General features: G+C 64.4%; 40 protein-coding genes. 20 read left to right on the forward strand and 20 right to left on the reverse strand.

The genetic code is table 11. The features are described from left to right. A partial coding sequence (locus tag RB623_RS28135) for a hypothetical protein (protein WP_308060441.1) occupies positions 1-517 on the forward strand: 517 nt, incomplete at its 5' end. A 91-nt stretch (positions 518-608) separates the two neighbouring features. On the opposite strand, the gene RB623_RS28140 is transcribed toward RB623_RS28135, so the two are convergent. The 5 genes from RB623_RS28140 to RB623_RS28160 form a co-directional block, all read right to left on the reverse strand. Further along, positions 609-830 carry a hypothetical protein gene (locus RB623_RS28140; protein WP_308060442.1) on the reverse strand — a complete coding sequence of 74 codons (222 nt, stop codon included), beginning with the start codon at positions 828-830 and terminating at the stop codon, positions 609-611. 266 nt (positions 831-1,096) lie between these two features. Further along, positions 1,097-1,693 (reverse strand): ABC-type transport auxiliary lipoprotein family protein, encoded by a 597-nt coding sequence (locus RB623_RS28145; RefSeq protein WP_308060443.1) that lies wholly within the window; start codon positions 1,691-1,693, stop codon positions 1,097-1,099. Between the two features lie 91 nt (positions 1,694-1,784). After that, entirely contained in the window at positions 1,785-3,158 is a 1,374-nt protein-coding gene (locus RB623_RS28150) for an MlaD family protein (RefSeq protein WP_308060444.1), read from the reverse strand. 14 nt (positions 3,159-3,172) lie between these two features. Continuing rightward, positions 3,173-3,997, reverse strand: coding sequence for an ABC transporter ATP-binding protein (locus RB623_RS28155; protein ID WP_308060445.1), 825 nt, complete (start codon positions 3,995-3,997; stop codon positions 3,173-3,175). Positions 3,998-4,068: 71 nt separating this feature from the next. Then, entirely contained in the window at positions 4,069-5,238 is a 1,170-nt protein-coding gene (locus tag RB623_RS28160) for an ABC transporter permease (protein ID WP_308060446.1), read from the reverse strand. A 330-nt stretch (positions 5,239-5,568) separates the two neighbouring features. On the opposite strand from RB623_RS28160, the gene RB623_RS28165 reads away from it, so the two are divergent. Beyond that, entirely contained in the window at positions 5,569-6,981 is a 1,413-nt protein-coding gene (locus RB623_RS28165) for a DUF1254 domain-containing protein (RefSeq protein WP_308060447.1), read from the forward strand. 51 nt (positions 6,982-7,032) lie between these two features. Next, the gene (dgcA, locus tag RB623_RS28170; RefSeq protein WP_308060448.1) at positions 7,033-8,016 is read left to right on the forward strand and encodes an N-acetyl-D-Glu racemase DgcA; all 984 of its coding nucleotides are present in this window, start codon (positions 7,033-7,035) and stop codon (positions 8,014-8,016) included. A gap of 54 nt (positions 8,017-8,070) precedes the next feature. Here dgcA and RB623_RS28175 read toward each other — a convergent pair whose 3' ends face one another. Further along, complete coding sequence (locus RB623_RS28175) at positions 8,071-9,270, reverse strand: MFS transporter (protein WP_308060449.1); 1,200 nt, start codon at positions 9,268-9,270, stop codon at positions 8,071-8,073. 426 nt (positions 9,271-9,696) lie between these two features. Continuing rightward, a complete protein-coding gene (locus tag RB623_RS28180) occupies positions 9,697-10,518 on the reverse strand; it encodes a UDP-2,3-diacylglucosamine diphosphatase (protein WP_308060476.1) in 822 nt (273 codons plus the stop codon). A gap of 123 nt (positions 10,519-10,641) precedes the next feature. On the opposite strand from RB623_RS28180, the gene RB623_RS28185 reads away from it, so the two are divergent. Together RB623_RS28185 and RB623_RS28190 are read left to right on the forward strand one after the other, a co-directional pair. Continuing rightward, positions 10,642-11,421 carry an SDR family oxidoreductase gene (locus tag RB623_RS28185; RefSeq protein ID WP_308060477.1) on the forward strand — a complete coding sequence of 260 codons (780 nt, stop codon included), beginning with the start codon at positions 10,642-10,644 and terminating at the stop codon, positions 11,419-11,421. 62 nt (positions 11,422-11,483) lie between these two features. Next, on the forward strand, positions 11,484-13,802 hold the full coding sequence (locus tag RB623_RS28190; protein ID WP_308060450.1) for an NADP-dependent malic enzyme: 2,319 nt from the start codon (positions 11,484-11,486) through the stop codon (positions 13,800-13,802). Positions 13,803-13,822: 20 nt separating this feature from the next. Here RB623_RS28190 and RB623_RS28195 read toward each other — a convergent pair whose 3' ends face one another. Next, positions 13,823-14,269, reverse strand: coding sequence for an iron-sulfur cluster assembly scaffold protein (locus tag RB623_RS28195; protein WP_308060451.1), 447 nt, complete (start codon positions 14,267-14,269; stop codon positions 13,823-13,825). A gap of 477 nt (positions 14,270-14,746) precedes the next feature. Here RB623_RS28195 and folE point away from each other — a divergent pair, with 477 nt between their 5' ends. The 3 genes from folE to RB623_RS28210 all read left to right on the forward strand — a co-directional run bounded on the left by folE (position 14,747) and on the right by RB623_RS28210 (position 16,930). Then, positions 14,747-15,385 carry a GTP cyclohydrolase I FolE gene (gene folE, locus RB623_RS28200; RefSeq protein ID WP_308060452.1) on the forward strand — a complete coding sequence of 213 codons (639 nt, stop codon included), beginning with the start codon at positions 14,747-14,749 and terminating at the stop codon, positions 15,383-15,385. A gap of 35 nt (positions 15,386-15,420) precedes the next feature. Continuing rightward, complete coding sequence (gene hisI / locus RB623_RS28205; RefSeq protein ID WP_308060453.1) at positions 15,421-15,864, forward strand: phosphoribosyl-AMP cyclohydrolase; 444 nt, start codon at positions 15,421-15,423, stop codon at positions 15,862-15,864. Positions 15,865-15,958: 94 nt separating this feature from the next. Beyond that, a complete protein-coding gene (locus RB623_RS28210; RefSeq protein WP_308060478.1) occupies positions 15,959-16,930 on the forward strand; it encodes a patatin family protein in 972 nt (323 codons plus the stop codon). 56 nt (positions 16,931-16,986) lie between these two features. Here RB623_RS28210 and recJ read toward each other — a convergent pair whose 3' ends face one another. The 5 genes from recJ to RB623_RS28235 form a co-directional block, all read right to left on the reverse strand. Next, on the reverse strand, positions 16,987-18,777 hold the full coding sequence (gene recJ / locus RB623_RS28215) for a single-stranded-DNA-specific exonuclease RecJ (RefSeq protein ID WP_308060454.1): 1,791 nt from the start codon (positions 18,775-18,777) through the stop codon (positions 16,987-16,989). After that, positions 18,774-19,745: a class II fructose-bisphosphatase gene (gene glpX, locus RB623_RS28220; protein ID WP_308060455.1), complete on the reverse strand. Its 972-nt coding sequence runs from the start codon at positions 19,743-19,745 to the stop codon at positions 18,774-18,776. Before glpX ends, recJ begins: the two co-directional genes overlap by 4 nt. A gap of 95 nt (positions 19,746-19,840) precedes the next feature. Beyond that, positions 19,841-21,154: a homoserine dehydrogenase gene (locus RB623_RS28225; RefSeq protein ID WP_308060456.1), complete on the reverse strand. Its 1,314-nt coding sequence runs from the start codon at positions 21,152-21,154 to the stop codon at positions 19,841-19,843. Between the two features lie 45 nt (positions 21,155-21,199). Then, complete coding sequence (locus RB623_RS28230; protein WP_308060457.1) at positions 21,200-22,417, reverse strand: LL-diaminopimelate aminotransferase; 1,218 nt, start codon at positions 22,415-22,417, stop codon at positions 21,200-21,202. A gap of 71 nt (positions 22,418-22,488) precedes the next feature. After that, on the reverse strand, positions 22,489-22,710 hold the full coding sequence (locus RB623_RS28235; protein WP_308060458.1) for a hypothetical protein: 222 nt from the start codon (positions 22,708-22,710) through the stop codon (positions 22,489-22,491). 251 nt (positions 22,711-22,961) lie between these two features. Here RB623_RS28235 and phaC point away from each other — a divergent pair, with 251 nt between their 5' ends. Then, the gene (phaC, locus tag RB623_RS28240; protein WP_308060459.1) at positions 22,962-24,788 is read left to right on the forward strand and encodes a class I poly(R)-hydroxyalkanoic acid synthase; all 1,827 of its coding nucleotides are present in this window, start codon (positions 22,962-22,964) and stop codon (positions 24,786-24,788) included. A 29-nt stretch (positions 24,789-24,817) separates the two neighbouring features. Here the strand turns inward: phaC and dnaE are convergent, their stop codons facing one another. Then, complete coding sequence (gene dnaE, locus RB623_RS28245) at positions 24,818-28,306, reverse strand: DNA polymerase III subunit alpha (protein WP_308060479.1); 3,489 nt, start codon at positions 28,304-28,306, stop codon at positions 24,818-24,820. A 245-nt stretch (positions 28,307-28,551) separates the two neighbouring features. Between dnaE and RB623_RS28250 the strand changes: the two genes are divergently transcribed. The 5 genes from RB623_RS28250 (at position 28,552) to RB623_RS28270 (ending at position 35,452) form a co-directional block, all read left to right on the forward strand. After that, positions 28,552-30,264 (forward strand): HAD family hydrolase, encoded by a 1,713-nt coding sequence (locus tag RB623_RS28250; RefSeq protein ID WP_308060460.1) that lies wholly within the window; start codon positions 28,552-28,554, stop codon positions 30,262-30,264. Between the two features lie 170 nt (positions 30,265-30,434). After that, on the forward strand, positions 30,435-31,616 hold the full coding sequence (locus RB623_RS28255) for an MFS transporter (RefSeq protein WP_308060461.1): 1,182 nt from the start codon (positions 30,435-30,437) through the stop codon (positions 31,614-31,616). A 118-nt stretch (positions 31,617-31,734) separates the two neighbouring features. Next, complete coding sequence (gene parE, locus RB623_RS28260; RefSeq protein WP_308060462.1) at positions 31,735-33,786, forward strand: DNA topoisomerase IV subunit B; 2,052 nt, start codon at positions 31,735-31,737, stop codon at positions 33,784-33,786. A 95-nt stretch (positions 33,787-33,881) separates the two neighbouring features. Further along, the gene (locus RB623_RS28265; protein WP_308060463.1) at positions 33,882-34,628 is read left to right on the forward strand and encodes an alpha/beta hydrolase; all 747 of its coding nucleotides are present in this window, start codon (positions 33,882-33,884) and stop codon (positions 34,626-34,628) included. A 59-nt stretch (positions 34,629-34,687) separates the two neighbouring features. Continuing rightward, positions 34,688-35,452: a class I SAM-dependent methyltransferase gene (locus tag RB623_RS28270; protein ID WP_308060464.1), complete on the forward strand. Its 765-nt coding sequence runs from the start codon at positions 34,688-34,690 to the stop codon at positions 35,450-35,452. A gap of 33 nt (positions 35,453-35,485) precedes the next feature. Here the strand turns inward: RB623_RS28270 and RB623_RS28275 are convergent, their stop codons facing one another. After that, on the reverse strand, positions 35,486-36,607 hold the full coding sequence (locus RB623_RS28275; RefSeq protein ID WP_308060465.1) for a DUF2336 domain-containing protein: 1,122 nt from the start codon (positions 36,605-36,607) through the stop codon (positions 35,486-35,488). 167 nt (positions 36,608-36,774) lie between these two features. Here RB623_RS28275 and RB623_RS28280 point away from each other — a divergent pair, with 167 nt between their 5' ends. Together RB623_RS28280 and RB623_RS28285 are read left to right on the forward strand one after the other, a co-directional pair. Continuing rightward, complete coding sequence (locus RB623_RS28280) at positions 36,775-37,227, forward strand: MaoC family dehydratase (RefSeq protein ID WP_308060466.1); 453 nt, start codon at positions 36,775-36,777, stop codon at positions 37,225-37,227. After that, complete coding sequence (locus RB623_RS28285) at positions 37,227-38,096, forward strand: CoA ester lyase (RefSeq protein ID WP_308060467.1); 870 nt, start codon at positions 37,227-37,229, stop codon at positions 38,094-38,096. Before RB623_RS28280 ends, RB623_RS28285 begins: the two co-directional genes overlap by 1 nt. Positions 38,097-38,159: 63 nt before the next feature. Here the strand turns inward: RB623_RS28285 and RB623_RS28290 are convergent, their stop codons facing one another. From RB623_RS28290 to RB623_RS28300, 3 genes are all read right to left on the reverse strand, one after another. Further along, positions 38,160-38,510, reverse strand: coding sequence for a hypothetical protein (locus RB623_RS28290; protein WP_308060468.1), 351 nt, complete (start codon positions 38,508-38,510; stop codon positions 38,160-38,162). A gap of 77 nt (positions 38,511-38,587) precedes the next feature. After that, positions 38,588-39,193, reverse strand: a complete 606-nt coding sequence (locus tag RB623_RS28295; protein WP_308060469.1) for a flavin reductase family protein — start codon at positions 39,191-39,193, stop codon at positions 38,588-38,590. 3 nt (positions 39,194-39,196) lie between these two features. Further along, positions 39,197-39,781, reverse strand: a complete 585-nt coding sequence (locus RB623_RS28300) for a nitroreductase (RefSeq protein WP_308060470.1) — start codon at positions 39,779-39,781, stop codon at positions 39,197-39,199. A 438-nt stretch (positions 39,782-40,219) separates the two neighbouring features. On the opposite strand from RB623_RS28300, the gene RB623_RS28305 reads away from it, so the two are divergent. Next, the gene (locus tag RB623_RS28305) at positions 40,220-41,182 is read left to right on the forward strand and encodes a hypothetical protein (RefSeq protein ID WP_308060471.1); all 963 of its coding nucleotides are present in this window, start codon (positions 40,220-40,222) and stop codon (positions 41,180-41,182) included. Positions 41,183-41,276: 94 nt separating this feature from the next. Here RB623_RS28305 and RB623_RS28310 read toward each other — a convergent pair whose 3' ends face one another. Both RB623_RS28310 and RB623_RS28315 read right to left on the reverse strand, forming a co-directional pair. Continuing rightward, a complete protein-coding gene (locus RB623_RS28310; protein ID WP_308060472.1) occupies positions 41,277-42,614 on the reverse strand; it encodes a hypothetical protein in 1,338 nt (445 codons plus the stop codon). 94 nt (positions 42,615-42,708) lie between these two features. After that, positions 42,709-43,536, reverse strand: coding sequence for a cell envelope integrity EipB family protein (locus RB623_RS28315; protein ID WP_308060473.1), 828 nt, complete (start codon positions 43,534-43,536; stop codon positions 42,709-42,711). Positions 43,537-43,666: 130 nt separating this feature from the next. Here RB623_RS28315 and RB623_RS28320 point away from each other — a divergent pair, with 130 nt between their 5' ends. The 3 genes from RB623_RS28320 to RB623_RS28330 are packed head-to-tail and all read left to right on the forward strand — an operon-like array spanning position 43,667 to position 46,141. Next, positions 43,667-44,131 carry a RidA family protein gene (locus RB623_RS28320; protein ID WP_308060474.1) on the forward strand — a complete coding sequence of 155 codons (465 nt, stop codon included), beginning with the start codon at positions 43,667-43,669 and terminating at the stop codon, positions 44,129-44,131. Between the two features lie 10 nt (positions 44,132-44,141). Continuing rightward, a complete protein-coding gene (locus RB623_RS28325) occupies positions 44,142-44,870 on the forward strand; it encodes a glycerophosphodiester phosphodiesterase (protein ID WP_308060475.1) in 729 nt (242 codons plus the stop codon). Between the two features lie 47 nt (positions 44,871-44,917). Further along, positions 44,918-46,141, forward strand: coding sequence for a GNAT family N-acetyltransferase (locus tag RB623_RS28330; protein WP_308060480.1), 1,224 nt, complete (start codon positions 44,918-44,920; stop codon positions 46,139-46,141). Positions 46,142-46,371 lie beyond the last annotated feature (230 nt).

The following is a 46,371-nucleotide window of genomic DNA, read 5'->3' on the forward strand; positions in this document are numbered from 1 at the left end:
GCCCGAGCCGCCCCCTGCTCCGCGCGCCGAACCGCCGCGGGCGCGTGAACCGGAGCCGCGTCCGCGCACCGGCGCCTGGGTCCGCGACCTGCTCACCGGCGCCTCGCGCGGCGAGGAGGACGAGGGCGAGGTCGCCGTGCAGCCGCCGCGCCTCGAAGCGCAAGTCCCGTCCAAGGCCGCCGCCTCGCTCAGCACGCTCTCCGTCGACATCGCCCGCTCCATCGACCACGACGCGGCGATCGAGCTGTGGCGGCGCTACCGGCGCGGCGAGCGCGACGTGTTCACCCGCCGCCTCTACACGCTGAAGGGTCAGCAGACCTTCGACGAGATCAGCCGCAAATACCGCGCCGACCCCGAATTCCGGGTGGCCGTCGATCGCTATTGCGAAGATTTCGAGAAACTGTTGAAAGACGTCGCCCGCAACGACCGCGACAACCGGATGTCGGAAACCTACCTGACCTCGGAGACCGGCAAGGTCTTCACCATGCTCGCCCACGCCGCCGGCCGGCTGCGATAGAGCGGCGCCGAAACGGAAACGAAGGCGGACCGAGGTCCGCCTTTCCTTTTTTGCAGGCTTCAGCCGCCGCCGGAACGCACGGGCCAAGCCGTCAAAACAGGCTGTTCCACCACACAAGAAGCAGCAGCACCGTGCCGCGGATCAGGGACGACAGCTCCTTGCCGATGTTGCCGGCGATGGGCAGGTCGTAATAGCGGGAGATGACGATGACGCCGAGCACGGCGATTGTCGGCGGGTAGAAGAAGTTGAACGTCCAGGCGACCCAGTTCTGTCGCGAAACGCTCTCTTCGCCGGACGCGGTCTTGTCGATCATGTCTGGAAACCCGACGGACGCCCAAGCATAACTATAGTCCGGCGGTTAAGATTTCGTTTCGCCAAACAACAAAATTGCGATCACTTCAAGAACGCTAAGGTTATCGGAGATAACGCGGACAGAAGACCTTGATGACAAGCGGCGAATTGCCGTCCATGGGCAAATTGGGCAGTCAAGCCCCGATCTTCGACTGAATCCGACTTCCGTGGTGAAGCCGGTTTCCGGCCATTGCGCGATGCTCCGTGGGAGCCACCGGATACGAGGCCTCAGATCTGGGCGTCGACCCAGTCCACGATCTCCGCTCCGACCGTGCCGAATGCCGCGTCGAGGCCGCGCACAAAGGCGTCGTTGCCGCTGCCGGAGACCGGCGAGGATGCCCGGAACACCTTTGCCGCGCGTACCGTGCCGTTGCGGTCGTTGAGCACCCGCGCATAGATCTCGACATGCGCCTGATTGCCCGCACCCACCCGCACCTCGAAGGCGCGGATTTCGCAGACCACCTGGTAGTCGATCGCCAGCCCCTCGCCCGGTGTGCCGACGCCCGAAAACCCGCCTGCGGCCTGGAACGACTGCGCGAGTTTTGCCTGCACCACCAGCGGCAGCCTGTCGGCCCATTGCGCGCCCTTGAGGAACTGGATCGCGCCGGGCCCGGTTCTGATGACGATGTTCTGCCCGTCAAGGGCCTTCAGCGCGCCGGGCTCGGCGATCAGGATCTGCGTGTTGCTGCGGCCGCGCGCCTCCGGCGCGTCCGGCGCCGAAAGGTCGTAGGTGTCGAGCGGCGGCGCTCCCGCGCCCAGCAGCGCGCAGCCGCTCAGCGAGACGGCGACGGACAGCAGCGCGGATGACAGGCTGAGAAGCTTCAAGGAAAAGGCAACCCGCTCAATCGAAACAGAAAAACTTGCCGGACGATCCCCGTTCGCCCCCCGACTCTCTTGCGGTGCGCCGGGCGCGAAGTCAACGCCGGACCCGGCCGTCATACTGCCTGACCGTACCATCTCCACCGGTAATGATGCGCTGCGGGTTGCGCTCCAGGTCGGTGATCGCCCGCTCGATCCGGTCGATCGAGCGGCGGCTGTCGCGGATCAGCGCCTCGGCGTCGCGCAGCCCCTGCCCCGAGAACCGCGCAAGCCCGTCGGTGATGGTGCCGAGCTTGGCGTTCAGCGTGTCGGCGACCTGCCTGAAACCCTTCAGCGTGTCGTTGGCGTTGGTGATCAGGCTCTCGGCATTGTCGGAACCGAGCAGGCTGTCCACCTTGGCCAGCACGCCGTCGACGCGTACCGACGCCTGGTTCAAGCGGCGTATCATTTCCGAGGCGTCGCCGATCATGCGGTCGATCTCGTCGGACCTGTTGGCGAATTTCTGGGTGATCTTTTCCACGTCGGCGGCCGCCGTGTTGGCCGAGCGGCTCGCCTGCTCGATGTTGGAGAGCGCGCTGCGTACCTTTGCCGGGTCGACGCCGTCCAGTATGCCGTCCACCTTGCCGAGCGTGGCTTGCGTCTTCGTGGCGAAATCGTTGATCGAGGCCACCGTCTCGCGCACCTCGCGCACCGTTTCGTCGAATTGCGCGCTGGTCTTGGCGAGATCGGCGGTGAACTTGTCGACATTGTCGACCACTGACTGCACCTTCTTCGGATCGACCGCCTTCAATATGTCCTCGGCGGCCTTCAGCGTGCCGTCCAGCTTTCCGGAAACGCCGGCGAGTTCGCCTGAGAGTTTCGAGACGCTGTCGAGGAACTTGTCGACGCCGTCGGAATTGCGCGCCAGCGCTCCCGAAAATTTCTGGATGTTCTGGACGGTCTCGGTCAGCGGCGTACGGGCGTCGCTGGTGAAGCCTTCGAGATCGGTGAGCACGCTGTCGGCGCGGTTGGCGATATCCTGCGCCTTTTCCAGCAGGTTGGTCACCGCCGACGGATCGGCGGTGATTTCGGCCACGGTGCCGTCGTTCTCGGCCTCGTCGAACAGGTTGGGCTCCTGCGTGTCGCTGCCCTTGATCTCCAGCGTCGCCTGGCCGGTGAGACCGGCGATGCCGATGACGGCCTTGGTCGATCGGGTGATCGGCGTCAGCCGGTCGACCTGCGTATCGGCGATGGCGACGCTCGGATTGGTCGTGTCGATATAGACGCGCCGCACGTCACCGACCTTGACGCCGTTGAAGAACACGCCGCTGCCGGTGGCCAGCCCGGATGCGGATCCCGGAATGCGCACGCGCAACAAAGCGACCTCCCCCCGGTTGCCGAACGCCGCCATCCAATAGACGAAGGCGAAGGCGGCCAAAATGGCCACCAGGGTGAAAATGCCGACGACGACGTAGTTGGCTCTCGTTTCCATCCAGACCCGTGTTTCTACTTCCTTGCGGCAAGATCAAGTTGCCGTGCACGTTTTCCGCGAAAATACGACATTACCCACGGCTCGTCGCTGGCGAGCATGTCCTCGATCGTTCCTTCCACCAGCACCCTCTTCTTGCCGAGCACAGCGACACGGTCGCAGACCGAGAACAGGCTGTCGAGGTCGTGCGTAACCATGTAGACCGTCAGCCCCATCGTGTCGCGCAGCTTGGCCACCAGTTCGTCGAACTCGGCCGCGCCGATCGGATCGAGGCCGGAGGTCGGCTCGTCGAGGAAGACCAGGTCGGGGTCGAGCGCCAGCGCCCGGGCAAGTGCCGCGCGCTTGATCATGCCGCCCGACAGTTCGGACGGGAATTTCGGCGCGGCGTCGGGCGGCAGGCCGACCAGCTCGATCTTCAGATAGGCAAGTTCGTCCATCAGCGATTGCGGCAGGTCGAGATATTCGCGCATCGGCACCTGGATGTTCTCCAGCACCGTCAGCGCCGAAAACAGCGCGCCCTGCTGGAACAGCACGCCCATGCGCATGTCGATCCGCATGCGCTCTTCCTCGCTGGCCTCGTCAACGTCGATGCCGAACAGTCGAATCGTGCCGGCCCGCTTCTTGTTGAGCCCGAGCACTGTCCGCAGAAGCACCGATTTGCCTCCGCCCGAGGCGCCGACGAAGCCGAGTATCTCACCGCGCCTGATGTCGAGGTCGAGCTTTTCCAGCACGATCTTGTCGCCGAAGCCAACGGTGACGCCGCGCGCCGACAGGATGATGTCACCCTTCTGACCGGCGATGCGGGCATGGCCTGTCGGTTGCTCGGCGGTCTGGCTGTTCATCTCAGCGACCTGGCGCCCGAAGCGCGAAAATCATCATCTGCAACCCGCCATCACGCATTCTCGAACATCTTTCAGAAATTGATCTGCGCGAAGAAGATAGCAAACGCGCCGTCGAGAATGACGACGATGAAGATGGATTTCACCACCGCGGCGGTGACGTGCAGCCCGAGCGATTCGGCGCTGCCGCCAACCTTCAGCCCCTCGACGGAGGCGACGATGCCGATGATCATCGCCATGAACGGCGCCTTGATCATGCCGACGAGGAAGGTGCCGACGTCGACGGCCTGGCGCAGCCGGTCGAGAAACGCTTCCGGCGCGATGCCGGAATAGGCCCAGGTGATGCCGATGGCCCCTGCGATCGCGGCGAAGTTGGCGATGATGGTAAGGCACGGCAGCGCGATCACCAGTGCCACCAGCCGCGGAAACACCAATACGCCGACCGGATTGAGGCCGATGACGGTCAGCGCGTCGACCTCCTCGCGCATCTTCATCGAGCCGATCTCGGCGGTGATCGCGCTGCCCGAGCGGCCGGCGATCATGATGGCGGTCATCAGCACGCCGAGCTCGCGCAGCACCAGGATACCGACGAGATCGACGACAAAGATGTCGGCGCCGAAGTACCGCAACTGGAAGGCGCCCTGCTGCGCCACGATGGCGCCGACGATGGTCGACATCAGCAGGATGACCGGAATGGCGCCGACGCCCATGCGGTCGATCTGGTTGAAGATGGCGGCGAGATTGACCCCGTGGCCGCGGCCGATCTTCATCTGGCCGCCGCGTATGGTGGCGCCCAGGATGTTCATCGCCGCGAAGAAGTCGTCGCGGGCGGAATAGACGGCGCGGCCGAGGGTCTCCAGCCCGCGAATGGCGAGGTTTGGGCGGGCGGGCGCATCCAGACGTTTCTGGGCGGAGGCTTCCCGGATGGCGGTCAGCAGCACGTCCATGGCCTGCGTCTGGCCTTCCAGCGAGACGTCCGCGCCCTTGGCGCTGGCCTGGTCGATGAACCGGCCGATCCGCCAGGCGCCTGCCGTGTCCATGCGCTCGATACCCGAAAGGTCGAGTGCGACGGGATTGCTGGCGGCATCGCCGGCAAACTGCGTCATCTCCTCGTCGACGTCGGCAATGGTGCGTGTCGTCCAGCGGCCAGACAGGCGCAGCACGTGCCGCCCGTTCTCGTCGGCCTGCTCGACCGCCGGCTGGCCCTCGGAACGCCTTGTTTGTCTGGAGCGATTGAACAACATTGTTCAAAGTCTTAGCGGCGGAATCGAAGCCTGTCACTTTGCCGCGCGGCGGCACACACATACCGGGAGCAGAAAATCATGCCGCGTGTCCTTTTGGTCGAGGCCGAAAGTTTCCCGATCGCTGGCGCCTTCATCACGCCGATGCGTCCACCACTCCATCGCTTGCGCCACTCTGGAGTTGAAATATTGGCGTGATAGGCTAGCGCCCGTTCTGTCAAAAACGCTTCCAGCCGGGAGATAGACGCCGTGTACGGATTCAAGACAACCAGACGCAATCTTATTGGCGGCGGTGCCGGCGCCACGCTAGTCGCTGCGTCGGGAGCCGGTGTCTTGACCGCATTCGACCTCGCAGTTTCACCAAATGGCGGCACTGCCTATGCACAGACCCCAACGACCGTCGCTACGAACGATTGGCGCGAGGAATACGCCTACACGCTGGGCGTGCAGGCCTATGTCTACGCCTTCCCGCTCACCTATCTGAGCAAGCTGCGCTACGAGTGGACGAACGTCCCGGACTCCAGCTTCTATGCCTCGCTCAATCATTTCCACCACAAGAAGGTTCTCGCCAACCACATCAACTACACCTCCGGAGGCTCGCCGAACCAGGACACCCTCTATTCTTGGGGGTGGCTGGATCTCCGCCAAGGCCCGGTCGCCCTCACGCATCCCGACATGGGGGATCGATACTTCACCTTCGAGATCGCCGACATGTTTTCGGACAATTTTGCCTATGTCGGCAAGCGGACGACCGGCGGGGCGGCCGGGGCTTTCGCAATCCTGCCGCCGGGATGGAGCGGCAGCCTTCCGCCGGACATCAAGAGCTCGTTCCAGTCCCCGACTCGCTTTGCGCTCGTCTTCGGCCGCACGCTTGTGAATGATGAAGCTGATGTCGCGGCGGTCAACAAGTTGCAGGATCAATACCGCATGATTCCGCTGGCCCTTTGGGGCCAACTGGACCCGCAGATCCCCGAGGGACGCGACGTCTTCAAGCCGTATGATACGGCGAACGATCCGTTGGGCGACTGGCGAACGATCAACCGGGCATGGGCGGAAAACCCTCTTCCGAAGGATCGCGATGCCGATCTGGTGCGCCTCTTCGGCGAGATCGGCATTGGCCCGGCTTTCACCGCCGAAAGCATCGACAAGCTGCCCGAACCGACCAGGCAAGGTCTGGCGCGCGCGGCGGCAACGGCGCGCCCGATGCTCAACGCCATGCTCGCGACCGGCGCCTACAAATCCAAGATGGTCAATGACTGGATGTATCCGCCCAAGACGTTCGGCAGCGCCGGGCTCTATGGCGATTTCATTGTCCGTGCCGCGGGTCAGTGTCTTGGTGGCATCATCTCGAACGATCCCGATGAAGCCGTCTATCTGTTCACATTCAGCGATGTTCAAGGCCAACCGCTCGTAGGCGGTCGCCGGTACTCCATGCAGTTCAAAGCCGACAATCTGCCGCCCGTCAACGAGTTCTGGTCCGTGACCATGTATGGTCCCGACAACAACTTCGTGCCCACCGACACCATGCGCTACGCCATAGGAGACCGCACGGCCGGTCTGACCAAGGGTGCTGACGGCAGTCTTACCATCTACATCCAGCCCGATGCACCGAGCGATCCCTCCGAACGCGCGAACTGGCTTCCGTCGCCGGCCCAGGGGGCCTTCCACCTGGCGCTGCGGACTTACGTCCCGAAGCAACCGATCATTGATCAGGTCTGGGTGCCGCCAGCGGTAACACCGGCGTGACGGATATCGAGTAAAGCGCGGCGGCACACACATACCGGGAGCCGAAAAGTCATGGCGCGTGTCCTTTCGGTCGAGGCCGAACGTTTTCCGATCGCTGGCGCCTTCACCATCTCGCGCGGCTCCAAGACGGAAGCCGAAGTCATCTGCTGCACGATTCGCGATGGCTCCCATGCAGGGCGCGGCGAGTGCGTGCCCTACCGCCGCTACGGCGAGAGCATCGACGGCGTGCTCGCGGCGATCGAATCGGCGCGTCGGGAAATCGAGGCCGGCATGGATCGGCAGGATCTGCTGTCGCTGATGCCGCCGGGGGCGGCGCGCAATGCCGTCGACTGCGCGCTCTGGGATCTTGGGGCCAAGCAGCGCGGCGTCTCAGCCGCATCGGCGCTCGGCATAGCCGTGCCACAGCCGCTGGTGACGGCTTATACGCTGTCGCTCGACACGCCGGAAAAAATGGCCGCGCAGGCCCGTGCCAATGCCGATCGTCCGCTGCTGAAGGTCAAGATCGGCGGCGACGGCGACCTCGACCGCATCGCGGCGGTCATCGCGGCGGCGCCGCAAAGCCGCATCATCCTCGACGCCAACGAGGGCTGGACGGAAGAAAACCTCGCCGACAACCTCGCCGCCGCCGCCCGCCTCGGCGTCGTGCTGGTCGAGCAGCCCCTGCCCGCCGGCAAGGATTTTGCGCTCGCCCGCATCGCCCGACCGGTGCCGGTCTGCGCCGACGAAAGCCTGCACACGGCCGACGATCTCGAATCGCTTGCCGGCCTTTACGATGCGGTCAACATCAAGCTCGACAAGACCGGCGGCCTCACCGCCGCCCTCGTCCTGCGCGACCGGGCAAAACAGCTCGGTTTTTCGATTATGGTCGGATGCATGGTCGGCACCTCGCTCGGCATGGCGCCGGCGGTTCTGCTGGCGCAGGGCGCCGATTTCGTCGACCTCGACGGTCCGCTGCTGCTGGCGAAGGACCGCGAGCCGGGACTCGCCTATTCGGGCTCGCTGGTCTCACCGCCCCGCCCGGAGTTGTGGGGGTGAACTTTCTTGACGTGACGGGTCGGCGCCGCTCCTCACGGCAACTGCCCGCCGCTTTCAAGAAGCCGTTGGCCGGCGCACCATCCCCAACAGCACCATGCCGGCCGCCGCGACGGCGATCATCGCCCAAAAGCCGAACACGCCGAAAGCCGCGTAGAGCGGTCCTGACAGCAGGGTGAAGGCTGCCATCGAAAAGCCGGTGGCGAAGAAGGCGATGCCTTGCGCCGCACCCGTCCGCTCCTCCGGCACCGTCTCGACGATGAGTTTCTGCACGCCGATCAGGATCAAGGCGGTCGAGAAAGCATGCAGCGACTGGATCGCGAAGAAGCCGGCGACGCCGATTCCCGAAGGCCAGATCAGCGGAAAGGCCAGCCATCGCAGCACCGCGCCTGCGCCGGCCAGCGCCAGCAGAAAAGTCGCCGGGCGCCGCGAGAACACACGCGTGAAGAACAGGAACATCAGCACTTCGGCCGCGACCGCCCAGGCCCACAGCAACCCCACCGTCGTGTCGCCGACGCCGATCGACTTCCAGTAGATCGAAACGAAACTGTAAAGGAAGGCGTGGCTGCCATTGATGAGGCCTGCGCCGCCGACGACCAGCACGAAATAGCGGTTGAGCAGCTTCGGTCCGGCGTCCTGGATATCCACCGCCGACAGCGGCGAGGCCTTTCGCGGTCGGCCTAGCCTCGGCGCCAGCAACGAGACCAGCAGCGTCACCACCAGCGAGGCCGAGATGATCGCCGGCACCGCCTGCTCGCTGGTCAGCGACAGGATAACCCCGCCGCCGAGATTGCCGCACAGGAAGGCGAACGAACCCCAGATGCGCATGCGCGTATAGTTCGAACCGAAACGCCGGACACCTGACAGCGCCAGCGAATCGGCGAGCGGCGAATGCGGCGTCCACGCCACCGCCAGCGCCAGCGAGACCGCAAGCACGACCAGGTAGGTCGGCTTGAGGAAAAAACCCAGCGAAGCCAAAAGGGCGGACGCGGCCAGCAGGATCAGCACATTGGCGCGGTCCTTCGCCTCGTCGGCCATGGCGGTGATGAACGGCGTGGTCACCACGCGCAGGAACATCGGTGCCGACAGAATCACCGCGATCTCCTCGGCGCCAAAACCGTTGCCTTCCAGCCAGAGCGGGAAATACGGAAGGTGGATGGCCTGCGGCACGAAGATGGCCGCGAAGATCAGCGATATCCGAAGCTCGAAATGTCGCGGCTTGACGCGTTGTTCGGGAGAAAGCGCTGGCAGGGGCATTTTTCAGGGCAACGTCCGGCCGGAGATTTGGGCCGAACGGCCGCTCCGGATGCCTCGGCCATAGCATGCCGGCCGGAAGCCGCCCAACGGATGATTGGCTTGAGGACCAACTCCATAACCGCTGTGGCGGAATGGCCACGCCGGTGTCGCGAAGCAAGGGCCCTCGCCTTCCGGGAGAAACTCCTCCGCTTCCTCCGCGAGCAGTGGTCTCTCGCAACCGCGCCGCAACGAAAAATGCTCTGCCGGGAAACCTTCTCATGCGAAAACCAAGCGCGCGGGCCGAAAAAAGCGGTGAAAAAGAAGCCTGCCGCGCGATTTCCGGGGCATCATCCTGCTAGGCTATTGAAATCGCTTCAACTTCCGGACTTCACGCGAGTTCGCGCGGCTCCGGGACGCCTTGGATTTCAATGACTTAGGCCATCGGGGTCAGGCCGCCTCCACGACCGCACCCCCTTCAATGACGCGCGGTTTGAATCCGGTGCCCGTCGGCGCAACCACCAGCACATGCGGCCAACGTAATATTTCCAGAGATCCGTCGAAATGTTCGACCACAGCCGTGCAGCTTTCCACCCAATCTCCCGTGTTTATGTAAGTAACGTCTTCAAATCTTTCGATCAATGCATGGTGGATATGGCCGCATATCACGCCATCGACTTCCGACCGGCGAGCCTCTTCACTCAGAACTTTCTGGAAAGCGCCAATGAAATTCACTGCCTTCTTGACCTTCACCTTCGCCCAGGACGAGAATGACCAGTACGGCAGCCCGAGCGTGCGCCGCACCCGGAACACTACCCGGTTCACCGAAACGGCAAAATCGTAAGCCCGATCACCAAGATAGGCCAGCCAACGAACGTTGTGCACGATGGTGTCGAATTGGTCCCCGTGGATCACCAGGAAGCGTTTTCCATCCGCCGTTTCATGAATCGCCCGGTCGCTGACGACGATCCCGCCGAAGTGCGTCCCCTGGAATTGCCGGAGAAATTCGTCATGATTTCCAGCCACATAGAAGATGTTGACGCCCTTGCGCGCCTGCCGCAGCAGCTTCTGCACCACGTCGTTGTGCGCCTGCGGCCAGTGCCAGGCCCGGCGCAGCCGCCAGCCGTCGACGATATCCCCGACGAGGTAAATCGTCTCCGCCTCGTGGTGCCGCAAAAAGTCGATCAAAAACTCGGCCTTAGCCGCTTTCGAGCCGAGATGCAGGTCGGAGATGAAAAGTGTCCGGTACCTGCGGGGTGCTGTTTCGGACATGACCGCCTGGTCCTGTTGCTGCATGCGCGCCAATGCCCAGATTCATGCAACACGCGTATGACGGTTGCGGTTTTGGCGTGCCCCGCTATAGGGTGCGCGCCACTGGAATGGAGGGTAAGCAGCATGGATCTGGGCATTCGTGGGCGCAAAGCGATTGTCTGCGCATCCAGCAAGGGACTTGGAAAGGGCTGCGCCCTGGCGTTGGCGGAGAACGGCGTCGACCTGGTCGTCAACGGCCGCAACGCGGCGATTCTGTCCGATACCGCGTCCGAAATTCGCAACCGCTTCGATGTCGAAGTGATTGAAATCGCGGGCGATGTCGCCGATCCTGCAGTCCAGAAGGCGCTGCTCGCCGCCTGCCCGGATCCCGACATTCTGGTCAACAACAACGGCGGCCCGCCCTTCCGCGATTTCCGTGAGCTCGACCGCGAAGCTATCCTGAAAGGCGTCACCAACAACATGGTCGCGCCGTTCGAGTTGATCAAGGCTGTCATCGACGGTATGGCGGCGCGCCGCTTCGGCCGCATCGTCAACATCACTTCCCTATCGGTCTATATGCCGCTGCAAGGACTCGACCTGTCGTCGGCTGCCCGCGCCGGTCTGACCTCGTTCCTGGCCGGCATCGCGCGCGGGGTGGCGGACAAGAACGTCACCATAAACAACATGTTGCCGGGAAAACTTGACACCGATCGGCTGCGCGGGCCGCACGAGCCCGGCGTACCGGAAGATCCGGAGGCGGCGCGCCTGCGCAAGCAGCGACTCGCGGCGGACATACCTGCGAAGCGCTTGGGGACACCGGAGGAATTCGGCCAGATCTGCGCCTTCCTATGCTCCGTCCATGCCGGCTATCTGACCGGGCAGAACATTCCCGTCGACGGCGGTACTTATGTGAGCGCTTTCTGAAAAGCGTGATTTGCATCGCCTAGCGGCGGCTAGAAGGAACTCGAGGAACGGCGGTCACGGGCATGAGCGGCGAAGACAACCACACGGCCAAGTCCGATCTGGAGCAGGCCGCCCTGTTCTTCCACAAATATCCCACGCCCGGAAAGCTTGAAATCCAGGCAACAAAACCGTTGGGAAACCAGCGGGATCTGGCGCTCGCCTATTCGCCGGGCGTGGCCGCGCCCTGCCTTGCCATCCGCGACGATCCGGCCACCGCCGCCGACTACACCGGCCGCGCCAATCTCGTCGGCGTCGTCTCCAACGGCAGCGCCGTGCTGGGGCTTGGCAACATTGGCCCTCTCGCCTCCAAGCCGGTGATGGAGGGCAAGGCCGTTTTGTTCAAGAAATTCGCGGGCATAGACGTGTTCGACATCGAGATCGACGCGCCGGAGATCGACCGCATGGTCGAGACGGTGGCGGCGCTCGAGCCGACGTTCGGCGGCATCAACCTCGAGGACATAAAGGCGCCCGAATGTTTCGAGGTCGAGGAACGGCTGAAGGCGCGCATGAGCATCCCGGTGTTCCACGACGACCAGCACGGCACCGCGATCATCGTCGGCGCTGCCGTTCTCAACGGGCTGGAATTCGCCGGCAAGAAGATCGAGGACGTGAAGATCGTCACCTCGGGCGCGGGCGCTGCCGCGCTCGCCTGCCTCAACCTGCTGGTTTCGCTGGGCGCGAAGGTCGAGAACATCTGGGTCACAGACCGTTTTGGCGTCGCCCACAAGGGGCGCGTCGAAGAGATGGATCGCTGGAAGGACCCTTACGTCAAGGACACCGACGCCCGCACCCTGGCGGAGGTGATTCCGGGGGCGGACGTATTTCTCGGCCTGTCGGCCGCCGGCGTGCTGAAGCCCGAACTGCTGGCGGACATGGCGCCGAAACCGCTAGTCCTGGCGCTGGCAAACCCGACGCCTGAGATCATGCCGGAAGTGGCGCGCGCCGCCCGGCCGGACGCGATGATCTGTACCGGCCGTTCGGATTTTCCCAATCAGGTCAATAACGTATTGTGTTTTCCTTACATCTTTCGCGGCGCGCTGGATTGCGGCGCCCGAGCGATCAACGAGGAAATGAAGATGGCCGCCGTGCGCGCCATCGCCGGGCTCGCCCGCGAGGAGCCTTCGGACGTCGCTGCCCGTGCTTATTCCGGCGAGACGCCGATCTTTGGTCCCGATTTCCTGATCCCCTCGCCTTTCGACCCCCGGCTGATCCTGCGCATCGCCCCGGCCGTGGCCAAGGCGGCCTGCGAAACCGGCGTCGCCTCGCGCCCGATTAGCGATTTCCCGGCCTATATCGACCGGCTGAACCGCTTCGTCTTCCGCTCCGGCCTGGTGATGAAGCCGGTGTTTTCCACCGCCAAGACGGCAGCGACCAAGCGCGTCATCTATGCCGACGGCGAGGACGAGCGCGTGCTGCGCGCCGCCCAGGTGGTGATCGACGAGGGCATCGCCCAGCCGACCCTGATCGGCCGCCCGAACGTCGTGGAGGTGCGCCTCAAGCGCTACGGGCTGCGTATCCGCCCTGGCACGGATTTCGAGCTGATCAACCCTGAAGACGATCCGCGCTACCGCGCCTATGTCGACATGCTGATCGAACTCGCCGGCCGACGCGGCGTCACCCAGGAGGCGGCGCGCACCATGGTGCGCACCGAAACCACGGTAATCGCGGCGCTGGCGGTGAAGCGCGACGAGGCCGACGCCATGATCTGCGGGCTGGAAGGCCGTTTCGAGCGGCATCTGCGCCATGTGTCGCTGATCATCGGCGCGCGGCCCACGGTGCGCGACCGAGACCTTTCGGCGCTGTCCATGCTGATTTCCAGCAAGGGCGTGCTGTTTTTCACCGACACCTATGTCACCATCGACCCGTCCGCCGACGAGATCGCCGAGATGACCTTGCTGGCGGCGGAAGAAATCAGGCGTTTCGGCATCGAGCCGAAGGCAGCGCTCGTATCCTTCTCCAATTTCGGCTCGCGCGACGCACCGACCTCGCTCAAAATGCGCCGGGCCGCCGAAATCCTGCGCGAAACCGCGCCGGACCTCGAATGCGACGGCGAGATGCACGCCGATTCGGCGCTGTCGGAAGTGCTGCGCCAGCGCATCTATCCGCATTCGCGGCTGAAGGGCGAGGCGAACCTGCTGGTATTCCCGAATCTCGATGCCGCCAACATCGCGCTGACCACGGTCAAGCAGATGGTGGACGCCCTGCATGTCGGACCGATCCTGCTCGGCACCGACCGGCCAGCGCATATTCTTACGCCTTCGGTCACCTCACGTGGCATCGTCAACATGACGGCGCTGGCAGTGGTGGAGGCCGCGCAACGAAAGACGGCCGAAGCGGCCTGAGCCAGGCGATACCGCGGCCGTCAGGCCGCCTTTTCCGCCTGCTTGCGTTCGATCTGGCCTATGGCGTCGACGACCGCATCGAAGGTGAGCATGGTCGAGGCGTGCCGGGCCCTGTAGTCGCGCACCGGCTCCAGATATTTCAGGTCGGCGAAGCGGCCGTCCGGCGGCGCGCCGTTTTCCTTCAGCATCTTCAGCATCGCCTTGCGCACGGCGCGCAACTCGTCGGCCGTCGCGCCGACGACATGCTCCGCCATGATCGCCGAAGACGCCTGCCCCAGCGCGCAGGCTTTCACGTCATGTGCAAAATCGGTGACGACGCCGTCATGCATCATAAGATCGACGGTCACCGTCGAGCCGCACAATTTTGAATGCGCCCTGGCGCTGGCGTCGGGATGCGGCAGTCGGCCGATACGGCCGATATTGCCGGCAAAACCCAGGATTTTCGCATTGTAGACGTCGTCAATCATCGTTTACGTCCGCATCGGGCCGCTTGATCGCGCGGCGCAAGCTTGTTCGCAACCAATATAGGGGCTGGCATCGCCGGCTGCACACGGAATCTCGGCCGCGCGCCCTGCCGGCTCATCCGCTCATCGAGCATCGGCCCGACAGGTCACTGTATCCTGACTCCGTCGCCGCCGGGTGGAAGCTGCATCCGTTCCGTTTCCGGCTGCAACAGAGCCGTTGCAAATCGTCTCCCGGCCGGCGGAATCCCGATACGTTTTTGCGCTTTGCTGTCAGTTGACGAACGCTGTGTACCAAGGGAGTGTCTTTCATTCGCCCGCCTCGCCCTTATATAATGGCCTGTCCGGATATGGCGACCAACGCCGGCATCCGGACAAGCCGTCACGCCATTTTTCGGACACCGCAGGGTCAGGTGGCCGCGAAAGGCAGTGGTCCGTTTAACTCGTCGCCCCGTAAGTGGGCGGCTACGGGAGACTCCTTTCATGGACGCCGTCGTCAAGAAGATCATGCCGCGCTCCGACTACATGGACAAACCGGAGACGCACCGCCCCAGCCAGGCCGAGGTCGAGGCCGCCGTGCTCACCCTGCTGCGCTGGACCGGCGACAATCCGGACCGCGAGGGACTGAAGGATACGCCGAAACGCGTGGCGAAGGCCTATCTGGAAATCTTCAACGGCTACGACATGTGCCCGGCCGAGGAACTCGGCCGCACCTTCGAGGAAGTGGCCGGCTACGACGATCTGGTGATCGTGCGCGACATCCAGTTCCATTCGCATTGCGAGCACCACATGGTGCCGATCATCGGCAAGGCGCATGTCGGCTACCTGCCGGACGGCAAGGTGGTCGGCCTGTCGAAGATTGCCCGCGTCGTCGACATTTTTGCGCATCGCCTGCAGACGCAGGAGGCGCTGACCGCGCAGATCGCCGGCGTCATCCAGGAGGTGCTCAACCCGCGCGGGGTTGCCGTGATGATCGAAGCCGAGCATATGTGCATGGCGATACGCGGCATCCGCAAGCAGGGTTCCACGACCCTGACGTCCACCTTCACCGGCACGTTCAAGGACAGTCCCGAGGAACAGATCCGGTTCTTGACAATGGTCCGGGGAGGCTATGGGAACTAGCTCCCGGTGCATCACCGGCTTCAGAGGAGCCGGTGATGCCGGATTTTCCAAAACCCTCTTCCGACAAGCGCCTGCTGGAGGGCGGCGCGATTTTCTCGCCCCGCTTTGACGCGGCGGGGCTGGTCACCGCCGTCGTCACCGACGCGGATAACGGCACGCTGCTTATGGTCGCGCATATGAACACGGAGGCCTTGTCGCGAACGATCGAGACGGGCATTGCCCATTTCTGGTCACGTTCTCGTGCGTCACTCTGGAAAAAAGGGGAGACGTCGGGCAATTTTCTAAGAGTCACTGAAATGCGGGCCGATTGCGATCAGGATGCGATCTGGCTGCGCGTGAAAGTGGCGGGGGACGGCGCAACTTGTCACACCGGCAGACGTTCCTGCTTTTATAGGGTTGTGGACTACACGGACGGGGAAGTGAGCCTCCGCGACGACGGCAGTGCTGTGTTGAGCAGCGCGCCGCATACGCATGGTTAGCTGGCATATCGTTTTCCGCTTCCGGGTTCTGGTCCTTCATGCTTTCGATACGGCCTGCGCCGTATAAGTGTGGTTGGGAGACTGGGAGTTGAACATGCTCGAATGGGCGTCGTTCAGGAACAGGGCCGAGACGGGAGACGCAGGCGGTGGCCTGCCGAGCGCGCCCAAGAATGAGCCGGCGCCGGTCAAGAAGTCCGGCATCGCGCTGGCACTCGGCGGAGGCGCCGCGCGCGGCTGGGCCCATATCGGCGTACTCAGGGCCCTGGACGAGGCCGGCATCGAGATCAACATGATCGCCGGCACGTCGATCGGCGCACTAGTCGGCGGCTGCTACCTGGCCGGCAAGCTCGACCAGATCGAAGAATTCGCCCGCAGCCTGACCAAGCGGCGCATCTTCGGCCTGCTGGATTTCCATTTCGGCGGCAACGGCCTGTTCGGCGGCATGAAACTCGACGCCCGCATGCAGGAGCATTTGAACGGCACGCGTTTCGAAGACCTGCCGAAACCTTTCGTCTGCGTGGCGGCCGAAATCCGCACCGGCCATGAAATCTGGCTTTCCAGCGGCGCGCTGATCACCGCCATGCGCGCTTCCTATGCGCTGCCCGGCGTGTTCGAGCCGGTGACCGCCAACAAGCGCGTGCTGGTCGACGGCGCGCTGGTCAATCCGGTGCCGGTGTCGGTCTGCCGCGCCTACGAGCAGCCGCTGGTGGTGGCTGTCAACCTGCACTACGACCTGTTCGGCCGGGCAGCGGTAATCAAACACAGCGCCGGCGAACTGGTGGTCGAGACCGACGGCCATTCGCGCATGCGCGGTGGCGGCCGGGAGGCCCGGCTCGGCATCAGCGGCGTGATGGTCGAGGCCTTCAACATCATCCAGGACCGCATTTCGCGGGCACGGCTGGCCGGCGACCCGCCAGATCTTTCGCTGCAGCCGAAACTCGGCCATATCGGCCTGTCGGAATTCCACCGCGCCGACGAGTCGATCCGCATCGGCTACGAGACGACGAAGGAGCGCATCGGTGAGCTTGTGCGGCTGCAGTCGGTGCTGGAGGAAACCCAGGTCTAATCGTCCGGTCCTGGGATGCTCCGGCGTCCTTCGACCTCCGTTGCCGTGGGCCCGCGTCAGAGCGCGCTTGGCGCCGCATCGACCACCCTGAACTGTACGCTGCGGGCACCGTTCCAGTAGTTCGGCTGGACCTGGCCGGCGACATGGATGCGGTTGCCGCGGTTCTTGCCCAGAAATTCACCGAGATCGCTGCCGGCGGCGCGGAAGGCAATGGCCTGGATCGAACCGCCGGCGTCGGAACGCAGGTCGAGCCTGAGATGCGTGCTGCCGACCGGCCGCAGATCGCGCAACTGGTGGCGCGGCAGCACAAACAGCGGCGGCGGGTAGCCCGAGCCGAACGGCCCCGCCTGCTCCAGCGCGTCGAGCAAGCCCTGGGTCGCGCCGTCGGCCGAAAGCGCGGCGTCGATCAGCAGGCTCTCTTCGTCACGCAGCCGCGCCACCTCGGTCGCCGCCCGCTCCTCGAAAAAGGCGCGCAGCTCACCCAGTTTTGCGCGCTGCACGGTGATGCCGGCCGCCATGGCGTGGCCGCCGCCCTTGTCGATCAAGCCCAGCGCGAAGGCATCGCGCACCAGCCGGCCCAGGTCGAAACCCGGCACCGAGCGGCCCGAGCCGGTGCCAACGCCGTTGGCGTTGAAGGCAATGGCAAAGGTCGGACGCCGTGCATGGTCCTTCAGCCGCGAAGCAAGCAGCCCGACGATGCCCGGATGCCAGCCATCGCTGCCGGTCACCAGCACAGCCGGCCCGGCGCCGCCGGCGAGTTCGGCATCGGCTTCGGCGCGCGCCTGGTCGAGCATCACCTGCTCCAGCGCCTGCCGCTCCTGGTTGAGCCGGTCGAGCACGGCGGCGATTTTTTCTGCCTCCACCGGATCGTCGGTCGCCAGCAGCCGGCTGCCGAGCGCAGCGTCGCCGATGCGGCCGCCGGCATTGATGCGCGGGCCGATCAGGAAGCCGAGATGAAAGGCGTTGACCGGCTCGCCGATGCGCGCGGACCGCGCCAACGCCGCCAGGCCGGCATTGCGCTGCTGGCGGATGGCGAGCAGGCCCTTGACGACAAAGGCGCGGTTGACGCCGGTCAGCGGCACCACGTCACAGACCGTCGCCAAAGCGACAAGGTCGAGCATGGCGAGCAGGTCGGGCTGCGACAGGCCGGGCTGGCGCGTGCGCAGCAAACGCGCCGTCTGGACGAGCGCCAGGAAAACCACGCCTGCGGCGCACAGATGCCCCTGCCCCGACAGATCGTCCTCGCGGTTCGGGTTTACGATGGGGACACCTTCTGGAAGCGCGCCGCCCACCTGATGGTGGTCGAGCACGACCACGTCCGCGCCTGCCTCGCGCGCCGCGGCGATCGAGACGGCGCTGTTTGTGCCGCAATCGACGGTGACGATCAGGCTAGCGCCCCGCGCCACCAGCTCGCGCATCGCATCGAGGTTAGGGCCGTAACCCTCGAAAATCCGGTCAGGAATGTAGATTTCCGATTCGATGCCGAAATGCGCTAGAAACCGCTTCAGCAGCGCCGAGGACGCCGCGCCGTCGACGTCGTAGTCGCCGAAGATCGCCACTTTTTCGCGGCGAGTGACGGCATCGGCAAGCCGCGCCGCGCCAGCCTCCATATCGGTCAGTGTCGCGGGATCGGGCAGCAGGTCGCGGATAGTCGGATCGAGAAATTTTTCGACCGTCTCGGCCGGCACGTTGCGGCCGGCCAGCACGCGAGCCACTATATCCGGCACGCCATGGCCCTGCGCGATGGCGAGTGCTGACATTTCCTGCCGCTCGCTCAGCCGGTGCACCCAGGCGACGCCGGTCGCGGAGCGGCGTACCCCGAGGAACAGACGCTTTTCCGTCGTCAAAGCCGCTCCAGATCCCGGTGGCGGGCGCGGATCTCGCGCACGGTGCGCGAGGACGAGCGCAGCACAATCGTGTCGGTGGTGATTACGTCGCGACCGAAGCGCACGCCCGCGAGCAGGTTGCCGTCGGTCACGCCGGTGGCGGCGAAAATCACATCGCCCCTGGCCATGTCCTCGGCGGAATAGATTCGTTCGAAGTCGATTATGCCCATCCTGTCGGCCCGCGCCTTCTTTTCCGGCGTGTCGAGGATCAGCCGCCCTTGCATCTGGCCGCCGATGCAGCGCAGCGCCGCCGCCGCCAAGACGCCTTCCGGCGCGCCGCCCGAGCCTAGATAGATGTCGATGCCGGTCTCGCCCGGCTCAGTGGCGTGAATGATGCCCGCCACGTCGCCGTCGCCGATAAGCTTGATCGCCGCGCCCGCCTTACGCACCGACTCGATCAGCCGTGCATGGCGCGGCCGGTCGAGGATGCAGGCGGTGATCTCGCCGACCGGCACGCCCTTTGCTTTTGCCAGGTTCTCGATGTTCTCCTTCGGCGGAGCGTCGATGTCGACCGTGCCCGCCGGATAACCGGGGCCAATGGCGATCTTCTGCATGTAGACGTTGGGCGCAAACAGCAGGCTGCCCTTGGCCGCCACGGCGATGACCGAAAGAGCATTGGGCAGGTTTTTCGCGCAGACCGTGGTGCCTTCCAGGGCGTCGAGCGCGATGTCGACCTCGGGACCGCTCTTGCCCAAAGTCTCGCCGACATAAAGCGCCGGGGCCTCGTCCTGCTCGCCCTCGCCAATCACCACCGTACCCCTGATCGGAAGCTTGTCGAGTTCTTGCCGCATGGCCGACGTGGCCGCCTGGTCCGCCGCCTTCTCGTCGCCCCTGCCGCGGAAACGCGCGGCTGCGACCGCCGCGCGTTCGGTGACGCGCACGATCTCCATCGCGAGGATGCGGTCGAGACCGCCGGCACCCCTGGTCATCAGCATCTCCCCTGCGGACTGCGTCTTGTCGCAAAGTCGCGACCGACCGGCAAGGCCGTAACATGCAGGTGACTTGCGTCGTGCAAACCCGGCAATCAGTCCGCCCGCTCGATGCGGATCACCTGCGCCTTGTCGGTCAGGTGACCGTCCTTGACGATGCCGTCGACCGCCTTGCGCACCGCCGCTTCGGTGGTCTCGTGGGTGACGAGGATGACGGTCTTGATCGCCTCGCCATTGGCCTCGGCGGCGCGTTGCACGATCGATTCCAGCGAGATCTGGTTGTCGGCCATGCGCTTGGCGACGGCGGCGAAGACGCCGACGCGGTCAAGCACCGTCAGGCGGATGAAATAGCCGCCCTCGTGGCTGCGCATCTTCGCCTGCTTGTAGGGCCTCAATTCCTTCGCCGGCCTGCCGAACACCGGACCGTGCTGGAAACCCGGCCGGCTTTTTGCGATGTCGGCGATGTCGCCCACCACGGCCGAGGCCGTGGCATTGCCGCCGGCACCGGGGCCGGAGAGCAGCAGTTCGCCCAGAATGTCGGTCTCGATCGCCACCGCATTGGTGACGCCGTGCACCTGCGCGATGACCGAAGCGGTCGGCACCATGGTCGGGTGCACGCGCTGCTCGATGCCGCTGTCGGTGCGCTGGGCGACGCCGAGCAGCTTTATCCGGTAGCCGAGCTCGCCCGCCGCGCGGATGTCGGCCTGGGTGATGTTGGAGATGCCTTCGAGATAGATGTCGTCCGCCGCGATCTTCGTGCCGAAGGCCAGGCTGGTGAGGATCGACAGCTTGTGCGCGGTGTCGTGGCCCTCGATGTCGAAGGTTGGATCGGCCTCGGCGTAGCCCAGCCGCTGCGCATCCTTCAGCACCTCGTCGAAGGTGATGCCTTCGGCCTCCATGCGGGTGAGTATGTAGTTGCAGGTGCCGTTCAAAATGCCGAAGACGCGGCTCACCGTATTGCCGGCCAGCGCCTCGCGCATCGTCTTGATCACCGGGATACCGCCGGCGACCGCCGCCTCGTAGTTGAGCAGAACGCCCTTCTTCTCGGCGATCTCGGCAAGCGCCACGCCATGTTTCGCCAGCAGCGCCTTGTTGGCGGTGACGACATGCCGGCCGGCCTCGAGCGCGGCCTTGACACTGGCAAACGCAGGCCCTGCGTCGCCGCCGATCAGTTCGACGAACACGTCGATGTCCGCCTTGGCGGCAAGCTCGGACGGATCGGAAAACCATTTTGCGCCGGAAAGATCGACGCCGCGGTCGCGTGCCAGGTCCCTCGCAGACACGGCGGCAACCACGATGTCGCGGCCGCACTGGCGTGTCAGTTCCGCGCGCTTGGTCTCGACGACACGCGCCACCGAGGCACCGACCGTGCCGAGCCCGGCTATTCCAACACGCAAAGCTTCGGCCATGACCGGTCCGCCCTCAAACTGAAACGAAAGGAAAGACGCGTGCCGTCAGCGCCGGGCGGCGAGCGGCACGACGTTGTTGGGCTGCTTTTCCGCCGACATAAGGAAGCGCTTGATGTTGCGCGCCGCCTGGCGGATGCGGTGCTCGTTCTCGACCAGCGCGATGCGCACAAAGTCGTCGCCGTGCTCGCCGAAGCCGACGCCCGGCGCCACGGCGACATCCGCATGCTCGATCAGCAGCTTGGAAAACTCCAGAGAGCCGAGATGCCGGAACGGCTCGGGAATCGGCGCCCAGGCGAACATCGACGCCGCCGGCGCAGGTATCGTCCAGCCGGAGCGGGCAAAGGTGTCGATCATCACGTCGCGGCGCTTGTGGTAGACCTCGCGCACTTCCTCGATGTCGGCGCCGTCGCCGTTGAGCGCGGCGGTGGCGGCCACCTGGATCGGCGTGAAGGCGCCGTAGTCGAGATAGGACTTCACCCGCGTCAGCGCCGAGATCAGCCGCTCGTTGCCAACCGCGAAGCCCATACGCCAGCCGGGCATGGAGAAGGTTTTCGACATCGAGGTGAACTCGACGGTGACGTCGATCGCGCCAGGCACCTGCAGCACCGAAGGCGGCGGGTTGCCGTCAAAATAGATCTCCGAGTACGCGAGGTCCGACAAGATGATGATGTCGTTCTTCTTGGCGAAGGCGACCACGTCCTTGTAGAAATCGAGGCTTGCCACCAGCGCTGTCGGGTTCGACGGATAGTTGAGGATCAGCGCCAGCGGCTTGGGGATCGAATGGCGGATGCCGCGTTCCAGCGCCGGGATGAAGCCGTCGTTCGGCTCCACCTGCATGGAGCGGATGACGCCGCCCGACATGATGAAGCCGAAGGCGTGGATCGGATAGGTCGGGTTCGGGCACATCACCACGTCGCCGGGCGCGGTGATCGCCTGCGCCATATTGGCGAAACCTTCCTTGGAGCCCAACGTGGCGACGATCTGGGTCTCCGCATCGAGTTTCACGCCGAAGCGGCGGGCGTAATAGCTGGCCTGGGCGCGGCGAAGGCCCGGAATGCCGCGCGATGACGAATAGCGGTGCGTGCGCGGGTCGCGCACCACTTCGCAGAGCTTGTCGACGATGGATTTCGGCGTCGGCAGATCGGGGTTGCCCATGCCGAGATCGACGATGTCAGCGCCCTTCGAGCGGGCGCTGGCCTTCAGCCGGTTGACCTGCTCGAACACGTAGGGCGGCAGCCGGCGAACCTTGTGAAACTCTTCCATGGTCGATCCACGAAACCGGGGGAAATGGATTGGCCGCGCCTATATACCCAAACCGGGACGCGGTCGAGGCATCACTGGGCCTCGATCGCCTCCAATGTGTCCTTGCCGTGATTTTCGGTAAGCTTCTTCACCCAGGCGGGATCGCCGGTGGTACCGGCGCCGCGACCGGACGCGGCCTGACGTGACTGGGCCGAGGCGATACGGCCGGTGAGGTTCGCCTTGTCGCCGGCGTTGAGCGGCGCCGCAGCGACCTGCGGCGGCACGTTAAGGTTGGGATAGGTGCCGGTGTTCATCGGGCCGCGTCCCGGCGCCGCCGCCAACTCCACACCGCCGGAACTCGACGCGCACCCGCTCAACGCGAGCGGCGCGGCAAACAAAACCGCGAGTGACGCCCTATATGCGACAGCGAGCAGCCTGGATTTAAACCGGATTGTCATGTTCTTTCCGCAAAGGCTTCGTTACACCGCGATCCGACGATATTGGACCCTTTCGAACGTGTCATGCTAACATGTCAACAAAAAGCCTTGGGAGGATCGCGAAGAGCATGACGAAAGCTTCCGATTCGGACAAGCCAAGCCCGGACACCGCCTCGGTCGAGCAGTATCTCGTCAAGGATCCGCAACGCTTTGCCCTCAACATGGCGCGCATGGTCGAGCAGGCCGGCAAGGCGGCCTCCGCCTGGGCCGAGCCGCGCGAGAAGGGCGAGTTGCGCGACAGCATAGCCGAGCCGGTCGTCGACATGGTCAAGACCTTCTCGAAACTCACCGAATACTGGCTTTCCGATCCGCAGCGGGCGCTGGAGGCGCAGACCAGGCTGTTCTCCGGCTATATGAGCGTGTGGGCCAACGCCGTGCAGCGCGCCGGCGGCGAGCAGCCGGAGGACGCGATCCAGCCCGACAAGGGCGACAAGCGTTTCCAGGACCCCGAATGGGGCCGCAACGCCTTCTTCGATTTCCTGAAGCAGGCCTATCTGGTCACGTCGCGCTGGGCGGGCGAACTGGTCGAGCATGCCGACGGCCTCGACGACCACACGCGCTACAAGGCTTCCTTCTACGTCAAGCAGATCTCGCACGCGATCTCGCCATCGAACTTCATCCTGACCAATCCGGAACTGTTCCGCGAGACCGTCGCCAGCAGCGGCGAGAATCTTGTCCGCGGCATGAAGATGCTGGCGGAGGACATCGCCGCCGGGCGCGGTGACCTGAAGCTCAGGCAAGCGGACTACACGCCCTTCGAGATCGGCAAGAACCTCGCCGTCACGCCGGGCAAGGTGGTGGGGCGGAGCGACGTCGCCGAGATCCTGCAATACGAGCCAGCCACCAAAAACGTGCTGAAGCGGCCGCTGCTGATCTGCCCGCCCTGGATCAACAAGTTCTACATCCTCGACCTCAACCCGCAAAAATCCTTCATCCGCTGGGCCGTCGAACAGGGTCATACAGTCTTCGTCATTTCCTGGATCAATCCGGACGAGCGGCACGGCATGAAGGGATGGGAGGCCTATATCCGGGAAGGGCTGCAATACGCCCTCGACACGGTCGAGGCCACGACCGGCGAGCGCACGGTCAACGCCATTGGTTACTGCGTCGGCGGCACGCTGCTCGCCGCAGCGCTAGCGCTGCTGGCGCAGGAAGGCGACGACCGCATCGCCTCCGTGACCTTTTTCACCACCCAGGTCGACTTCACCTATGCCGGCGACCTGAAGGTGTTCGTCGACGAGGACCAGGTCACCGCCGTCGAGCGCTCGATGGGCGAGAAAGGCTATCTGGAAGGCACCAAGATGGCGACCGCCTTCAACATGCTGCGAGCGGGCGACCTTATCTGGCCTTATGTCATCAACAACTACATGCGCGGCAAGGAACCCCTGCCCTTCGACCTGCTCTACTGGAATTCCGATTCGACCCGCATGGCGGCGGCGAACCATTCCTTCTACCTGCGCAATTGCTATCTCGACAACAACCTGACCAAGGGCAGGATGGAGATCGCAGGCAGAAGCCTGTCGCTCTCCGACATCACCATCCCGGTCTACAATCTGTCCGCCAAGGAGGACCACATCGCGCCGGCGCGGTCCGTGTTCCTCGGATGCCGCTTCTTCGGCGGACCGGTGGAATTCGTCATGGCGGGCTCCGGCCACATCGCGGGCGTCGTCAACCCGCCGGCGCAGATGAAGTACCAGCACTGGACCGGCGGCAAGCCGGTCGGCGCCTTCGAGGACTGGCTAGCCCATGCCACCGAAAACCCCGGCTCTTGGTGGCCGCACTGGCAGAAATGGATCGAGGACAAGGATTCCGCGAAGGTGCCGGCGCGAAAGCCTGGAAAGAAGGGAAAGGTGCTCGGCGAGGCGCCCGGAACCTATGTGAGGGTCCGAGTCTAGCGCGTCTCGTGACAGATCGCTGCCGGTCCCTACACCAGTTCCACCTCGACCACGCCTGGCACGGCCCGCATGGCGGACGCCACCTGCGGCGAGATGCGGTATCCACCCGGCAGCGACACCTCGACCTCGCCGCGCGCATCGGGCTTGAGCACGATGAAACTCACCTGCCCGTCTCCCTTGACGCCGAGTTGGCCGGCAAGCGTGTTCAGCGGCCCGGTGTCGCGCAGATAGACGCGCAACGCCTTCTGCACACGGCTGGCCTCAACCTCCAGCGACTGCGCCGTCTGGATACGCAGGTTGACGCCTTCCGGCCGGTCCTCGGCCTGCACCGTGAGCACCACCGAGCGGCCGGCTTCCAGCAGGTCGCGATATTGCGCCAGCGTCTCGGAGAACATAACCGCCTCGTATTGGCCGGACTGGTCCGAGAACATGACCACGCCCATTTTGTTGCCGGTGCGGGTCTTGCGCTCCTGCTTGGACGTCACTGTGCCCGCCAGCCGTCCGGCGGTGGCGCCCTTCTTCACCGCAAGGGAAAAATCCGCCCAGCTCTGGACACGCATCTTCTGCAGCGCCGTATTGTACTCGTCGAGCGGATGCGCCGACAGGTAGAAGCCGACCGCCAGGAACTCCTTGTGGAGGCGTTCAGCCGCCAGCCAGGGATCGGCGGCGGGCAGATGCAGTTTTTGCTGACGGCCGGCCGAACTGCCGCCGAACATGTCGGTGATGCCGAGTGCGGCATCCTCATGCGCCCTCGACGCAAGCCCCATCATGCGCTCGACGCCGGCCATCATCGCCGCGCGATCGTGACCGAAACAATCCAGCGCGCCGGCAAGGATCAGGCTTTCCAATACCCGCTTGCCGACGATCTTGGGGTCGACCCGCTCGCAGAAATCCTCAAGGTCGGCGAAGGGTTTTTCCCTGCGCTTGGCGACGATGTGCTCGACCGCCGCGTCGCCGACACCCTTGATGGCGGCCATTGCGTAGAAGATGCGGTTCTCCTCGACCTCGAAATCGCGATACGAGGTTTTTACCGAGGGCGGCACGACGTCGATCCCGAGCCGCAACGCGTCCTGGCGGAAATCCGCCAGCTTGTCGGTGTTGGACATGTCGAGTGTCATCGACGCCGCAAGGAACTCGACCGGATAATGCGCCTTCAGATAGGCGGTCTGGTAGGAGACGACGGCGTAGGCGGCGGCGTGCGACTTGTTGAAACCGTAGTCGGCGAACTTTGCCAGCAGATCGAAAATGAAATCGGACTGCTGCTTGCTCAGCCCGTTCTTCACCGCGCCATCGACGAAACGCACGCGCTGCGCGTCCATCTCGGCGCGGATTTTTTTGCCCATGGCGCGGCGCAGCAGGTCGGCTTCGCCCAGCGAATAGCCGGAAAGCTCCTGGGCGATCTGCATCACCTGTTCCTGGTAGACGATGACGCCCTGCGTCTCGGCCACCAGATGGTCGATCTTCGGATGGATCGACGCGATCTCCTCTTCTTTGTGCTTTCGCGCGTTATAGGTCGGGATGTTCTCCATCGGACCCGGGCGGTAGAGCGCCACCAGGGCGATGATGTCCTCGATGCGGTCTGGCTTCATGCCGATGAGGGCCTTGCGCATGCCCGCCGATTCAACCTGGAACACGCCGACGACCTCGCCGCGCGACAGCATCTCGTAGGTCTTCGGGTCGTCCAGCGGCAGCCGCGCCAGATCGATGTCGACGCCGCGCCGGCGGATGAGCTTCACCGCCGTCTCCAGCACGGTCAGTGTCTTCAGGCCGAGGAAGTCGAATTTTACGAGCCCGGCTTCTTCCACCAGCTTCATGTTGAACTGGGTCACCGGCATGTCCGAGCGCGGGTCCCGGTACATCGGCACCAGTTCCGACAGCGGCCGGTCGCCGATGACGATGCCGGCGGCGTGCGTCGAGGCGTGGCGGTAGAGCCCTTCCAGCTTCTGCGCCATTTCGAGCAGTGTGCCGATGATCGGCTCCTTCTCCACCTCCTCGGCGAAACGCGGCTCGGCGGCGATGGCGTCGGCGAGTTTCACCGGATTGGCCGGGTTCTGCGGCACCATCTTGCACAGCCGGTCGACCTGGCCGTAGGGCATCTGCAGGACTCGGCCGACGTCGCGCAGCACGGCGCGGGCCTGCAGAGACCCGAAGGTGATGATCTGGCCGACCTGGTCGCGGCCGTATTTTTGCTGCACGTAGCGGATCACCTCCTCGCGCCGGTCCTGGCAGAAGTCGATGTCGAAGTCCGGCATCGAGACGCGGTCGGGATTGAGGAAGCGCTCGAACAGCAGCGAGAAGCGCAGCGGATCGATGTCTGTGACGGTCAGCGAATAGGCGACCAGCGAGCCGGCGCCCGAACCGCGCCCCGGCCCGACCGGGATGTCATGCGCCTTCGCCCATTTGATGAAGTCGGCCACGATCAGGAAGTAGCCGGGAAACTTCATGCGCTCGATGATGCCGAGCTCGAATTCCAGCCGCTCGCGATACTGGTCCTCGGTATAGCCGGGCGTCAGGCCGGCCGTCTCGAAGCGCATTTGCAGTCCCTCGCGGGCCTGGCGACGCAGTTCCTCGGCCTCGGCCTTCTCGGCGTCGTCGCCGCTACCGGTGAAGCGCGGCAGGATCGGCGAGCGCTTCTTCGGATAGTAGGAGCAGCGCATGGCGATCTCGACGGTATTGTCGATCGCTTCCGGCAGGTCGGCGAACAGCGCCGACATCTCTGCCTGGCTCTTGAGATAGTTGTCGGGCGCCAGCCGCCGGCGGTCGTCGGAAGCCACCACCGAACCCTCGGCGATGGCGATCAGCGCATCATGCGCCTCGAAATCGTCACGCTTGGGGAAAAACGCCTCGTTCGTGGCGACCAGCGGCAGCTCGTGGCGGTAGGCCAGATCGATGGTCGCCGCCTCGACGCGGCGGTCCCAGTTGCCGACGCGCTCCAGCTCGACATAGAGCCGGTCGCCGAAAATCTCCTTCAGCCTGAGCAGGCGGTTTTCGGCGAGATCGGCATGATCGAATTTCAGCGCCATGCCGACCGGCCCGCGCGGGCCGCCGGTCAGGCAGATCAGGCCGGCGCAAAGGTCTTCCAGCCATTCGGTGGAAATCTTGATCGCCTCGCCCGCCGGTCCGTCAAGATAGGCGCGGCTCGCCAACCGTACGAGATTGGCGTAGCCCTCGGCCGTCGCCGCCAGCAGCACGACCGGATTGTGCTCGACGCCGCTGCGACGCTGCGCACTGCCGCGCTCCGCCTCGCCACCAAAGGCGAGGTCAAGCTGGCAGCCGATTAGCGGCTGGATGCTTTCCTTGGTCGTCTTGTTGGCGAATTCGAGCGCCCCGAACAGATTGTTGGTGTCGGCGATCGCGATGGCCGGCGCCTTGTCCTTCTGCGCATGCGCGACGATTTTTGCGATCGGCAACGCGCCCTCGAGCAGGGAATAGGCCGAATGCACGCGCAGATGGATGAAGGGCCGCACCGCCGCCGGCTCGTTCGGCGCGGTAACCGGCGCCGTCTCGGATTGCAGCATGGCGCGCAGGATCGGGTCACGCGGGGGTCGGTCGGCGGGCATGGCGTCTCGGCTGGCAGGACTCAGATGTCGGTTTTCATTGTCGCCCATAAGATAGGTCGAGGCCATAGTTCGCGGCAGGCCTTACACAGGCAGTGGAGTTTGATTCGCCTCGTCCTCGCACATTTGTCACCTGCCAGTGGAGCCCCGCTGCCGTTTCGCGCGTTGAAGCGCGACACTCGCCGAACGCAGCAGAAGGGTGCAGCATGTATTTCATCGCATTGGCGACGGACTATGACGGGACCTTCGCGCATCACGGCATCGTGGCCGACAAGACCCTGGCTGCCGTTCGCAAGCTGAAGGAGACCGGCCGCAAACTCCTTCTGGTCACCGGCCGCGAACTGCCCGACCTGAAGAAGGTTTTTTCGGACCTGGACGTGTTCGACAAGGTCGTCGTCGAGAATGGCGCGCTGCTTTACACGCCGTCGACCGGCGAGGAAAAGCCGCTCGCGCCAGCCCCGTCCGATGATTTCGTCGCCGAACTGAAAAAGCGGGGCGTCGACCCGGTTTCGGTCGGCCGATCGATCGTCGCCACATGGGAGCCGCACCAGACTGCGGCGCTGAAGGCGATCCAGGCGCTAGGCCTCGAACTCGAGATTGTCTTCAACAAGGGCGCGGTGATGATCCTGCCGAGCGGCGTCAACAAGGCGACCGGGCTGGCGGCCGCGCTCGCCGAACTCGGCCTGTCACCGCACAATGTGGTGGGCATCGGCGACGCGGAGAACGACCACGCTTTCCTGCGTGCCTGCGGCTGCAGCGTCGCCGTCGCGAACGCGCTGCCGGCGGTCAAGGATACAGCCGACCTGGTGACGAAGGGCGCGCGCGGGCGCGGTGTCGAAGAGTTGATCACGGGGCTGATCGAACGTGACCAGGATCTTGGAAAAGCCCCGCGCAACCGGATCGCGATCGGCAAGGATGAAGATGACAAATTCGCCGAACTGCGGCCGACCGACTGTGTCCTGATTTCCGGAAGCTCAGGCATCGGCAAGTCGACGCTGGCAACGGCCATCACCGAGCGCTGCGTCGAAAAGAAATTCCAGTTCTGCGTGGTCGATCCGGAGGGCGACTACAGCGAGTTGGAGAACGCCATCAAGCTCGGCGAGGCGGAGAAAGCGCCGACAATCGAGCAGGTGCTCGACCTCCTCGGCAAGCCGGACACCAATGTCGCGGTCGAGGCGCTCGGCGTCGAACTGGACGAGCGGCCACAGTTTTTCGCCGAATTCCTGTCGAAGCTGACCGGCTTTCGCGCACGCTACGCAAGGCCGCACTGGCTGATCGCCGACGAGGCGCACCACATGCTTCCGAAACAGCGCGACGGCACGTCGCTGGCGCTCTCCAGCCAGTTGCCGGGCACGATCCTGATCACTGTCCACCCCGACGCCATGTCACCCGAAGCGCTGAAGCTGGTGACCGCGGTGATCGCGCTCGGGCCGAAGGCCTCGACCGTCATCAAGACCTTCTGCGAGACCACCGGGCGCAAGGCGCCGACCAGGCTCCCGGCGCCCGACAGCGACTCCGTGCTGTTCTGGCGGCCGGGCAAGGAAAAGCGGCCGCGGATCGTCAAAGCCGAGAAACCGAAACAGTCTCGCAAGCGCCATACCCGCAAATACGCGCAGGGCGAGATCGACGAGGCCGGCAGTTTCTATTTCCGGGGTCCGCGCAAGGCGATGAACCTTCGGGCATACAATCTGATGATGTTCGTACAGATCGCCGAGGGCATCGACGACAGGACCTGGCAGCACCATCTGCGCGCCGGCGACTATTCCGACTGGTTCCGCAAACAGATCCGCGACGACGAGCTCGCCGACGAGACGGCGGCTGTCGAGGAGGACAAGAAGCTTTCGCCGCAGGAAAGCCGCAGGCTGATCGCAGAGGCGGTGAAGCGCCGCTACACGGGGCCGGCCGAGGCGCCAGATTGATACGGCCGCCGGGGTCCGGTCGAGCGCGCACGCCACTCGGTTTTCGCCTCCTCGTCTGCACCAATGAATTGTCTCTTCGTTCGCGCATTGCTGCATTGCAGCATATTCGCTTCTCGCCTACATGAAACTGGCCCATTCTGTGGCCTACGTTAGACATCCCTGAGTCCTTCATGCCCCTGCCCATCCTTGCGCTCGCCGTTGCGTCCTTCTGCATCGGCACTACCGAATTTGTGATCATGGGCCTGCTGCCGGAGGTGGCGGCCGACCTCGGCGTTTCCATCCCCGCGGCCGGCCTGCTGGTGACGGGCTATGCGCTCGGTGTCGTCGTCGGCGCGCCCGTCATCGCGCTGGCCACGGCAAAAATGCCGCGAAAGCTGGTACTGGTCGGGCTCGCCTCGCTGTTCGTTGTCGGTAATCTGCTCTGCGCCATCGCGCCCAACTACTGGATGCTGATGGCGGCGCGCGTGGTCACCGCCTTCGGCCACGGCGCCTTCTTCGGCATCGGTTCGGTCGTCGCCGCGAGCCTCGTGCCAAAGAACCAGCAGGCCAGCGCCATGGCGATGCTGTTTGCCGGACTGACGCTCGCCAACATTCTGGGCGTGCCGGCGGGCACGGCGCTGGGCGAGGCCTTCGGCTGGCGTTCGACCTTTCTCGCCGTGGTGGCCATCGGCATCATCTCGGTCGCGGCGATCTCCTGGCTGGTGCCGAACAACGTCGCGCCGCCAAGCGGCAGCGGCATCGCCGGCGAAATCCGTGTGCTCGGCCGGCTGCAGGTCTGGCTGGCGATGCTGATCTCGGCGCTGGGTTCCGGTGCGCTGTTCGCCGTCTTCACCTACATCAAGCCGATCCTGACCGACGTGACCGGCGTATCGGTCCCCGCCGTCACCTGGATCCTGCTTCTGTTCGGCGGCGGCATGACTGTCGGCAACATTATAGGCGGCAGGCTCGCCGACTGGCGTATGATGCCGACGATCATCGGCTCCCTGATTGCACTTGTCGCAATGTTCCTGGTCCTGAACGAGGTCGGGCCGCTGCCATACATCGTCATCCCGATGGTTTTCCTGTGGGGCGTCTTGACCTTCCTGCCGATCCCGGCGCTGCAGCTCCGCGTCGTCAACAGCGCCTCCGGCGCGCCGAACCTTGCCGCCACGCTGAACCAGGGCGCCTTCAACATGGGCAATGCGGCCGGCGCCTGGATCGGCGGCTCGGCGCTGTCGCTCGGCGTCTCCTATGCAAGCCTGCCGCTGGTCGGATCGGCCATTGTCATGCTGGCGCTGGCCGTGGCGCTGGCGTCGCTGCTGATCGAGCGCAACGGCCGCGAGCCGATCGCCGAACCGTCAACGATCGGGTAACCATGCGCAGGCCACAATTCTCGCGGATAGGACTTCCGGAACGAATCGCGAACCGGTATCACGTGGCCTGAATTTTTGCGACTATCGACCGAAACCGAATCAGTTGCCTGACGATCGCATGGACAATAACGACCTCTTTTCCAATCTCGGCGGACAACCGCCGCAACGCCCGCAGCGGCCGGTCGACCCGATCGTGCAGGCGGCGCGCAAGACTCCCGTCTCCAAGGACGGCAGCGAGGGCTACGACGCCAGCCATATCGAGGTGCTGGAGGGTCTGGAGCCGGTGCGGCGTCGTCCGGGCATGTATATCGGTGGCACCGACGAGAAGGCGCTGCATCATCTCTTCGCCGAGGTGATCGACAATTCCATGGACGAGGCGGTGGCCGGGCACGCCACCTTCATCGAGGTCGAACTTTCCGCCGACGGTTTTCTGACCGTCACCGACAACGGACGCGGCATCCCGGTCGATCCGCATCCAAAATTCCCAAACAAGTCCGCCCTCGAAGTCATCATGTGTACGCTGCATGCCGGCGGAAAATTCGACTCGAAGGTCTACGAGACGTCCGGTGGCCTGCACGGCGTCGGCGTGTCGGTGGTCAACGCGCTTTCCGACCAGCTCGAGGTCGAGGTGGCGCGCGGCCGAAAACTCTATCGCCAACGCTTTTCGCGCGGCGTGCCACAGGGTGGGCTGGAGCAGCTCGGCGACGTTCAGAACCGGCGCGGCACCAAAATCCGCTTCCATCCCGATGCTGACATCTTCGGCAAGGGCGCGAAATTCGAGCCGGCGCGGCTCTACCGCATGGCGCGCTCCAAGGCCTATCTGTTTGGCGGCGTCGAGATCCGCTGGTCGTGCGCGCCGGAGCTGATTGCCGACAAGGACAAGACGCCGGACAAGGCCGTCTTCCATTTTCCCGGCGGGCTGAAGGACTATCTGGTCGCCACACTCGGCGATGAGTTCCAGGTCACCCGCGAGGTTTTTGCCGGAAAAACCGACAAGCCAGGCGGCCACGGCGGCGTCGAATGGGCCGTCACCTGGTACGGCGGCGACGGCTTCCTCAACTCCTATTGCAACACCATCCCGACAGCCGAGGGCGGCACGCACGAGGCCGGCTTCCGTGCGGTGCTGACGCGCGGGCTGAAGGCCTATGCGGACCTTACGGGCAACAAGCGCGCCTCCGTGGTGACGCCGGAAGACGTGATGATCTCGGCGGCCGGCATGCTGTCGGTGTTCATCCGCGAGCCGGAGTTCGTCGGCCAGACCAAGGACCGGCTGGCGACAGTGGAAGCCATCCGCATCGTCGAGACGGCGGTGCGCGACGCCTTCGACCATTGGCTCGCCGACAATCCGCAGGAAGCCACAAAGCTGCTCGACTGGGTGATCGCGCGCGCCGACGAGCGCGTGCGCCGCCGCCAGGAGAAGGAAGTCAGCCGCAAGAGCGCGGTGCGAAAACTGCGCCTGCCAGGCAAACTGGCCGACTGCACGCAAAGCGCGGCGCAAGGCGCGGAGATCTTCATCGTCGAAGGCGACTCGGCCGGCGGCTCGGCCAAACAGGCGCGCGACCGCGCCAGCCAGGCAGTGCTTCCGCTGCGCGGCAAGATCCTCAACGTCGCCAGCGCCGGCAACGACAAGCTCAATGCCAACCAGCAGATCGCCGACCTTGTCCAGGCGCTCGGCTGCGGCACCCGCTCGAAATACCGCGACGACGACCTTCGCTACGACCGCGTGATCATCATGACCGACGCCGACGTCGACGGCGCCCACATCGCCTCGCTGCTGATCACCTTCTTCTACCAGGAGATGCCGCAGCTTATCCGCGATCGCCACCTCTACCTTGCCGTGCCGCCGCTCTATTCCATCCGCCAGGGCGGCAAGGTCGCTTATGCCCGCAACGACGCACACAAGGACGAGTTGCTGAAGACCGAGTTCACCGGACGCGGAAAAGTCGAGATCGGGCGGTTCAAGGGTCTCGGCGAGATGATGGCCTCGCAGCTCAAGGAAACGACGATGGACAAGCGCAAGCGCACGCTGCTCCGTGTCGACGTTGACGAGACCGATCCCGAAGGCACCAAAACTGCCGTCGATTCGCTGATGGGCACCAAGGCCGACGCCCGCTTCCGCTTCATCCAGGAACGCGCCGAGTTCGCCGAGACGGAAGAGCTGGACATCTAGCGCATAGCTAGCGAAACGGAGCAGCAAACATCTGGAAGCTGCTGAAATCGCTCCTGATCGCGGCTGCGGTCGTCTATGCGCTGGTCGTCGCGGCCATGTATTTCGCCCAGCGCGCCTTGCTCTTTCCCGGTGCGACGGCCGAAAAGATGCCGTCCGCACCGCCGTGGGGAGAATGGGCGGCCATTCGAACGCCCGACGGCGAGACATTGGCGGCGCTGCTTTCCCGACCTTCATCCGGCAAGCCGACGCTGCTGCTCTTTCCGGGCAATGGCGACAACATCGTTCACTACGGTTTCCTTGCCGACTCGCTGGCCGGTCATGGCCTCGGGCTGCTGGCTGTGTCCTATCGCGGCTATCCGGGTTCGACCGGTTCGCCCTCGGAAACCGGATTGCTCGTCGACGGACTTGCGGCTTTCGACTGGCTTGAGGAGCGAGGCATTGGACCGGTCGTGCTGCTCGGCCGATCGCTCGGTACAGGTGTTGCCGTCAACACGGCAGCCGAGCGGAAGGCTGGAGCGCTGGTGCTGGTGTCGGCCTACGATTCGATCGCCTCCTTGGCACAGCGCCAATATCCGCTGCTGCCGGTGAGGCTGCTGATAAGGGACAGTTTTCGCTCCGACCTCCGGATCGCCCAGGTCTCCGGCCCGAAGCTCTTCCTGCATGGCGAGACGGACGGCCTCATTCCGCTTTCGTCAGGCGAAACTCTGTTTTCGCTGGCGAGCGAACCCAAGACATTCGTCGTGCAGCATGGGCATGGCCACAACGACATCTGGTCGGCGGCGCTGGTCGAATCGATCATCGTTTTCACCAACGCGCTCCCATCCGGCGCCTCCACCGACTGATGGCACAGGTTTGCGGAAGGCCGTCGCCTCCTGCTATCGGGCGACGAGGAGACGAAGCCATGCATCAGCCGGACAACGCCGCACGCCCCTGCCCCGCCTATACGGAACACCGGCTGGCGAAAATCTACGATGTGCTCAATCCCTTGGCGCAAAGCGATCTGTTCTACCTCGACCTAGCGCGCGGCGAGGCGCTGAACATCCTCGATGTCGGCTGCGGCACCGGCCGGCTGGCGGTCGATTTTGCTCGGCGCTGCCATCGCGTCACCGGCGTCGACCCGGCGCAGGGAATGCTGACGGTGGCGCGCTCGCGCCCCGGTGGAAAGTCGGTGACCTGGATCGAGGGCGACGTCGCGGCGGTGCCGGCCACGGAAAAATTCGACCTTGCGATCATGTCCGGCAATGTCTTCCAGGTCTTTCTCAGCGACGAGGCGGCGCGCATGGTGTTGGCGGGAATCGCCCAGCGGCTCACGCCGGCCGGCCGGCTGGTGTTCGAAAGCCGCAATCCGGCCGCGCGCGAATGGGAAAGCTGGACGCCGGCCGAAACGGCGATGCGGGTCGAGGCGCCGGACCTCGGCACGGTGAACGTCCACTACGACGTGACTGGCGTGGACAGCGACATCGTCCGTTACGACACGCATTTCGCCTTTGCCGACGGCGAGACCATCGTGGCACCGTCGGCGCTGCGTTTCACCGACAAGCAGGACATCTTCGGCCTGCTCGCCGAGGCAGGGCTGAAGGCGATCGACATTCAGGGCGATTGGGACGGATCGGCTTTTACGGAGGAAAGCCCGGAGATCATCATCACCGCCGGGCTGAATCGTTAATCAGGCGCACTCAGGGCTGCTATGCGGGCGCATCTAGGCCGCGGCGATCGCCAGCGCGTGAAAACGCGCATTCTCGCGCAGCACGTCGAGATGGATCGACTTCAGCAGGCCGGCAAGGTCACCCTGCGCGTTCGGACCGCCGAGTTCCTTCAGCATCAGCCAAGAGACCTCCTGCACGCCGGCGACCTGCTTGCCGCGTGCCACCTCGCGCCACACTTTCAGCGCTCGCAGGATAACGCCATGCGTGCCGGCGCCGAGCCCAGCGCCGCGCATCAGCGCCGCCACCGCGCCATCGCCGCCGGAGGAGAGCAATGCCCTCACGCGATTCTCCGCGTGGCCGGTGAGCGCTACAAGCGCCGACCCGAAAAAATCGATCTTGCCATGCGCCACCGTGCGGATGAGGAAGGATGCGGTCAGGTCGCCGCGCAGCCGGAAATGTTCGATCAGCGCGCTGTGTTCGCCGGGCCGCGTGCCCTCGACCACTGTCAGCGAGGCCTTCACGCAGGCGTCGCGCGTCACCCGCTCGGCGCGAGCCGTTCCCATCAGCGCGCGCACCAGCGGCGCGCGGCTCAGTGCATCGCCGAGCTTGCATAGGAGCATGTGGCGGCAGTCCGACGGCAGGCGCGGATCGGCGATCATCCTCTCACGCATCGCGGCCATGTCGCCGAAGCGCTCGGCTATGCGGCGGAAGCTTATGGAGGCTATGTCGGCGCCGGCGTTGGTGAGCAGCGCCAGGCAGGCCTCCGCTTCCCCGACCTCGGCGAGCGCAGCCGATACCGACATGGATAGCTGGCAGCGCCTTGCGATCAGCACCTGTGTCGCCTTCGATCCGGCGGCGACCCGGTCTATCAGATCCAGATCGGTGATCAGCGGCGAGCGGCCGATGATCAGGCTGGCCACCTCCGGCTGGTCGGCTGCCAGCGCGGCGACAACCTGACGCGGCGCATGCGGGCTCATCGAAAGCGCTTCGGCCATCGCCAGCCGCACCTTCCAGGACGGATCGTCGAGCAACAGTGTGAGCGCTGCCTCGGCGGCGCAACGGTCCTCGAACTCGAACCTGTGTTCCACGAAAGCCCGCGCCAGCAGGCCGGCCGCGTGAGCGCGTTCCGTAACGCGTGCCGTATGGACCCATTTCAGGAAATTGGACACGATCATTCGGATTACCCGCCCCCCAGACTCAGCACTCAACCCCGGCGATGACGGTAGGTAGAAATGGTTTACGAAGCGTTCACCATGTTTTTTAAGGGCTTGCGGGCATCGCCTGCCACCTTGCGGGGGACGGCTTACGGGGCTAGCAAGAACGCGTCCGCAGGGAGGATCGCGTGGCTGGATTGTATCTGGACGAGTGCCGGCCGGGGCTGGTGATAAAACACGCTCTGACCCGCACCGTGACCGAGAGCGACAACGTCATGTTCTCGCTGATGACCATGAATCCGCAGCCGCTGCATATCGACTTCGATTATGCGGCGAAGAGCGAATGGGGCAAGCCGCTGGTCAATTCGCTGTTCACGCTCGGGCTGATGATCGGCATCTCCGTACACGATACCACGCTCGGCACGCTGGTCGGCAACCTCGGCATGACGGAGACGGTGTTCCCCCATCCGCTTTTCCATGGCGACACGGTGCGGGTGGAAACCGAGATCAAGTCGGTGCGCGAGTCGAAATCGAAGCCCGATCGCGGCATCGTCGAGATGGAGCACCGCGCCTTCAATCAGGACGGCGTGTTGGTGGCGCGCTGCCTTCGCCAGACCATGATTTTGAAGAGGCCCGCCTGATGCGCTCACTGCTGTTCGTTCCCGGCGATTCCGAGCGCAAGCTGGAAAAGGGTTTTGCGTCCGCCGTCGACGTATTGCTCATCGACCTGGAGGATTCGGTCGCGCCGCAGAACAAGGCGCCCGCGCGGACCATCGCCGCCGCCGCGATCCGCGACCGCCGCGCAAGCGCCAACGCGGCGATCTATGTGCGCGTCAATGATCTCGCCTCAGGTCTCATCGACGACGATCTCGCCGTCTTGATGGCCGCTGCGCCCGACGGCATCATGCTGCCCAAGGCCGAAGGTCTCGCCGACGTCGAGCGGCTGTCGGTGAAGTTGCGGGTGCTGGAGGCGGAGAACGGACTGGAAGACGGCGCCACCCGCATCCTGCCGATCGTTTCGGAAACCGCCGCGGGGGTCTTTGCCGCCGCCACGTTTGGGCGTGGCAGCTCGCGCCTTTCCGCCGTCACCTGGGGCGCCGAGGACCTTTCGGCGGCGATCGGCGCACGCGCCACCCGCGACCAGAACGGTCGCTACACCGAGCTTTTCCGGCTCGCCCGTTCATTCACGCTGCTCGCCGCCTCGGCGGCCGATACCGCGGCGATCGACACGGTGTTCGTCGATTTCCGCGACACGGCCGGCCTGCGCGCCGAATGCGCGGAAGCGGAACGCGACGGCTTTACCGGCAAGATGGCGATACACCCCGACCAGGTGGCGGTGATCAACGAGGTCTTTACCCCCTCGCCCGAGGCGGTTGCGGAAGCACACGCGCTGGTCGACGCCTTCGCGGCAGCCGGCAATCCGGGCGTGGTCGGCATCGGTGGAAAGATGTTCGACCGGCCGCATCTGCGCCGGGCCGAACGGCTTCTGGCGCGGGCGAAAACAAGCTGACCGGCCTGCCGAACTGAAGCGTTGCAATCGTCAGCTTGCGGTCGCGCTAGAACGCCAGCGTGGCTACCGCCCCTGCATGATTCGAATGACCTTGCTACTGTCGGCTGTCGGCTGAGTGAGCTTTATATAGTCGGCATAAGTAATCCGTCCCGCGGCGGTGGCGTTCCACAGCCGTGTACAGTAGGTCGTCGGAAAATTGGACAGCCCGATATTGAACATTACCGAGTCGTTCTTCTTCTCCGAAATCGGCCTCGCCTTCTGACGCACCACACATTCGGAGATCGCTTGCCGCTTCGCCGCGGGGCTTCCTCCAATCGTCGCCTGCATATTGTTGAACTGACCCTCCGTCAGCGTACAGCCGGCAATCATGGCCACGCCGAGCAAAGCCACGGAAAAACGAAATACGGTCTTCATATCCACCCCCACAAAACCCAATCTCTACTTAAGATCTCAGAACGGGTATGTATAGAGGGTGTAGTGATACCCCAAGGTCAGTCCTTCTCCCATTTCGGCCGGCGCATCGAAAACGTCTCGTTGACCTGCGCATAGTCGAAATAGCCGAGCCGGGCGACATTGCCCGCCTTGGCGGTGTCGAACAGCCCGTCCTTCAGATAGGCGTCGTCGATATGGACGCCGACGACCTGACCGACAACGACGTCGACCGACGACGGCCCGTCCAGCGTCTTCGGATGCAGGATCTCGGTCACCTTGCATTCCAGCGCGGCGGGAACGCCGGCGACGCGCGGCGGCTTGACCAGGCGTGACGGCACGGCATCCAGTCCCGCAAAATCGAACTCGCTGACGCCGCGCGGCGCGTTGACGGAGGTGCGGTTCATCTGCTCGGCGAATTCGCGGCCGACCAGGTTGGCGACGAATTCGCCGCTCTCGGCCGCGAAGGCGGCGCTGTCCTTGCTGCCTTCCGATGAGAACCAGACGAGATAGGGCCGGCCGGAAAAGGCATTGAAAAACGAGTACGGCGCGAGGTTGACCTGCCCTGCCCGGTTGACCGTCGAGATCCAGCCGATCGGCCGCGGCGCGACGATCGCCTTGAACGGATCGTGCGGCAGCCCGTGTCCCTTTTCCGGTTCGAAGAACATGGCCTATTCCTTCCAGGGTCCGGAATAGTCGGCATAGAGCTTCGACACGTCGGGGCGCGGACGCTCCGGCGCCGGCCCGTCATAGTTGCCGATGTGGACGAAGCCGATCACCCTTTCATTGGGGGCGAGGCCGAGAAGCCGCCGGCCCTCAGGCACGTCGGAATACCAGTTGCTGATCCAGTTTGCGCCGTAGCCCAGGCCGCCCGCCGCGACCAACAGGCTCATCGCGGCAGCGCCGCCGGACAGGAACATCTCCCATTCCGGGATCTTCATATTGGGCTTCGGGCTCGACACGACGCCGATGACCAGCGGAGCGCGCGAAAACCGCTCACGCTCCTTCTGCTTGCGGCCTTCCGGCTGCGGCCCCTCGACCTTCTCGACCAGCTCGGCCAGCGCCTCGCCGATTCTGTGGCGGGCCTCGCCGCGATAGAGGATGAAACGCCAGGGCTCCAGGCGACCGTGGTCGGGCACGCGGCTGGCGATCTTCATCAGCAGGGCAATCTCGTCGTCGGTCGGTCCGGGGCCCTTCAGCTCGTGGATCGGGGCCGAGCCTCTGGCGAGCATGAAGTCGATGATCGGCGACGCCATATCGTTTTGCTTTCTCGTCTGTTTTCGGCTGAGGCGCGTTTGCGCGGCGGCTCTGGCTGCGCCGGGAGCGGCGCTGTTCGGTATCTCTTAGAGCAATGTCCGACCCGATTGAACCATTCTGCCGGCGATGGTTTGGGCCAAGGTCGAGGGCTTCGTCGAATGGCCGTACCGGCGGTACGGTCGAGACGAAGCCCGAAGGATTTGGCCCAAACCAGCCCGGCCCTTCGGGTTTCCGTTTGGCGGACGCCCGGTTCGTCGGCTTGCTCGGCCGATGGAACCCCATCGACCTTCGCAACCCTCCTGCCGGATCGCCTCGCCAAACGAGAAACAGAATGGTTCAATCGGATCGGACATTGCTCTAGCCTCGAAGCCTGGATCGCTTCAAGATCGGCGCGCCATGTCTTGAAATTGCCACCGCCTTGCTTTTGATGGCAAGCCATGATCGTGCGAAAAATCCGCCACATCCTTGCCGCTTTCTGCGTCGCGTCGCTGCCGTCCGCGCTTGCCGGCGCGCAGGAACTCGGCGACCGCCTGCCGCAGATAGAGATGCCGGGCCTCTCGACCTATGCCCCGGCGCCGAAAACCTCGCCGCTGGCCACTGCCGGGCTCGGACGAATCACGCTCGCCGCGCAACTGGTCGATGAGGGCGCCGAAATCACGCGCGGACTGGTCTGGCGGGTCTTCGACACCGAGCCCGGCCCGGATGGCAAGCTCAAGCTGGTCGCCTCGGCCAAGGGCGGCGCCCAGTCCTTCGACCTGTCGCCAGGCCAATATCTGGTCCACGCCTCCTACGGCCGCGCCGGTGCGACCAAACGCATCTCGGTCGGCAACGACGCCCGGCGCGAAGCCTTGGTGCTCGACGCCGGCGGACTGAAGCTGGACGCGGAGAATTCCGGAGGGCAGCACATCCCATCGGAAAAACTGCGCTTTTCCATCTACGAGGCGGACGAGAAGCAGGGTGCGGGCGAACGCGCGCTGATCCTGCCCGACGTCAGCCCGAACACGGTGATCCGGCTCAACGCCGGCACCTACCAGGTGGTGTCGACCTACGGAAACGTCAACGCCGTCATCCGCTCCGACATCAAGGTCGAAGCCGGAAAACTGACCGAGGCGACCGTCGAGCACCGGGCGGCCGAGATCACCATGAAGCTGGTGCGGCAGTCCGGCGGCGAGGCGATCGCCGACACGTCCTGGTCGGTGCAGACCAACTCCGGCGACCCGGTGCGCGAAAGCGTCGGCGCCTATGCGTCCATGGTGCTCGCGGAAGGCGACTACACCATTGTCGCCAAGAACCGGGACCACATCTATCAGCGCGATTTCACGGTCGAGGCGGGCAACAATGCCGAGGTCGAGGTGATTGCCGACGAAAGCGCACCGGCAGCCGTCGAGGGGGCGGACTGACCGCGTCGATTTTGGCCATAGGCGAAATCGGCGAAGTCATGTCTCCCCGCTGGCGGGAGAGACGGAGACGGGCGGCGCCAGCAACGAAGCAAACCTATCCCCGGCACGAGGATGTGACTGCAACCGCCCGATACGCAAACGGATTCGGATAGGTCCGCAACACCCCCTCGCGGTACAGATTGGTATTGATGCCGTCCAGCGCCGCTTGCAACCGCCGGCGCAACTCCGCGGTCAGCGCTCCGGCGTCGCCGTCGAAAGCATGAACGGGGATAGGCTCAGGCGCACGGATAATCGCCCGTCTCGGACCGACCGGTTGCGGCACGAAACGGTTCAGCGTGTCGCGCAACGTGCCTGCGCAATAGTCGTTGCGGATGCGCTTTATGTGCTCGGCCGCCTGCTCCTGGGTCATCGCGGGGTCCGCCCAGGCAAACGGTCCCAGCCGCTTCAGCCGTTGCAGCGTCTCGGCGAGCTGCTTCACCCTGCCCCTGGCCTCGTCAGAGGCAGTCCCGCCCTTGTCGCGCAGCCAGCGTCGGGCGGCGCGCAGCACGTCCGCGTCAGGCGAAGCCTCGACCGCCTCGGCAAGCCGTTGCGACAAAATGCCTGCCAGACCCTCCAGCCGCACCGCCACCGGCCCGCGGCGGTCCGCCGTCACTCCAGCCTTCCGTTCGTCGCGGAACAAAAGTTCCTGGTAGATCGTGTGGATGCGCTGCGCAGTCGTGGCGCCCACGGGCGGCGCCGCGATTCCCAGTTTATGCTCGACATAGGCACACTCCGCCTGCAGGCCGGCATCCGCGTCGTGGAGGAAAACCAGCTTCCAGACGATGGGCGCGAGCCAGGCCTCGAAGTCCGGAGCGGCGGCCCGGCCCTTCGCCAGCGCTTCAACAGCCATTTCGGCCGCCCCCGGCATCAGCGGCGCGACCCAGTCGCCATGCCAGCCGACCGCGCCCTCCGGGTGCAGCAGCACGCCGTTGCCGGCAACTGCCCAGTCGACCGAATGCTGGCGAGCCAGATCGTTGCTGCCGGGGATCTGTGCGATCAGATTGTTGGCCAGCCAGAAGCGTTGCGCCAGCCTGCCCAGGCCGTTGACGACGCCGTTTGTGGCCCAGGACGCCGTCAGAGGCGCCACCTTCGACACGATCTCCTTGTCGATCATCCAGTCGGTGAAGAATTCCGGATGGTTGGGCGTCAGAAAGGTCGCCTTGCCTTTTCCGCATACGGTTTCGAGCCGTTCCCGGTCGGCGTCGGGAAAGTCGATCTCACGCACGTTGGCGATGCCGCGAATGCCAGGCACGCGGTTGAGCACGGGCACGTCGCGCAGCAGCGGCATGCCTTTCAGCATCAGCCACCGGTTGACCGGCGTCATCAGGCCGATCAGCAGGCGATTGGGCCGTGGCGGGACGAAACTATTGAGCTGGCCCGGCTTCTCCCCCACGCGCCGCTCCTATCAACGCCTTGCCGGCGGGCCGAAGCCGGTTACGCGGCCCGCTGGTGGGGCGGCGGGAAAGCGGCTCAAGCAGGCGCGCAAGCTATTTGCAGGTTTGCTGCGGCGGCGTGTCGAACACCGACAGGTTGACCAGTTTTCCGGTCATCGAGAAGTCGCCATAGTCCATGGTGAGGTCACGGGTCAGGCCGTTCTCGTGCAGCTTGAAGGCGATGCGGTATTCGGGCACCTCCTCGCCGCCATCGTCATCGTCGTCGAAATAGGCGATATCGACCGGCCAGTATTGGTCCTTGCCCAGCGTCTTCAGCACCGGCAGTTCGGGATCGTCGGCCGCGGCTTCGGTCTTCTTGCCGACGACGACCGTTGTGGTCATCACCTTGTCGCCATTCTCCGAACCGTCGAACAGGTTGGTCTCGTAGAATCTTTCGCCGGTGTTTGCCTTGCCGATCAGTTCAACCAGGTGCTGGGTCGGAAACTGCGTCTTGCCCAGTTCGAGGCTGTTCTTCTCCGGCTTGTCGATCTCCACCTTCAGCCCGTCGGCCTCGCGCGTCGCCGTGCCTTTGAGTTCGCGGTCGAGAGCCTGGTCGGTGAAGGATTTGGTGACGAAGGAGAACGACTTTCCGCCACCGTCCTCGAAGGTGGTGGTCTGCTGGTCTGTCAGGCGCGAATTCTCGCTGGTGTCGATGCGCGTCACGAAGCGGAAATTCACCGTATACCCTTCGCAGGGCGAACCGTTGAATTCATACACCATTCGTCCGTGCAGCCCGGTGATGCCGGACCTGTCGGAGGCATTGTCGAGCGCCAGGTCGTAGACGGCGCGATGCGAGATCAGCGGCGCGGCGGCAAGGGCCGGAAAGGCCGCCAGTGTCGCAGCGGTCGCGGAAGCAAGGACGAATTGGCGCGATGCGCGCATGCAGTAACTCCGATCCGGCGCCGGCCTCAAACTAGGCCGAAACCTCCAAAAAAGTCGTGGCGGAAGCGAGGCAAAAGTTGCAATTTCCAGCCTTGAACAGACCGCCAGAAACTAGAGATAAGGAATGACGATGGGCGACACAATCGAAAAGCGGCTGGCCGAACTCGGCGTCACCCTGCCCGCTGCCGCCGCGCCGGCCGCCAACTACGTGCCCTACGTGCGGAGCGGCAACCTGCTGTTCACCGCCGGCCAGTTGCCGCTGAAAGACGGCAAGCTGGTCGCAAGCGGACTGGTCGGGCGGGACATTGACACGGCGGCCGCCAAGGATGCCGCAAAATACTGCGCAATCAATATTTTGGCTCAGGTGAAGGCAGCGGCAGGGTCGCTGGACGCCATCCGCCGTCTGGTAAAGATCACCGTCTTCGTCGCCTCGACGCCGGATTTCACGGAGCAGCACCTGGTCGCCAACGGCGCCTCGGATTTCCTGGCCGCCGTCCTCGGCGATGCCGGCAAGCATGCGCGCTCGGCAGTCGGCATGGCCTCGCTGCCGCTGAATGCGCCAGTCGAGATCGAAGCCATCGTCGAACTCGCGTAAGGGCTTGATCATGCGAGATATTTCCTGGCTGACGAAACAGCCGGTGGCGCATCGCGGCTTCCACGACATGAATAAAAAGGTCTGGGAGAACACGCTGTCCGCCTTTGCCCGCGCGGCGGAGCGCGGCTATGCGATCGAATGCGACGTGCACTTGAGCCTCGACGGCGAAGTGATTGTTTTCCATGACAACGATCTGCGCCGGCTAGCTGGCCGGGAAGGCTATGTCTGGCAGAAGACAGCGGCCGAGTTCGGCGCGCTGAGGATTGGCGGGACGGACGATCACGCGCCGACACTGAAGGAAACGCTCGATCTCGTCGCCGGCCGCGTGCCGCTGGTGATTGAGCTAAAGGGCATTCCAGGCCACGACGCCGGCCTCGTCGCCAAGGTGGGATCGCTGCTGAAGGACTATTCCGGCGACGTTGCGATCATGTCGTTCGACCACTGGCTGATCCGCGATTTCGAGCGCGACGCGCCGGGAATTCCCGGCGGCCTGACCGCCTGGGGCGACCAGCAGCAGGAGATCGAGGCGCATTTTTCCATGCTAAGCCATGGAATCTCCTTCGTTTCCTACGCCGTTGACCATCTGCCCAACCGCTTCGTCAGCTTCGTGCGCGAGAAACTCTCCATGCCGGTGATCACCTGGACGGTGCGCGACGAAGCGGCGGTGAAACGCACTTTCGCGCTGGCCGACCAGATGACCTTCGAAGGCTTCGAGCCGGAAAAAGCGGCGGTCGCGTGAAATGGCCCTTGCCGCGCCGCTTTCGCAGTGCACATAACACTGCGATGATGCAGCGCGGCGAAGACGGCGACGCTTCTAAGGCCGGCCAGGCGATCCGCGTGGCCGGCTCGATGAACGATTTCACCCGCCAAGAGTGGGAAAATCTCGCCGGTACGGCCCGCGAAAGCGCTGCAGGAATTGCCTACAACCCCTTCCTTTCATATGATTTTCTGAAGTCATTGGAGGACTCCGGCTGCGCCACGGCGCGCACCGGTTGGCAAGCCAGCCATTTGCGCCTGGAGGACGCTGAGGGCACGCTGCTGGGCGCGGTTCCGGCCTATCTGAAATCGCACAGCCAGGGCGAGTACGTGTTCGACCACGGCTGGGCGGACGCTTTCGAGCGAGCCGGCGGAGACTACTACCCAAAATTGCAGGCGTCGATTCCCTTTACCCCCGCGACCGGCCCTCGCCTGCTGGTGCGCGGTGACCTCGACGCCACTGCAACGAAGTCCACGCTCGCCGCCGGGCTGAAGGCTGTGGCGGTAAGACTCGGTGTATCTTCGGCGCATGTGACTTTCGTCGGCGACCAGGATCTGTGCGCTCTCAACGAGGCTGGCTACCTGCACAGGACCGACCAGCAATTCCACTTCGTCAACGATAACTATTTGAACTACGAGGACTTTCTGGCCACGCTCGCGTCCCGAAAACGCAAGGCGCTGAGGAAGGAGCGGCGCGAGGCCGTCGCCTCCGGCATCACGATCGACTGGCTCACCGGCAGCGACCTCACCGAAGCGGTGTGGGACGACTTCTTTGCCTTCTACATGGACACCGGCGGCCGAAAATGGGGCCGACCCTATCTCAACCGCAGGTTTTTTTCCCTTGTCGGCGAAAGGATGGGAAAGGACATTTTGCTGGTCATGGCGCAGCGCGCCGGCCGCTATGTCGCGGGTGCGATAAATTTCATCGGCGGCGATACGCTCTACGGCCGCAATTGGGGCTGCATCGAGGACCATCCGTTCCTGCACTTCGAGATCTGCTACCATCAAGCAATTGATTTCGCTATCGAAAAGGGACTGCGTGTGGTCGAGGCCGGCGCCCAGGGCGAACACAAGCTGGCGCGCGGCTACCGCCCCGTAACCACCCACTCGGCGCATTTCATCGCCCATCCCGGCCTTCGCAACGCAGTCGCCGACTATCTCAGACGCGAACGGCAGGAAGTGGCGCAGACGAGCGAACTTTTTCAGCACCACATGCCGTTCCGCAAGGAAAATCAACAAGTTGAGCGGGAATGACAGGCGCATCCGCCGATGCCCGGTCGCAGTTTTTCAGTGCCTTCCGGAAGCTCGTGAAGTCGGGAAGTTTTTTGATTTTCAACAGGTTGACGGAAAGCTGACGCATAACCGCACACTACACGACTCTGTTTGGTTTGAGTTTTTTGGGCAGTCGTTTCCAGATCGTGTCCCAGGCTTGTGTTGCGCGGGGTGGGTCGGTTTGAAGCCAGTTGCGCAGGGTGTCGAATCCG

The sequence above is a fragment of the Mesorhizobium sp. LHD-90 genome (assembly GCF_030929505.1).
Taxonomy (GTDB): domain Bacteria; phylum Pseudomonadota; class Alphaproteobacteria; order Rhizobiales; family Rhizobiaceae; genus Kumtagia.

Bases quoted from the DNA above. Each gene is read 5' to 3' on its own strand.
- RB623_RS28270 (WP_308060464.1), top strand. From the start codon at position 34,688: ATGCATCAGCCGGACAACGCCGCACGCCCCTGCCCCGCCTATACGGAA.
- dnaE (WP_308060479.1), bottom strand. From the start codon at position 28,306: ATGCTGCAATCCGAGACGGCGCCGGTTACCGCGCCGAACGAGCCGGCG.
- RB623_RS28330 (WP_308060480.1), top strand. From the start codon at position 44,918: ATGCAGCGCGGCGAAGACGGCGACGCTTCTAAGGCCGGCCAGGCGATC.
- RB623_RS28225 (WP_308060456.1), bottom strand. From the start codon at position 21,154: ATGGCCGAAGCTTTGCGTGTTGGAATAGCCGGGCTCGGCACGGTCGGT.
- RB623_RS28235 (WP_308060458.1), bottom strand. From the start codon at position 22,710: ATGAACACCGGCACCTATCCCAACCTTAACGTGCCGCCGCAGGTCGCT.
- RB623_RS28210 (WP_308060478.1), top strand. From the start codon at position 15,959: ATGCTCGAATGGGCGTCGTTCAGGAACAGGGCCGAGACGGGAGACGCA.
- RB623_RS28325 (WP_308060475.1), top strand. From the start codon at position 44,142: ATGCGAGATATTTCCTGGCTGACGAAACAGCCGGTGGCGCATCGCGGC.
- phaC (WP_308060459.1), top strand. From the start codon at position 22,962: ATGACGAAAGCTTCCGATTCGGACAAGCCAAGCCCGGACACCGCCTCG.
- RB623_RS28255 (WP_308060461.1), top strand. From the start codon at position 30,435: ATGCCCCTGCCCATCCTTGCGCTCGCCGTTGCGTCCTTCTGCATCGGC.
- RB623_RS28185 (WP_308060477.1), top strand. From the start codon at position 10,642: ATGGATCTGGGCATTCGTGGGCGCAAAGCGATTGTCTGCGCATCCAGC.
- RB623_RS28320 (WP_308060474.1), top strand. From the start codon at position 43,667: ATGGGCGACACAATCGAAAAGCGGCTGGCCGAACTCGGCGTCACCCTG.
- folE (WP_308060452.1), top strand. From the start codon at position 14,747: ATGGACGCCGTCGTCAAGAAGATCATGCCGCGCTCCGACTACATGGAC.
- dgcA (WP_308060448.1), top strand. From the start codon at position 7,033: ATGGCGCGTGTCCTTTCGGTCGAGGCCGAACGTTTTCCGATCGCTGGC.
- RB623_RS28315 (WP_308060473.1), bottom strand. From the start codon at position 43,536: ATGCGCGCATCGCGCCAATTCGTCCTTGCTTCCGCGACCGCTGCGACA.
- RB623_RS28290 (WP_308060468.1), bottom strand. From the start codon at position 38,510: ATGAAGACCGTATTTCGTTTTTCCGTGGCTTTGCTCGGCGTGGCCATG.
- RB623_RS28190 (WP_308060450.1), top strand. From the start codon at position 11,484: ATGAGCGGCGAAGACAACCACACGGCCAAGTCCGATCTGGAGCAGGCC.
- RB623_RS28250 (WP_308060460.1), top strand. From the start codon at position 28,552: ATGTATTTCATCGCATTGGCGACGGACTATGACGGGACCTTCGCGCAT.
- RB623_RS28295 (WP_308060469.1), bottom strand. From the start codon at position 39,193: ATGTTCTTCGAACCGGAAAAGGGACACGGGCTGCCGCACGATCCGTTC.
- RB623_RS28275 (WP_308060465.1), bottom strand. From the start codon at position 36,607: ATGATCGTGTCCAATTTCCTGAAATGGGTCCATACGGCACGCGTTACG.
- RB623_RS28140 (WP_308060442.1), bottom strand. From the start codon at position 830: ATGATCGACAAGACCGCGTCCGGCGAAGAGAGCGTTTCGCGACAGAAC.
- RB623_RS28285 (WP_308060467.1), top strand. From the start codon at position 37,227: ATGCGCTCACTGCTGTTCGTTCCCGGCGATTCCGAGCGCAAGCTGGAA.
- RB623_RS28195 (WP_308060451.1), bottom strand. From the start codon at position 14,269: ATGATTGACGACGTCTACAATGCGAAAATCCTGGGTTTTGCCGGCAAT.
- glpX (WP_308060455.1), bottom strand. From the start codon at position 19,745: ATGACCAGGGGTGCCGGCGGTCTCGACCGCATCCTCGCGATGGAGATC.
- RB623_RS28300 (WP_308060470.1), bottom strand. From the start codon at position 39,781: ATGGCGTCGCCGATCATCGACTTCATGCTCGCCAGAGGCTCGGCCCCG.
- RB623_RS28305 (WP_308060471.1), top strand. From the start codon at position 40,220: ATGATCGTGCGAAAAATCCGCCACATCCTTGCCGCTTTCTGCGTCGCG.
- RB623_RS28175 (WP_308060449.1), bottom strand. From the start codon at position 9,270: ATGCCCCTGCCAGCGCTTTCTCCCGAACAACGCGTCAAGCCGCGACAT.
- RB623_RS28150 (WP_308060444.1), bottom strand. From the start codon at position 3,158: ATGGAAACGAGAGCCAACTACGTCGTCGTCGGCATTTTCACCCTGGTG.
- RB623_RS28160 (WP_308060446.1), bottom strand. From the start codon at position 5,238: ATGTTGTTCAATCGCTCCAGACAAACAAGGCGTTCCGAGGGCCAGCCG.
- RB623_RS28265 (WP_308060463.1), top strand. From the start codon at position 33,882: ATGTATTTCGCCCAGCGCGCCTTGCTCTTTCCCGGTGCGACGGCCGAA.
- parE (WP_308060462.1), top strand. From the start codon at position 31,735: ATGGACAATAACGACCTCTTTTCCAATCTCGGCGGACAACCGCCGCAA.
- RB623_RS28230 (WP_308060457.1), bottom strand. From the start codon at position 22,417: ATGGAAGAGTTTCACAAGGTTCGCCGGCTGCCGCCCTACGTGTTCGAG.
- RB623_RS28180 (WP_308060476.1), bottom strand. From the start codon at position 10,518: ATGTCCGAAACAGCACCCCGCAGGTACCGGACACTTTTCATCTCCGAC.
- hisI (WP_308060453.1), top strand. From the start codon at position 15,421: ATGCCGGATTTTCCAAAACCCTCTTCCGACAAGCGCCTGCTGGAGGGC.
- RB623_RS28155 (WP_308060445.1), bottom strand. From the start codon at position 3,997: ATGAACAGCCAGACCGCCGAGCAACCGACAGGCCATGCCCGCATCGCC.